This window comes from Enterococcus sp. 12C11_DIV0727 (genome assembly GCF_002148425.2).
Taxonomy (GTDB): Bacteria; Bacillota; Bacilli; order Lactobacillales; family Enterococcaceae; genus Enterococcus_L; species Enterococcus_L lemimoniae.
Window position 1 is genome coordinate 355,172 of sequence record NZ_CP147248.1, and the last position, 57,671, is coordinate 412,842.

General features: G+C 36.7%; 53 protein-coding genes, 1 other RNA gene and 1 pseudogene (2 of these 55 running past the window's edge). 42 read left to right on the forward strand and 13 right to left on the reverse strand.

Features of this window, described 5'->3' with window-relative positions:
* Positions 1-460: the 5' portion of a helix-turn-helix domain-containing protein gene (locus tag A5866_RS01785; protein WP_086444547.1), read on the reverse strand. It extends 107 nt beyond the left edge of the window; 460 of the gene's 567 nt are visible here — the first part of the coding sequence; the start codon lies at positions 458-460; the stop codon falls past the left edge of the window.
* Between the two features lie 304 nt (positions 461-764).
* Here A5866_RS01785 and A5866_RS01790 point away from each other — a divergent pair, with 304 nt between their 5' ends.
* From A5866_RS01790 to A5866_RS01805, 4 genes are all read left to right on the forward strand, one after another.
* Complete coding sequence (locus A5866_RS01790; RefSeq protein WP_086444546.1) at positions 765-1,829, forward strand: dipeptide epimerase; 1,065 nt, start codon at positions 765-767, stop codon at positions 1,827-1,829.
* Between the two features lie 16 nt (positions 1,830-1,845).
* Positions 1,846-3,216 (forward strand): transglutaminase domain-containing protein, encoded by a 1,371-nt coding sequence (locus A5866_RS01795; RefSeq protein WP_086444545.1) that lies wholly within the window; start codon positions 1,846-1,848, stop codon positions 3,214-3,216.
* Between the two features lie 32 nt (positions 3,217-3,248).
* Positions 3,249-4,919 (forward strand): peptide ABC transporter substrate-binding protein, encoded by a 1,671-nt coding sequence (locus A5866_RS01800; RefSeq protein ID WP_086445526.1) that lies wholly within the window; start codon positions 3,249-3,251, stop codon positions 4,917-4,919.
* Positions 4,920-5,163: 244 nt separating this feature from the next.
* Entirely contained in the window at positions 5,164-6,765 is a 1,602-nt protein-coding gene (locus A5866_RS01805; RefSeq protein WP_086445525.1) for a CTP synthase, read from the forward strand.
* Between the two features lie 61 nt (positions 6,766-6,826).
* On the opposite strand, the gene A5866_RS01810 is transcribed toward A5866_RS01805, so the two are convergent.
* Both A5866_RS01810 and recU read right to left on the reverse strand, forming a co-directional pair.
* Entirely contained in the window at positions 6,827-9,163 is a 2,337-nt protein-coding gene (locus tag A5866_RS01810; RefSeq protein WP_086444544.1) for a PBP1A family penicillin-binding protein, read from the reverse strand.
* Positions 9,153-9,794: a Holliday junction resolvase RecU gene (gene recU, locus A5866_RS01815; protein ID WP_086444543.1), complete on the reverse strand. Its 642-nt coding sequence runs from the start codon at positions 9,792-9,794 to the stop codon at positions 9,153-9,155. The genes A5866_RS01810 and recU overlap by 11 nt, the downstream gene beginning before the upstream one ends.
* Before the next feature lie 61 nt (positions 9,795-9,855).
* On the opposite strand from recU, the gene A5866_RS01820 reads away from it, so the two are divergent.
* From A5866_RS01820 to nth, 7 genes are all read left to right on the forward strand, one after another.
* The gene (locus A5866_RS01820; RefSeq protein ID WP_086444542.1) at positions 9,856-10,398 is read left to right on the forward strand and encodes a DUF1273 domain-containing protein; all 543 of its coding nucleotides are present in this window, start codon (positions 9,856-9,858) and stop codon (positions 10,396-10,398) included.
* A gap of 94 nt (positions 10,399-10,492) precedes the next feature.
* The gene (gene gpsB / locus A5866_RS01825) at positions 10,493-10,927 is read left to right on the forward strand and encodes a cell division regulator GpsB (RefSeq protein ID WP_086281882.1); all 435 of its coding nucleotides are present in this window, start codon (positions 10,493-10,495) and stop codon (positions 10,925-10,927) included.
* A 23-nt stretch (positions 10,928-10,950) separates the two neighbouring features.
* Positions 10,951-11,365, forward strand: an RNA gene (gene rnpB, locus A5866_RS01830) — RNase P RNA component class B.
* Between the two features lie 115 nt (positions 11,366-11,480).
* Positions 11,481-12,644, forward strand: coding sequence for a THUMP domain-containing class I SAM-dependent RNA methyltransferase (locus A5866_RS01835; protein ID WP_086281881.1), 1,164 nt, complete (start codon positions 11,481-11,483; stop codon positions 12,642-12,644).
* A gap of 10 nt (positions 12,645-12,654) precedes the next feature.
* Positions 12,655-14,154 carry a carboxypeptidase M32 gene (locus A5866_RS01840; protein ID WP_086444541.1) on the forward strand — a complete coding sequence of 500 codons (1,500 nt, stop codon included), beginning with the start codon at positions 12,655-12,657 and terminating at the stop codon, positions 14,152-14,154.
* A 29-nt stretch (positions 14,155-14,183) separates the two neighbouring features.
* Positions 14,184-14,900, forward strand: a complete 717-nt coding sequence (locus A5866_RS01845; protein WP_086444540.1) for a DnaD domain protein — start codon at positions 14,184-14,186, stop codon at positions 14,898-14,900.
* An 11-nt stretch (positions 14,901-14,911) separates the two neighbouring features.
* On the forward strand, positions 14,912-15,559 hold the full coding sequence (nth, locus tag A5866_RS01850; protein WP_086444539.1) for an endonuclease III: 648 nt from the start codon (positions 14,912-14,914) through the stop codon (positions 15,557-15,559).
* 52 nt (positions 15,560-15,611) lie between these two features.
* Here nth and A5866_RS01855 read toward each other — a convergent pair whose 3' ends face one another.
* Together A5866_RS01855 and A5866_RS01860 are read right to left on the reverse strand one after the other, a co-directional pair.
* Complete coding sequence (locus A5866_RS01855) at positions 15,612-17,414, reverse strand: glycerophosphoryl diester phosphodiesterase membrane domain-containing protein (protein WP_086444538.1); 1,803 nt, start codon at positions 17,412-17,414, stop codon at positions 15,612-15,614.
* An 83-nt stretch (positions 17,415-17,497) separates the two neighbouring features.
* A pseudogene (locus A5866_RS01860) lies at positions 17,498-17,887 on the reverse strand (TVP38/TMEM64 family protein); the annotation flags it as partial.
* A gap of 498 nt (positions 17,888-18,385) precedes the next feature.
* On the opposite strand from A5866_RS01860, the gene A5866_RS01865 reads away from it, so the two are divergent.
* The 5 genes from A5866_RS01865 to rplS all read left to right on the forward strand — a co-directional run bounded on the left by A5866_RS01865 (position 18,386) and on the right by rplS (position 22,312).
* Positions 18,386-19,753 (forward strand): Nramp family divalent metal transporter, encoded by a 1,368-nt coding sequence (locus A5866_RS01865; RefSeq protein WP_086281875.1) that lies wholly within the window; start codon positions 18,386-18,388, stop codon positions 19,751-19,753.
* Between the two features lie 130 nt (positions 19,754-19,883).
* Positions 19,884-20,408: a ribosome maturation factor RimM gene (gene rimM, locus A5866_RS01870; protein WP_086281874.1), complete on the forward strand. Its 525-nt coding sequence runs from the start codon at positions 19,884-19,886 to the stop codon at positions 20,406-20,408.
* Positions 20,398-21,144, forward strand: a complete 747-nt coding sequence (trmD, locus tag A5866_RS01875; protein ID WP_086444536.1) for a tRNA (guanosine(37)-N1)-methyltransferase TrmD — start codon at positions 20,398-20,400, stop codon at positions 21,142-21,144. Before rimM ends, trmD begins: the two co-directional genes overlap by 11 nt.
* 28 nt (positions 21,145-21,172) lie before the next feature.
* Positions 21,173-21,829 (forward strand): chloramphenicol acetyltransferase, encoded by a 657-nt coding sequence (locus A5866_RS01880; protein WP_086444535.1) that lies wholly within the window; start codon positions 21,173-21,175, stop codon positions 21,827-21,829.
* Positions 21,830-21,964: 135 nt separating this feature from the next.
* The gene (gene rplS, locus A5866_RS01885; protein WP_010772344.1) at positions 21,965-22,312 is read left to right on the forward strand and encodes a 50S ribosomal protein L19; all 348 of its coding nucleotides are present in this window, start codon (positions 21,965-21,967) and stop codon (positions 22,310-22,312) included.
* A gap of 344 nt (positions 22,313-22,656) precedes the next feature.
* On the opposite strand, the gene A5866_RS01890 is transcribed toward rplS, so the two are convergent.
* Positions 22,657-23,813 (reverse strand): IS3 family transposase gene (locus A5866_RS01890; protein ID WP_339099742.1). Its coding sequence is split into 2 segments (ribosomal slippage): positions 22,657-23,555 and positions 23,555-23,813, totalling 1,158 coding nucleotides; the frame shifts between segments, so codons are not numbered across the junction.
* 547 nt (positions 23,814-24,360) lie between these two features.
* On the opposite strand from A5866_RS01890, the gene A5866_RS01895 reads away from it, so the two are divergent.
* Positions 24,361-24,546: a YdeI/OmpD-associated family protein gene (locus A5866_RS01895; RefSeq protein ID WP_254907557.1), complete on the forward strand. Its 186-nt coding sequence runs from the start codon at positions 24,361-24,363 to the stop codon at positions 24,544-24,546.
* A gap of 555 nt (positions 24,547-25,101) precedes the next feature.
* Complete coding sequence (locus A5866_RS01900) at positions 25,102-25,401, forward strand: hypothetical protein (RefSeq protein ID WP_217871565.1); 300 nt, start codon at positions 25,102-25,104, stop codon at positions 25,399-25,401.
* A gap of 102 nt (positions 25,402-25,503) precedes the next feature.
* On the opposite strand, the gene A5866_RS01905 is transcribed toward A5866_RS01900, so the two are convergent.
* The 3 genes from A5866_RS01905 to A5866_RS01910 form a co-directional block, all read right to left on the reverse strand.
* Entirely contained in the window at positions 25,504-26,439 is a 936-nt protein-coding gene (locus A5866_RS01905; RefSeq protein WP_086444533.1) for an ROK family protein, read from the reverse strand.
* A 123-nt stretch (positions 26,440-26,562) separates the two neighbouring features.
* A complete protein-coding gene (locus A5866_RS17040; protein ID WP_422389668.1) occupies positions 26,563-26,676 on the reverse strand; it encodes a hypothetical protein in 114 nt (37 codons plus the stop codon).
* Positions 26,639-26,956, reverse strand: a complete 318-nt coding sequence (locus A5866_RS01910; RefSeq protein WP_217871563.1) for a RidA family protein — start codon at positions 26,954-26,956, stop codon at positions 26,639-26,641. The genes A5866_RS17040 and A5866_RS01910 overlap by 38 nt, the downstream gene beginning before the upstream one ends.
* 184 nt (positions 26,957-27,140) lie before the next feature.
* Here A5866_RS01910 and A5866_RS01915 point away from each other — a divergent pair, with 184 nt between their 5' ends.
* The 21 genes from A5866_RS01915 to A5866_RS02015 all read left to right on the forward strand — a co-directional run bounded on the left by A5866_RS01915 (position 27,141) and on the right by A5866_RS02015 (position 48,793).
* A complete protein-coding gene (locus A5866_RS01915; RefSeq protein ID WP_086444532.1) occupies positions 27,141-27,488 on the forward strand; it encodes a winged helix-turn-helix transcriptional regulator in 348 nt (115 codons plus the stop codon).
* Between the two features lie 62 nt (positions 27,489-27,550).
* Positions 27,551-27,943: a MerR family transcriptional regulator gene (locus A5866_RS01920; protein ID WP_086279594.1), complete on the forward strand. Its 393-nt coding sequence runs from the start codon at positions 27,551-27,553 to the stop codon at positions 27,941-27,943.
* Positions 27,944-28,112: 169 nt separating this feature from the next.
* Entirely contained in the window at positions 28,113-29,096 is a 984-nt protein-coding gene (locus A5866_RS01925; RefSeq protein ID WP_086444531.1) for an aldo/keto reductase, read from the forward strand.
* 33 nt (positions 29,097-29,129) lie between these two features.
* Positions 29,130-29,543 (forward strand): cupin domain-containing protein, encoded by a 414-nt coding sequence (locus A5866_RS01930; RefSeq protein WP_086444530.1) that lies wholly within the window; start codon positions 29,130-29,132, stop codon positions 29,541-29,543.
* Positions 29,544-29,566: 23 nt separating this feature from the next.
* Positions 29,567-29,881 (forward strand): carboxymuconolactone decarboxylase family protein, encoded by a 315-nt coding sequence (locus A5866_RS01935; protein ID WP_086279591.1) that lies wholly within the window; start codon positions 29,567-29,569, stop codon positions 29,879-29,881.
* 332 nt (positions 29,882-30,213) lie between these two features.
* Positions 30,214-30,900 carry an alpha/beta hydrolase gene (locus tag A5866_RS01940; RefSeq protein ID WP_086444529.1) on the forward strand — a complete coding sequence of 229 codons (687 nt, stop codon included), beginning with the start codon at positions 30,214-30,216 and terminating at the stop codon, positions 30,898-30,900.
* Between the two features lie 277 nt (positions 30,901-31,177).
* Complete coding sequence (locus A5866_RS01945; RefSeq protein WP_086444528.1) at positions 31,178-32,419, forward strand: sugar ABC transporter substrate-binding protein; 1,242 nt, start codon at positions 31,178-31,180, stop codon at positions 32,417-32,419.
* Positions 32,420-32,550: 131 nt separating this feature from the next.
* Positions 32,551-33,435: a carbohydrate ABC transporter permease gene (locus tag A5866_RS01950; protein ID WP_086279588.1), complete on the forward strand. Its 885-nt coding sequence runs from the start codon at positions 32,551-32,553 to the stop codon at positions 33,433-33,435.
* A 14-nt stretch (positions 33,436-33,449) separates the two neighbouring features.
* On the forward strand, positions 33,450-34,280 hold the full coding sequence (locus A5866_RS01955; protein WP_139843306.1) for a carbohydrate ABC transporter permease: 831 nt from the start codon (positions 33,450-33,452) through the stop codon (positions 34,278-34,280).
* A 47-nt stretch (positions 34,281-34,327) separates the two neighbouring features.
* Positions 34,328-36,475, forward strand: a complete 2,148-nt coding sequence (locus tag A5866_RS01960) for a glycoside hydrolase family 3 N-terminal domain-containing protein (protein ID WP_086444527.1) — start codon at positions 34,328-34,330, stop codon at positions 36,473-36,475.
* A 14-nt stretch (positions 36,476-36,489) separates the two neighbouring features.
* The gene (locus A5866_RS01965) at positions 36,490-39,795 is read left to right on the forward strand and encodes a GH36-type glycosyl hydrolase domain-containing protein (RefSeq protein WP_086444526.1); all 3,306 of its coding nucleotides are present in this window, start codon (positions 36,490-36,492) and stop codon (positions 39,793-39,795) included.
* A gap of 13 nt (positions 39,796-39,808) precedes the next feature.
* Complete coding sequence (locus A5866_RS01970) at positions 39,809-40,780, forward strand: LacI family DNA-binding transcriptional regulator (protein WP_086279585.1); 972 nt, start codon at positions 39,809-39,811, stop codon at positions 40,778-40,780.
* A gap of 174 nt (positions 40,781-40,954) precedes the next feature.
* Positions 40,955-41,377: a MarR family winged helix-turn-helix transcriptional regulator gene (locus A5866_RS01975; protein ID WP_086444525.1), complete on the forward strand. Its 423-nt coding sequence runs from the start codon at positions 40,955-40,957 to the stop codon at positions 41,375-41,377.
* Between the two features lie 131 nt (positions 41,378-41,508).
* Positions 41,509-42,414 carry a magnesium transporter CorA family protein gene (locus A5866_RS01980; protein ID WP_086444524.1) on the forward strand — a complete coding sequence of 302 codons (906 nt, stop codon included), beginning with the start codon at positions 41,509-41,511 and terminating at the stop codon, positions 42,412-42,414.
* Positions 42,415-42,621: 207 nt separating this feature from the next.
* Positions 42,622-44,595, forward strand: coding sequence for a BglG family transcription antiterminator (locus A5866_RS01985; protein WP_086444523.1), 1,974 nt, complete (start codon positions 42,622-42,624; stop codon positions 44,593-44,595).
* 2 nt (positions 44,596-44,597) lie between these two features.
* Positions 44,598-45,053, forward strand: coding sequence for a PTS sugar transporter subunit IIA (locus A5866_RS01990; protein WP_086444522.1), 456 nt, complete (start codon positions 44,598-44,600; stop codon positions 45,051-45,053).
* Between the two features lie 17 nt (positions 45,054-45,070).
* Complete coding sequence (locus A5866_RS01995; RefSeq protein ID WP_086444521.1) at positions 45,071-46,414, forward strand: PTS galactitol transporter subunit IIC; 1,344 nt, start codon at positions 45,071-45,073, stop codon at positions 46,412-46,414.
* 20 nt (positions 46,415-46,434) lie between these two features.
* A complete protein-coding gene (locus tag A5866_RS02000; RefSeq protein ID WP_086444520.1) occupies positions 46,435-46,719 on the forward strand; it encodes a PTS sugar transporter subunit IIB in 285 nt (94 codons plus the stop codon).
* A gap of 11 nt (positions 46,720-46,730) precedes the next feature.
* On the forward strand, positions 46,731-47,558 hold the full coding sequence (locus tag A5866_RS02005; RefSeq protein ID WP_086444519.1) for a class II fructose-bisphosphate aldolase: 828 nt from the start codon (positions 46,731-46,733) through the stop codon (positions 47,556-47,558).
* A 14-nt stretch (positions 47,559-47,572) separates the two neighbouring features.
* The gene (locus tag A5866_RS02010; RefSeq protein WP_086279577.1) at positions 47,573-48,274 is read left to right on the forward strand and encodes a triose-phosphate isomerase; all 702 of its coding nucleotides are present in this window, start codon (positions 47,573-47,575) and stop codon (positions 48,272-48,274) included.
* A gap of 3 nt (positions 48,275-48,277) precedes the next feature.
* Positions 48,278-48,793 carry a YjbQ family protein gene (locus A5866_RS02015; protein ID WP_086444518.1) on the forward strand — a complete coding sequence of 172 codons (516 nt, stop codon included), beginning with the start codon at positions 48,278-48,280 and terminating at the stop codon, positions 48,791-48,793.
* A 50-nt stretch (positions 48,794-48,843) separates the two neighbouring features.
* Here A5866_RS02015 and A5866_RS02020 read toward each other — a convergent pair whose 3' ends face one another.
* The gene (locus tag A5866_RS02020) at positions 48,844-49,491 is read right to left on the reverse strand and encodes a DUF998 domain-containing protein (protein ID WP_086444517.1); all 648 of its coding nucleotides are present in this window, start codon (positions 49,489-49,491) and stop codon (positions 48,844-48,846) included.
* Between the two features lie 250 nt (positions 49,492-49,741).
* On the opposite strand from A5866_RS02020, the gene A5866_RS02025 reads away from it, so the two are divergent.
* Positions 49,742-51,190 (forward strand): DEAD/DEAH box helicase, encoded by a 1,449-nt coding sequence (locus A5866_RS02025; RefSeq protein ID WP_086444515.1) that lies wholly within the window; start codon positions 49,742-49,744, stop codon positions 51,188-51,190.
* 232 nt (positions 51,191-51,422) lie between these two features.
* A complete protein-coding gene (locus tag A5866_RS02030; protein ID WP_086444514.1) occupies positions 51,423-53,237 on the forward strand; it encodes a penicillin-binding transpeptidase domain-containing protein in 1,815 nt (604 codons plus the stop codon).
* A 13-nt stretch (positions 53,238-53,250) separates the two neighbouring features.
* Here the strand turns inward: A5866_RS02030 and efbA are convergent, their stop codons facing one another.
* Positions 53,251-54,957 carry a fibronectin-binding protein EfbA gene (efbA, locus tag A5866_RS02035; protein ID WP_086444513.1) on the reverse strand — a complete coding sequence of 569 codons (1,707 nt, stop codon included), beginning with the start codon at positions 54,955-54,957 and terminating at the stop codon, positions 53,251-53,253.
* Between the two features lie 179 nt (positions 54,958-55,136).
* Here efbA and A5866_RS02040 point away from each other — a divergent pair, with 179 nt between their 5' ends.
* Positions 55,137-56,081, forward strand: a complete 945-nt coding sequence (locus A5866_RS02040) for a PEP phosphonomutase (RefSeq protein WP_086444512.1) — start codon at positions 55,137-55,139, stop codon at positions 56,079-56,081.
* 319 nt (positions 56,082-56,400) lie between these two features.
* Here A5866_RS02040 and A5866_RS02045 read toward each other — a convergent pair whose 3' ends face one another.
* Both A5866_RS02045 and A5866_RS02050 read right to left on the reverse strand, forming a co-directional pair.
* Positions 56,401-57,522, reverse strand: a complete 1,122-nt coding sequence (locus A5866_RS02045) for a 5-methyltetrahydropteroyltriglutamate--homocysteine S-methyltransferase (RefSeq protein WP_086444511.1) — start codon at positions 57,520-57,522, stop codon at positions 56,401-56,403.
* A gap of 19 nt (positions 57,523-57,541) precedes the next feature.
* Positions 57,542-57,671 carry the end of a 5-methyltetrahydropteroyltriglutamate--homocysteine S-methyltransferase gene (locus A5866_RS02050; RefSeq protein WP_086444510.1) on the reverse strand. It continues 989 nt past the right edge of the window, so the window shows 130 of its 1,119 coding nt (coding positions 990-1,119); the start codon falls outside the window, past its right edge; the stop codon is at positions 57,542-57,544.

Genomic DNA, 57,671 nt, shown 5'->3' on the forward strand with positions numbered 1-57,671 from the left:
CTTCATCTTGAAGTTCGATCGTTGCTTCGCCTTTGATCACGTAATTGATTTCACAAAGATTATGAGCAATTTTTCTTCCGCTAGAAGAGGACTGTGCATCAATATAAATTTTTGAAATCACCATGTTGTTCGTATGTACGGGTAAATTAAACAAGGTATCATAATATGTAGAATTTGTTTGCCAAGGGTTGTAAATCGTACCTGAAGAGTTGCGAATAACTTTATAGCCATGAGCTGATGTTTCTTCGTCTTGGATAACTTGAGGAGCTTCATTTGCTAAAAGAGAAGCTACCGTGACATCAAGTGCATCGGCAATTTTTCGTAAAGCTTCTAGAGAGGGGCGATTAGTGCCACGTTCGATTTGCGATAAGAAGCTTGCAGAATAACCTGTTTTCTCACCAAGTTCTGTTAAAGTAATCTTTTTTTCTTTTCTTAAACTCTTAATTTTTCTAAATTCCATCTACAGCCGTCCTTTGTCTAAATTCCTTTTTTCATTCATATTATCTCGAATTCGTTACAAAATTACAAGCACTTGAATTTTAATGAATAAAAACACATCATAATCTCATTATTATGTTGACATTTTCATATACTAAACTTAAAATTGTAACCAATAATTCAAATTTAACAATCAAATTTAATTCAAAATTAAAAAAAGAGAGGTTATTAGTTCTTGTAGCATGATTTAATTTCAAAATGAAAAGAGTAGAAGATGCACTGAAAATGAGTAAAAAATTAAAAGAAATACTATTGGGGGAAATAAATTGAAAATAACAAAAATTAATGTAGCACCCAAAGCTGTAAAACTAAAAGAGCCAATCACCATTTCATTGGGAACGATCGAACACTCGATGAGTGCAATTGTTGAAATTGAAACAGACGAAGGCACTATTGGTTACGGTGAAGGCTCTCCTGGGATTCTGATCACGGGTGAGACCTTGAAGGGGACAACTGAATGTATTCAATTATTTGAAAGACAATTGCTAGGTGTGGATCCATTAGATTTGGAGAAAGTTCACAGCATTATGAATTCTGTTGCGGCACAAGCTCCCTCAGCCAAAACAGCGATCGATATTGCATGTTATGATTTGTTTGGGAAAAAGGCTAACCTTCCAGTGTATAAACTTCTAGGCGGTTTTGCTTCTTCTGTTCAAACAGATATGACGATTGGGATCGATACACCTGAAATAATGGCTGAAAAAGCAAAATTAGCTATTTCACAGGGATTTGATACGTTAAAAATAAAAGTTGGGACAGGGTTTGTATCCGATATTGCCAGAATCAAAACTATCAGGGAAGTAGTTGGCAGTCAAATCAAACTACGATTAGATGCCAATCAAGGTTGGAACCCTAAAGAAGCTGTAAATACAATCAATCATTTAGCCCAATTTGATATTGAGTTAGTTGAACAACCGGTCGCTTATCATGATATCGAAGGGTTGACATTTGTTACAAATCACGTGATGACGCCGATCATGTCAGATGAAAGCTGTTTTAATTCTAAAGACGCCTTGCGTTTGATCAAAGCACGTGCAGTCGATTTTGTGAATATCAAGCTAATGAAATGCGGAGGAATCCATGAAGCATTGAAAATCAATAGCATTTGTGAAGCGGCAGGCATTGAGTGTATGATTGGATGTATGGTAGAAGAAACGAATATCGGAGTGACAGCGGCCGCTCATTTAGCTGCTGCAACTAAAAATATTACCAGAGCTGATTTAGATGCAACGTTCGGGTTGAATGAAGTGGCAATTCCCGGAGGCGTTGGTTTGGAAGCGACTAGTTTGATTTCATTATCAAACAAAGCTGGCTTAGGTTTGAGCAAATAAGAAAGGTGAGTGTCAAATGTATTATGATCTAAAATATATGAGTGTACCGTTACCAGAAGATGTCATTAAATTGAAAAATTATGGTGATTTTGATGGTGCAGGAAAGTTGATAGCCTATCTATTAACGAGTGAATTACCTGAGTCGCTTAGAAAACGCTTGGAGATTGAACAAGACATCATCCGTATTGTTGGCATTGATGAATATCCATTTGACTTTACAGAAGCAACCAACATGATGAAAGAAACGTTTCAGGCATACGACGAGCAAGAACTGACTCATTTAAAAGAAACTGGAAAAGTAGATTGGCTTTATATCAATGGAAAAGTCCATTTTCAGCGTCGCTTTTTAATGAATTTAATCAAGACACAGGCTGATTATGAAGCGAGATTGATTGTTAAAGAAGATAACGAAGTTGATCGTTTACGCAAGCAAGAGCTGACAGAAAATGTTCAGTGGATGAAAACAAAAGCCAGCAGAAAAGTCAAAATCCATTTAAAAACTAGCATTCAGGTAAAAAAAGAATACGAACGTCCAGGTGAAAAGGTGAAAGTTTATCTACCGTTACCAAAAGAATGTAAACAAACGTCAGACATTCAAATCTTGAAAACGACACCTGAAGCAACTTTTATTGCACCAGAACATGAAGTACAGCGAACAGTCTATTTTGAGACGATTCTTGAAGAAGGTCAAATTTTTTCAGTTGAATACAGTTATATCAGCCAAGTTGATTATGTCGAATTAGATCCAGAAAAAGCTACTGAGGTGCAGCCGGAATTTGAACTAAATGAACAATTGCCTCATATTCGATTTACACCCTATCTGGAGCAACTGTTAGCTGAAATTTTAGCAGGTGAAACAAACCCAATTAAAAAGGCTCGCAAAATCTATAATTTTATTACAACCAAAGTCAATTACTCTTTTATGCGAGAATATTTTACGATCGAGAATATCTCAGAGTATGCTGCAGTCAATTTAAAAGGGGATTGCGGCGTTCAAGCCATTTTGTTCATTACGTTATGTCGAATGGCTAAAATCCCGGCAAAATGGCAGTCAGGGCTATATGTGTCACAATACTATACAGGTTGTCACGATTGGACGCAATTTTATGTGGCACCATATGGTTGGGTTTTTGCTGATCTATCATTTGGTGGCGGCGCGCGTAGAAACGGCGATTTAGAGCGTTGGAATTATTACTTTGGTAATCTGGATATATTTAGAATGCCGGCCAATAGTGAGATTCAAATGGATTTTAATCCACCAAAACAGTTTTTACGAGCAGATCCAATTGATAATCAGCGGGGAGAATTTGAATATCAAAACCAAGGTCTTCCTTACGCCTACTTAGAGGTGAAACAAGAACTTGTTTCAATGGAAGAACTTGTGTAATAAATAAAAAAGAGAAGGAAATGGTGGAACGTATGAAAAAAGGGTTAAAACAAGGGGTCACGTTGTTGACAACACTATTACTGCTATCAGCTTGTGGGGGGAATTCAAGTAATAAATCAGCAGATAGTACAGATGATAAAGTTGCAACTGGGCAGAAATCAGCGAAAGTCCTAAATTTGATGGAAGCATCGGAAGTAGGATCAATGGATACGATTTTTACGCAAGATGAGCCAAGTGTCAATGCTCAGTCAAATGTTTTTGAAGGATTATATCAATTAGATGAAAAAGACAATGTGATTCCAGCTGTTGCCAAAGAAATGCCGGAAATTTCTGAGGATGGTAAAACCTATAAAATCAAGTTAAGAGAAGATGCAAAATGGTCAAATGGTGATAAAGTAACAGCGAACGATTTTGTGTTTGCATGGAAGAAGATGGCGGATCCTAAAAATCAAGCCAATTACTTCTTCTTGATGGATGGGACGATTCTAAACGGGACAGAGATCGTAAACGAAGAAAAATCAGCAGATGAACTAGGGGTAAAAGCAATAGATGACTATACACTAGAAATCAAAATGGCAAAACCTGTCACGTATTTCACCTCATTACTAGCATTTTCACCTTTCTTCCCACAAAATGAAAAATTTGTGACTGAAAAAGGCAAAGAATATGGGACTTCCAGCGAGAATATCGTCTCAAACGGGCCATTCTTAATGGAAAATTGGGACCAAGCGTCAATGTCATGGGATTTAGTTGCGAATCCAGAATATTATGATGCAGATAAAGTAAAATCAGAAAAAATTCATTTTGAGGTTTTAAAAGAAACAAACACAGTTTTCAACCTTTATGAATCTGGTGAATTGGATGTAGCGATTTTGACAGGAGACTTTGCCAAACAAAATAAAGACAATCCTGATTATGAAGCAATTCAACGTTCAAAAGTCTATTCATTAAGAATGAACCAAAAGAGAAATGATAAACCATCGATTTTCGCAAATGAAAATGTCCGAAAAGCAGTCGCCTATGCCCTTGACAAGAAAAGCTTAGTGGAAAATATCTTAGCAGATGGTTCAAAAGACATTTATGGATACATTCCTAAAGACTTTGTTGCTAATCCTGAAACAGGAGAAGATTTCCGAAAAGAAGCCGGCGATTTAGTAAAAACAGACGAAAAATTAGCCAATGAATACCTAGAAAAAGCGAAAAAAGAATTAAATGGTGATGTAACCATCGAATTACTTTCTAAAGATGGTGATGGTGATAAGAAAGTAGCAGAATTTATTCAAGGACAATTAGAAAAAACGTTACCTGGTCTAAAAATCAATGTTAAAACAGTTCCTCTTAACAATTCCATCGAACTTATGAAAAAAGGGGACTATGAGCTATCTGTCAGCATGTGGGGGCCAGATTATCAAGATCCAATGACCTTCTTAGAAAGCTCAGTCAGCACGAAAAATAAAACAAGCTATCGTAGTGAAAAATATGATCAATTGATTGATGACGCATCAAATAAATACGCTAATGAACCTGAAAAACGTTGGGAAGCGTTGATTGCCGCTGAAAAAGTGTTGATCGAAGAAGACGTTGCTTTGATTCCTTTATATCAACAAGCCAGAGGGCAGCTTGTTCGTCCAGGTGTTGAAGGAATTGAGTATCATAATTTTGGTGCAACGAGCACATACAAAAATGCTTACATCAAAGAATAAATGAGACGAGCTCTAAAACTTGACTAAAAAAATAGAAATCTTCCAATAGAAACACTTGACCTCAAACAAATTTGCTTGTATTATACTACTTGGGCACCTTTAAGAAGGTCAGAAGTTTACAACGAATTCCAGCTCCCTATTCATTTTGAATAGGGAGCTTTTGTTTTTTATGGCTAGTAAAAAACAAAGGGATATTGTTTACTCATCTCTACAAATCTATTTTGAGAAAGGGTTTTTTTATATTATGACAAAATATATCTTTGTTACAGGCGGCGTAGTTTCTTCGATTGGGAAGGGAATTGTTGCAGCATCTTTAGGACGTTTATTAAAAAATCGCGGCTTGAAAGTAACGATTCAAAAATTTGATCCGTATATCAATGTGGATCCAGGAACAATGAGTCCTTACCAACATGGAGAAGTTTTTGTCACAGATGATGGTGCCGAAACAGACTTGGATTTAGGTCACTATGAACGATTTATTGATATCAATCTAAATAAATATTCAAACGTGACAACAGGGAAAATTTATTCAGAAGTGCTGAGAAAAGAACGTAAAGGTGAATATTTGGGTGCTACTGTTCAAGTTATTCCACATATCACAAATGAAATCAAGGAAAAAATCATGAGAGCCGCAAGCATGACCGATGCAGATATCATTATTACTGAAGTGGGCGGAACAGTCGGTGACATTGAATCTTTACCATTCTTAGAAGCACTGCGCCAAATGAAGGCAGAAGTAGGCAGTGACAATGTCATGTATATCCATACAACATTGATTCCTTATCTAAAAGCTGCTGGTGAAATGAAAACTAAACCCACACAACACAGTGTAAAAGAACTACGTAGTTTAGGGATTCAACCAAATATTTTAGTCATTCGTACAGAATTACCAGTTTCACAAGGAACGAAAAATAAATTAGCGCAATTTTGTGATGTAGCACCAGAAGCTGTAATTGAGTCACGCGATGTAGAAACGCTTTATTCAATTCCTTTGGCCTTACAAGCTCAAAATATGGATCAGATTGTCTGTGATCACTTGAAACTAGATGTACCTGTTGCAGATATGACAGAGTGGCGTGCTTTAGAAGCAAAAGTATTAGGTTTGAAGAAAACAACTAGAATTGCCTTAGTTGGGAAATATGTAGAACTTCCAGATGCGTATCTTTCAGTCGTTGAAGCGTTGAAACATGCCGGTTTTGCATTTGATTCTGACATTGCGATCGACTGGATCGATTCACAAGAATTAACAGAAGCAAATGTTGCGGATGTTTTGAAAGAGGCTGATGGAATCTTAGTTCCAGGCGGATTTGGGGATCGCGGAGTAGAAGGGAAGATCGAAGCAATCCGTTTTGCTCGTGAAAACGATGTGCCGTTCTTAGGAATTTGTTTAGGGATGCAAATGGCTTGTGTCGAATTTGCCCGTAATGTTGTCAAACTAGAAGATGCTGGTTCAGCAGAAAACAATCCAGATGTTCTTAACAATATTATTGATTTGATGGCTGACCAAGAAAATGTTGAAAATCTAGGCGGAACGTTACGTTTAGGGTTATACCCATGTAAACTTAAAAAAGGAAGTGTAACAGCCGCTGCTTATGAAGGGCAAGAAGTGGTTCAAGAACGTCATCGTCATCGTTATGAGTTCAATAACAAATACCGTCAATTATTTGAAGAAAAAGGCTTAATTTTCTCAGGCGTTTCACCAGACAATCGTTTAGTTGAAATCGTCGAATTACCAGAGAAAAAATTCTTTGTAGCATGTCAATTCCATCCAGAATTGATTTCTAGACCGAATAGACCACAACATTTAATCAAAGGATTTGTTGAGGCTGCATTAAACAACCAATAAGCAAAAAGAGCTTGGGACATAACTTTTTAAGTTATGTCCCAAGCTCTTTTTCATTTAATTATCAACCAGGAGATGATCGTCGCCTGAATGAATTATTTTGTATAACGGGTGGTGCTGAGGATGATTGTGGTAGTTCACTGCTGGCCGGCTCTTCACTTGGCGTACTTGATGCTGGTGGTTCTGTTTGTGGTGTAGATGAAGCTGGCGGTTCACTAGATTGAGATGCTGGTGGTTCTGTTTGTGATGGAACAGTAGAACTGCTTGTAGTTGCAGGTTCAGAACTGATAGACGTTTTCCAAGAGGAAGACGTATCAGAACCTGTCGTACTTGAAGGCAATAGTTGCTCTTCATAAGCACCTTTAACATAGAGTTCACTACCAGAGCGAATCACGGTATCTGGCATAGTCCAATCATCATTAGCAACACCTTCTGATAGATAAGTCATCATTTCTCTGTAAACATCAGAAGCAGTGCCCCAGTATTCATAAGGAATAGGCGTTAAACGCTGTTTGTAGCCTGTCCAGACAGAAACTGCATAATGAGGCGTATAACCAACAAACGTGCTGTCAGGCGCAATGCTGGATGATTCAGAGGCACCAATGTTGGCAAGGTCTGCATCCGTATAATTAGCGGTTCCAGTTTTTCCGGCTTGGATCAATCCAGGTATGCCTGCATTGAAGGCTGTACCGCCAGAAATAACATCTTTCAGCATGTCTGTCATCATGTAAGCCGTGGAATCTTTCATCGCACGTTTGCTTTCTGTCTCAATGACATCTTCGGAGCCATCTTGATAGACGACTTTGTTGACGTAATGCGGTTTGTTGTAGACACCCATATTTGCAAAAGCAGCGTAGGCAGCGGCTAATTTTAAGGAAGAAACACCATATTTATTACCGCCTAAATCACTGGTATTACTAGAAATCGCATTAGCGGCAACTATCTCTTTAAACTCGATCCCTAAATCTTTTAAGAAGGCCGCTGATTTGTCACTACCAACAGCATCAAATGTTCGAATCGCTGTTGTATTACGAGAATACATAATTGCTTTACGCATTGTAAGAGCACCGTAATATTGCATATCAGCATTTGTAACAGGAATATTGGTTCCTTCATAGGTAGTCGGTTGATCCATCATGATTCGGCCAGTTGAATAGTTCAAGTTTTCAATAGCTGGCCCATAATCGGCGATCGGTTTCATTGTTGAACCGACATCACGGTCAGTTTCAATCGCTAGATTAGTCCCTAACTGAACATCATCTGGAATATTCCGACCTCCGATTTGAGCTTTGACTTGTCCGGTTTTTACATCAATCACGGTCGAAGCGACTTGGAAATCTTGATCAGGATACTCTACATATGTGTCACTGTTGATAATCTCATAAAGACGTTTTTGTGCATTCATGTCGAGATTCGTATGGATATCTAAACCATCTGTATAAACATTTTTGCCCATACTTTCAACTTCAGCAATGACTTCTCTAATATAGTTATCAACGATTTTTCGGTTTTCATTGGATTGTTTCAACGGTTGCAGACCATCGTCGATCGGTGTTGCTTTTGCATCATCGTATTCTTTTTGCGTGATTTTATCGTTTTCTTTCATAGTATATAAAACGACATCACGACGTTCTTTCGCAACGTCTGGTTTTACATATGGATCATAGTCATTTGGCGCTTGCGGCATACCGGCAAGCAAAGCAGTTTGTGGAAGATTAAGTTCAGCTAAAGGTTTTCCAAAATAGGATTGCGCAGCTGTCTCCATACCATATAAGCCGTTGGCCATGTAAACCTTGTTGATGTAATACGTTAAAATTTCTTCTTTTGATTTTTCTTTTTCTAATTCAATCGCAAGCCAAGCTTCTTGAGCTTTTCGTTTAAGGTTTTGATCCTTCTCTTTTGTAGAGAAGTAAGAAAGTTTGATCAATTGCTGTGTCAGCGTACTACCACCTTGTAAACCGCCTGTTTTAAAATTTGAAAAAGCAGAGCCAAGAATTCGAATCGGATCAACACCGCTATGCTTGTAAAAACGCTTATCTTCGACCGATACAACTGCGTCTTTCAACAATTGTGGAACATCAGTTGGTTTGATCATCTCACGTTTTTCCGCACCCAATTCTTCAAAAACTTCATTATTTGCATCATAGAGTTTTGAAGACACAGTGGCGCTTAGCTTATCATCCTCTAATTTAGGGGCGTCTTTTGCATATGACCAGAAAAGGCCTATCCCCGCTATCAGACCTAAGACACCAAGTAAAACCAATCCTAGAAATAGTTTTAAGAGAATTCGTTTCTTCTTAGGTTTTTTACCACCATTAGTAGGTGGTGTATTTTCAGTATTGTTCGTTCCAGAAGGATGTCCGTGCCTGGCTGCACGTGAGCCTATTTCATCAGTTGTCATTAATCGCAACTCCTTTGTTTGATTGAATATGTTGCCGGACTGCATCCAAGTATGGTACTTGAGGTGCAATGCCAATTTGGATTTCTATCCCATTTTTTTCAATAATAGATAAAGGCAACGATTTTTTTCCAGTACTTTCTTGTTCTGACCAATAGGTTACTAAATCTTCCCCGCTAAAAAAGAAACATCTATTCAATGAAGAAAACCACATTAGAACAAAGCAAATTCCTTTTTGCGCCAAACATTGCTGGATATGATCGATCTGGTGTTGGTGAAAGTTTTTTAAAGGGAAAGAAGTTTTATTCTTCGTTTCCTTCGCTTCAAAATCCAGATAATATCCATCATAGACACCATTATAATCGGTAGTGGAGGCTTGTCTAAAGTAAGCTTCCTTGATTACGGCAGCACTGCGGCTTGGATAATCAACTTTGACAATTTGAACGGGAGTAGGCTTTTTATGAATGACCGCAGTATTGCGCGATAAATAAAAAGCATTACTTTTATTGATTTTTTCTTCGAAATCCATCCCTCGTTTACCAAATTGAATTGATTTGCGTTTTTTTACTTGTTTTTTTGATTGTGGTGCTTCATGATTATTATAGGGAGTACCATTAGGATAATGAAAAGCCATTTCTATCACACTCCTAGCCAACATTATAACAAAAAATCTTTATGAAAGAAAAGGAATGTCTATGGAAAACGTAAAAACACTTTATGTGACTGGTTATAAAAGCTTTGAAATCGGGGCTTTTCAAGACAATGACCCTAAAATTATAGTTATTAAAAATCTATTAAAAAAAGAAATTATAGGCTATTTGGACACTGGATTAGAGTGGGTTTTGGTTTCTGGCAACCTTGGTACGGAGATTTGGGCAGCAGAAGTTGTGGCAGAATTGAAAAATGATTACCCAGAATTAAAATTAGGACTGATTTATCCATTTAAAGAATTTGGGAGTAACTGGAATGAAAAAAATCAGGCAAATTTAGTAAAAATTGAACTTTTAGCAGATTTTGTGGATTCTGTCAGTCATCAGCCTTATAAATCTCCAGCGCAATTAAAAATGCATACACGGTTTTTATTAGAACATTCCGGCGCTAGCTTGCTTGTTTATGATAAGGAATATCCTGGTAAGACAGAGTATTTTTTAAAGGATGCAGAACTTTTTTCTGAGAAATTTCCCTATGAAATCCGCCTAATAACAATGGATGATTTACAAAACTCGATGGAATCGTAAGAATCTGTTTGATTTTCTGACGATTTTCCGATACAATAATGCTGTTGAACTATGAACTTTTATCCTAATCAAAGAAAACTAATGAGGTGTAAGTATGGCAAATTTAGTATACAGTCCAAAAGATATTTTACAAAAAGAATTTAAAACAAAAATGCGCGGTTATGATCCAGTTGAAGTTGATGAATTTTTAGATAACGTGATCAAAGATTATGAAGCGTACAACAAAGAGCTTTTAACCTTGCAAGAAGAAAATAATCGCTTACTAGCTAAACTTGATCAAGCATCTAAAGTACAACAAGCGATGCCGACACGTAATGCACAAGAAATGCCGAAAAGTGCTGCTGTCACAAACTTTGATATTCTAAAACGTTTATCTAATTTAGAGCGTGAAGTATTTGGCAAAAAATTAGATGATACTCCTGCTTCAAATCCGATTTCAGGAATGAGCCATTCTAATCCATATGAAAGTAATTTGCATCATAACTCATATGAACGTGAAATTGATAACTCTGAAACACGTCAATTTTAATTTTTCTTAACAACTTTTTTGTAATTTTCGGGTGATCGCGGTTTGAATTTATTCAGGCTGAGGAAAGTCCATGCTCGCACAGACTGAGATGTCTGTAGTGTTCGTGCTTAGCGAAATCATAAGCTAAGGTACTTGATATAGTAAGATGGGTAAGTTTTCGAACAAGCTGATTGTACTATTTAGAGTAACGGCAGGAAAAATGACTAAGGTTTCGGCTATGTCAAAGTACCCTTGAAAGTGCCACAGTGACGAAGCAATTTTGGAAACGAAATTGGTGGAACGCGGTAAACCCCTCGAGCGAGCAACCCAAACAATGGTAGGGGCGCTCTTCTAAAGGAAATGAACGAGTAGAAGAGGCAGAATTATTTCTGCAGATAGATGATGACCGTCGTATGTCTTTCCCTGAGAGGCATTCGATACAGAACATGGCTTACAGAAAATTACAATTATTCAGGATGACCTTCCAACTCTGTTGTGAAGGCTTTTTTTAAAGTAAGAAATCATTTCAGATAGATAATCAAGTCGTTCTTAAATAAGAACAAGGGGAGATATGATGACAAAAGAAAAAACATTCAAGCTTGTTGCAACTGCAGCGAGTGGTTTAGAAGCATTAGTAGGAAAAGAACTTCGTGATTTAGGGATTCCTTGTGAAGTCGAAAATGGAAAAGCCCTATTTGAAGGGACAATGGAAACGATTGCTACAGCTAACTTATGGTTACGTACGGCGGATCGAATCAAGATTATTGTTGGTGAATTCGATGCGTTTAGTTTTGATGAGTTATTTGAAAAAGTCAAAGCTTTACCTTGGGAAGATTATTTGCCAATGGATGCTGAATTTCCTGTGGCTGGTAAATCAATCAAATCTAAATTATATAGTACACCTGACTGCCAATCGATTACTAAAAAAGCAATCGTAAATCGTTTAAGAGAAGTTTATCATCGTCCAGCAACTGTGCCTTTAGCAGAAACGGGCGCATTTTTCCAACTAGAGGTAGCTCTTTTGAAAGATCATGTGACAGTTACTATCGATACAACAGGTCCTAGTTTATTTAAACGAGGCTACCGAATTGAAAAGGGTGGAGCTCCTTTGAAAGAGAACATGGCTGCGGCTTTAGTGATGCTGACAAACTGGCGTAAAGACCGTCCATTCTTTGATCCAGTTTGTGGATCGGGCACGATTTGTATTGAAGCCGCTTTGATCGGTCATAACATTGCACCTGGGTTTAATCGTGAGTTTGTTTGCGAAACGTGGGATTGGTTTGATGCAGCAATTTTTGAAAAGGTTCGGAAAGAAGCAGATGAACAAGCTGATTATGACATCGAATTAGATATTATGGGGTCAGACATCAATGGAAAAATGATTGAAATTGCAAAAGCCAATGCTGAAGAAATTGGGTTAGGCGATTCCATTACCTTCAAGCAACTAGCCTTACATGATTTTACAACAGAAAAAGAGTACGGCGTAATGGTTGCCAATCCGCCTTATGGTGAACGTTTAGGGGAAGAAGAATCTGTTCGGAAACTATATAAAGAGATGGGAGAAGTTTTCCGTCCGCTTAAAACATGGAGTAAATATATTTTGACGAGTGATTTAACCTTTGAACAATATTACGGAGCAAGAGCGACCAAGAAGAGAAAACTGTATAACGGTGCTTTACGAACTGATTTATTCCAATATTGGGGTGAAAGACCTCCAAGAAAACCAAGAGAAGAGTAGGTGAACGGGTATGAAAGAACAAGAATTTTTAAATGAAATCAAAGAGATCCAATTATTAACTGAAGCGATCGGTTTATTAGAATGGGATAGCCAAACTGGAATGCCAGAAGCAAGTAGTGATTTCCGTGGAGAAACTGTTGGCTATATCTCCGGAATGGCCTTTGAGCGTAGTGTGGGACCAAAAGTCCAAGAAGCATTAGCTTATTTTGAGGACCATTCTGAAGAATTATCAGAAGTCGGCTTAGCTGTGTACAATAAAGTCAAAGAAGATTATGAACTGAATCATAGTATTCCCGCAGAACGGATGCAAGCGTATAACACCGCTTTGACTAATGCTCATGCCGCTTGGCTAAAAGCGCGGAAAGCAAAAGATTTTGCTGAAATGAAAAATGAAATTCAAACAATCGTTGATTTCCTAAAGGAATTTATCCCTTATTGGAAAAAAGATGAAGCCACAAACTATGATGTTTTACTAAATCAATATGAGCCAGGTTTGACTGTTGAAAAATTAGATCAAATTTTTGCTCAAGTAAAAGCTGGAATCATGGAAATTAGAACTACCGTTGCTGAAAAAGGAACTGTTCCACGTACTGATTTCTTATCTAGACAAGTAACGAAAGCGCAACAAAGAAGATTTGTATCAGGTGTTGCAGAGCAGTTGGGCTATGATTTTTCACGTGGACGCTTGGATGATACGGTACATCCGTTTATGTTGGCGTTAAATCGCAAAGATGCACGAATTACGACTCGTTGGGATGAAACTGACTTTACAATGGCAACTTTTGGTGTGATTCATGAAGCTGGTCATGGTATTTATGAGCAAAGCATTGACTCGAAGTATGATTACACACCGCTAGCTACAGGAGCTTCTATGGGAATCCATGAGTCTCAATCGTTATTTAATGAGATTATTATTGGGAGTAATAAGCAATTTTGGCAAAAACAATTTCCATTTTTCAAAGAGTGCACAGAAGGTACCTTTGATGATATTGATTTCGAGACTTTCTACGATTCGTTGAAAGAGACGAAAGCGAGTTTGGTTCGAATCGAGGCAGATAGTCTAACCTATCCTCTGCATATTATTATTCGTTATGAAATTGAAAAGATGATTTTTAATGAGGATGTTTCTGTGGCTGATTTACCACAAATTTGGAATGATAAGTATGAGGAATATCTTGGCATTCGCCCGGAAAATGATTTAGAAGGTATTGTCCAGGATGTTCATTGGTCTGGCGGTAGCTTTGGCTATTTCCCTTCGTATGCTTTAGGTTATATGTATGCAGCGCAACTTCGTCATGCTATGGGACAAGAGATCGATGTAGATACTATTTTAGCTAGTGATGATTATTCAGTGATCAAGAACTGGTTAACAGAGCATATCCATCAATATGGTGCATCAAGAAAACCTAATCAACTGATAATGGATGCAACAGGTGAAGCACTTAATCCGCAATATTTGATCGACTATATGAAATCAATTTATTACGACGTTTATAAAATTACAGAATGATTCAAAGGAACAGAAATGAGGGAGCAGTTATGTTATCAATCAATGAATATCTAAAAGCCGGCGAAACGACTGTCTCCAACTTAGTGATTGAGAATTACCAAAAGATTGGCTTGGCTGATGAAGAGTTTCTATTTTGGCTACAATTGTTTCATTCTCAAGCAAAAGGCGATTTATTTCCAGATCTAGCTGAGATCAGTCAAATCATGGGAAAGCCGATCGATGTTATTTATAAGCTATTAAATCAGCTCGTTTCACGTGGTTTTTTAATTATTCAAACAAAGCAAAATGAGCAAGGGCAAATGATGGATACGTATGATTTGCTGCCAATTTTTGAGAAAATTTCATTGTTAAAACAAAATCAAACGGTAAAACAGCAAGAACGTTCCTCAGAAGAAACCATCAAACAATTATATCAAGGGTTTGAAAAAGAATTTGGCCGCCAGTTATCGCCAATCGAACTTGAAATGATTGGTCAATGGCTAGAAACAGATCATTACCAACCTGAACTGATTCGATTAGCACTAAGAGAGGCTGTATTGAATCAAGCATACAGCTTAAAGTATATCGATCGTATTTTACTTGCTTGGGAACGTAAAAATATTACAACAAAAGAGCAAGTCGCTGAAGATCAAAAGCGTAGAAAACAGGCGCTGATTCAAAAAGAAATCGAGCAACAAGGCGCTGCAAATGAGCCAATTCCGAAAGTTACTCTCCACAATTGGCTTAATCCAGAAGATAGTGAGTAGGAGGTAGGTAAATGCTGTCCAAAGAAAAAACAATGGAAGCTATTGAAATTATGTATGACATGTTTCCGGACGCAGCCTGTGAACTAACACATAAAAGTCCATTTCAGCTATTGATTGCAGTTATTTTAAGTGCTCAAGCAACTGATGTATCTGTAAATAAGGCAACACCTGCGTTATTTGCAGCTTACCCAACACCTGTTGCGTTAGCACAAGCTCCAGTAGAGGACATTATTCAAAAAATCAAAACGATTGGGTTGTATCGTAATAAAGCAAAAAATATCAAGGCGTGTGCTACACAACTATTGGACCAATTTGACGGGAAAGTACCTGAAACTCGTGAAGAGCTTGTTACCTTGCCTGGTGTTGGGCGTAAGACGGCTAATGTGGTAATGGGGGATGCTTTTGGTGAACCTGCTATCGCAGTTGATACACATGTTGAGCGAGTATCAAAACGTTTACGTATCTGCAAATTAGACGCTAATGTCATGGAAGTTGAACAAACATTGATGCGAAAAATACCGAAGGAACTATGGGTCAAAACCCATCATACGATGATTTTTTTCGGTCGTTATCATTGTCTGGCACGAAATCCAAAATGTGATATTTGCCCACTTCTTTATATGTGCCAAGAAGGCAAGACGCGGATGAGCGCGAAATAAAAAATAAAAGAGTACCGTAAACATTGTTATGTTTTCACGGTACTCTTTTATTTTAGCCAATCCCAATTACAAAGTGGAAGAGTTTATCTGAGTAGGTAAGCTCATCTAAATCCGTTTTGATTGTTTCATTGAGTAGCTTTAATTCATCTGTGACAATACCATCTACACCATAAAACATCATCCGAGTCATCGTATCTTCGTCATTGACCGTCCAAGCATAAACGCTCTTTCCATCATTATGAGCTGCATTAATAAAATTGCGATTTAAAGTGGTATATTCCATCGTAAAGAAATCAACATTTGAGATTGGCGGGCCTACAATATTGAAGGGAAGAATATAGCCCACGTAGAAATCTGGTTCTTGTTCCTTCAGTTCTGTTGCAGTATTAAAGGTCAACGTATGCAGGATATGTTTTTCTGACAAAATAGTTTTGCGATATTTTTGCGTAAAGCGTTTGACTAGATCGGAACTATCTTGCGGTGTTGTTTTAATTTCAATCAACAGTTTTTGGTTTAATTCTTTTGCTTTTTCAAGATAATCATCAAAGGAGCAAACAGCTGCTTCCATCCCATTTTCTTTTGCCGTTAGTTTAGTCAATTCGGTCAAGGTTAATTGATTTGGTCTTTTGTCGACGCCTGTTAGTTTTTTTAAGTTGAAATCATGCATGACAACAAACTGTTTATCTTTGGTTTCTTGGATATCCATCTCAACATAAGTTGGTTTTTCTAAGCTCGTTTTTTCAAGGGCCGGCAAGGTATTTTGAACACCGTTGGCAGCATCTACACCTCGATGTGAGATTGTCAAAGGTTCAGTGACTGAAGGGTTGCTCAAGTAATTCGTATTGTATGTTCCAACACCAATTCCAAATAAAGCAGCGGTGAAAGCAAATAGGCCAATTTTAAAAAACGACCATTCTTTTCTTACTTGTTTTGGTTGATCGAAAAACCATTGTGGTAATTCTGGTAGAAACCCCTCGTCATCCATATAATCGATCGTGATATAAAATATTCCAACAGTTGTAAAGATAATATTAAGGAGTAAAAAAATTTGTAAAAGAGTCATCGCAACAACGGCGCTAACTAAAGCGTAACTTGGCAAAGCAGTTTCGATGATGGCTTGCACAGTTAGGATCAGTGTATAACTAAGTACAAATACAATAATAATACTGCCGCCAATCACAATAAACTGACCTAAAATTCTAAAGAAATGATGTTTCGTTGAGCGCCAACTTTCTCTGACCGCTTGTCGAAACGGAACATCACGTAAAATCATTTCTGGCAGTGCAAAAATCAAACGAATCGAAAGATAAAAGAAGATCAAGTAACCTAAAACGACTAAGGCAATAATCGTTACGCGGTTAGCAAAGATGAAGTCCATTATAAAGGCTGGAATTTTGATTTTTGCCAATAGATCTGAATTAAAGCCTAAACCGCTTAGTGGTAGAACTAAGAAAAAATAAAATAGGAAAAATAAAAGGGTGCTAAATCGAATCTTTTTAAGTTGAAGCAATGTTCCTTTAAGTAAATTTGTTAAAGAAATCGGTTCTTTTTTCTTGATAAAGAAAATACTTAAAAGTAAAAACGTAAATTCAAAAAAGACAGCTACTACGATCATCAATAAGACGATCAGCAATGCGACGAGAACCCCAGGATGTTTTGAAAAAATAATTGGAATCGTATCATAAGATAGATAGTCTATTTTTCCTTGCTTTAAAATAAATCGGGTCGAACTAGCCAAAAGAGGGAGCAGTATAAAGATCATAAAGCCATGCATCAACAAAACATCGCGGAAATATGCGGATGTACCAGCAAAAAAGTCTAGCATATTTTTAAAACTATTTTTTAAATATTTCATTATTTATCCACCCTTACAAAATAAAAGAGGATAGGATACAAATGCATCCGATCCTACTAGATTCTATTATATATTTTAATGCTCTAAAAGCCTAGTAAACCGTTTAAGAATGTACCACCATAAATCAATGCCAAGCTGTATAAGAAAATTGAAACAGGTTTTGCTAAAATAATGATCAAAGTGAATTTCTTCAATGACATTTTAGTTAAACCAGCCATTAAGCAAAGGGCATCATCTGGTGCGATAGGGAGGAAAATCGCCAGTGCGAAAAGTCTTTCAAAACGTTTTTCGTTATCCAGCCAACCGATATATTTATTATAGGTTTTATCACTGACTAAACTTAAAATAAAAGGTTTGCCGTATTGTCGTCCCAATAAGAAAATAATCACAGACCCAATTGCGATTCCTACGTAATTATAGATAAATCCAGCAAATGGACCAAAAATCAATACACCAGCGGCACAACTAATACCACCTGGTATAATTGGAATCACCACTTGAATGATCTGAATCAACATGAACAAGATCGGACCTAAGATCACCGAGTCACCAACTAATCCTCTCAATGCGTCGACGTCTTTAAACACACCTAATCGTATAAAGTAAATCGTCACAGCAATCGTTGCAATAATTCCTACGATTGAAATGCAATTAATAATTTTTCTTGAAAGCGCGATGCTCATGTCTATCATCTCCTTAAAGTAACTACATCTAGTATAAAAGTCTTCTTATTATTTTACCATTGTTATTTATTATTTTAGACGAACAAAGTTGTAAGAAACAACTTGATAGGAACATTATACAAAGAACAACAGCTAAAAACATCCTACTTTAGCCCTAAAAGAAAAAATAACTGAGCATTTTCTATTTACAAGCAAGAATGAGAGGTCTATAATTAATTTAAGAGTTATGGTACACCTAAAAATTAAATTATATAAACCTGATGTTTTATAGATGGAAGAAGGATAATTATGGTAGAAGAGAACAAAGAGAAAGAACATTTATTGGATTATGCAAATGGTCCAAGCTTGGAAGAAATCAATAATACTGTTGAGGTACCGAAAAATGCCAGCTTTTGGCGGACATTATTAGCTTATAGTGGACCAGGAGCCTTAGTTGCCGTTGGTTATATGGATCCCGGCAATTGGATCACATCGATTGCAGGTGGTGCGGAATATAAGTATGCACTATTAAGTGTCATTTTGTTATCAAGCTTGATTGCTATGCTACTTCAAGGGATGGCGGCTAAATTAGGAATCGTGACAGGTCGAGATTTAGCACAAGCAACAAGAGAACATACTAGTAAGAAAACAGGTTTTGTTTTGTGGATCATTACAGAACTTGCGATCATGGCAACAGATATTGCCGAAGTAATTGGTGGAGCAGTTGCCTTACAGTTACTGTTTGGGTTTCCATTATTGATCGGGGTTTTGATTACAACTTTTGATGTGTTATTATTACTCCTTTTAACAAAAATGGGCTTTAGAAAAATTGAAGCGATCGTTGCTTGTTTAATTGCTGTTATCTTTTTTGTTTTTGCTTATGAAGTAGCACTTGCTGATCCCAATATTGGTGAGGTAATGCGAGGATTTATTCCGGATATAAGAATTGCCACTGATAAATCAATGTTGTTTTTAGCGCTAGGGATTGTAGGGGCGACTGTAATGCCTCATAACTTATACTTACATTCATCTATTGCTCAAGCTAGAAAATTCGATCGCAATGATGATAAAGAAAAAGCAAAAGCCATTCGGTTTACGATTTGGGATTCAAATATTCAATTGACGATCGCATTTATTGTAAACTGTTTATTGCTGATTTTAGGTGGAGCATTATTTTATGGAACCAATAGTGATTTAGGAAAATTTGTCGATTTATTTGATGCATTGAAGAATCCAGATATCGTTGGAAACATCGCCAGTCCTGTATTAAGTATTTTATTTGCGATTGCGTTGCTTGCTTCTGGTCAAAATTCTACAATTACAGGAACACTTTCCGGACAAATCGTGATGGAAGGTTTTATCCATTTAAGAATGCCTCTATGGATGCGTCGCGTTGTGACTCGTTTGATTGCAATCGTGCCGGTTATCGTCTGTGTAATTATTTACGGTGGCAGCGAGTCAGCAGTTGAAGACTTATTGTTATATACACAAGTATTTTTAAGTATTGCCTTACCAGTATCGATCATTCCATTGACCTTGTACACTAGTGATAAAAAAATCATGGGCAGGTTTGCCAATCCAACCTGGGTCAAAGTGTTGGCCTGGATCATTGCAATCGTTTTGACCGCCTTGAATTTGTTTTTGATTTACGGAACATTAACTGGTGTGAATGCTTAAAAAAATGAAAAGAAAGTAATTCATCTGTGAATTGCTTTCTTTTTGCGTAAGATATAATAGAAGTTGATAGAATTCAAACTATAGAAATGGTAAAATGAAAAAGACTAAAATTTTGAAATGAGGGCTTTAAGTGACTGAATATTTAAATGTTGGGAAAATCGTCAATACCCAAGGCTTAAAAGGGGAAGTTCGTGTGATTTCTCAAACAGATTTTCCGGAGTTACGTTATAAAAAAGGAACAGTCTTGACGTTATTTCAAGAGAAAAAGGCGCCGATCGAATTAACGATCCAATCTCATCGGAAGCATAAAAATTTTGACATCGTGACGTTTGAAAATCATTCTTCTATTAACGATGTTGAAAAATATCGTGATGGTATTTTGAAAGTATCAAAAGAAAAATTAACTGACCTACCAGAAAATGAATTTTACTATCATCAAATCATTGGGTTGACTGTTGTTGATGAGCATGATAAAGAATTGGGCAAAATCAAAGAAATCCTTTCACCAGGAGCAAACGATGTTTGGGTCGTTCAGCGACCAAAGAAAAAAGATGCCTTAATTCCTTATATTGAATCAGTTGTTAAGTCAATCGATTTAGAGAATAATGTGGTTCATGTAGAAATTCCAGAAGGTTTGATTGACGATGAAGATTGATGTGTTAACGTTATTTCCTAGAATGTTCGAAGGACCACTAGGTGAATCGATCATCGGAAAAGCCGTAGAGAAAAATCTATTGGAAATCAATATCTCAAACTTTAGGGATCATGCAGACAATAAACACCAGTCCGTAGATGATTATCCTTATGGTGGCGGAGCAGGTATGTTGCTAAAGGTTCAGCCAATTTATGATAACTTGCGCAGAATTGAAGAAGCCGCACCAGAAACAAAAAAAAGAGTGATTTTGCTTGATCCAGCTGGTAAGCAGTTTGACCAAAAAATGGCGGAAGAGTTTTCGGAAGAAGAGCATTTGGTGTTTATCTGCGGTCATTATGAAGGATACGATGAACGGATTCGTTCGCTTGTGACAGATGAAGTTTCATTAGGGGATTATGTATTAACTGGTGGAGAATTGGGTGCAATGGTGATGATTGACGCGACGGTACGCTTACTGCCAGATGTTTTAGGCAATAAACTGTCTGCTCAAACGGATTCTCATTCAACAGGTTTACTAGAGCATCCACAGTATACCCGTCCTGCTGAATTTAATGGAATGAGTGTACCAGCAGTTTTAACGAATGGTAACCATAAATTAATCGATGAGTGGCAACAAAAAGAATCATTGAGAAGAACCTTAGAGCGTCGCTCAGACATGCTTGAAAAAGTAGTATTAACTGAGCAACAAGAAAAGTGGTTGGAAGAGCTACGTAACGAAAAAAAGGAAGGTAACTAAGTTTATCTTTTAAAAAGGAGGAACATTGATGGTGATATCTGCTAAAGTAATAGATCAAACAAATTGGGATCGAAAAGAACATTTTGATTTTTTCTCGAGGGATGAGGGTTCACCTCTATACGATATTACGACACAAATCGATGTGACTCATTTTTATCATTACGTAAAAGAGAACCAATTGTCCTTTTATTATGCCTTGATTTATGCTACAACTAAAGTGATGAATGGTATTGAAAATTTTCGTTACAAGATACGTGGAGCAGATGTAGTTCTAATCGAGCGTTTGATTCCCAGCTTTACTGATTTAAAAACAGATAGTGAGTTATTTCATATTGTGACGCTTGATTTTGAAGGTGATTTGAAACAATTTTCTGATGAGGCGAAGCGGGTAAGCCATACCCAAAAAGCTTATTTTCCAAATACAGATTACCAGTCAGATACAATGATTCAATTTTCCTGCTTGCCTTGGTTTTCTTTTACTAATTTAGGGAATGAGCTGAGCTTGGATCGAAACGATGGGATTCCCAAAGTAACATGGGGAAAATTTGTAAAGCAAGATGATCGGATTTTATTGCCTTATTCAGTTCAGGTAAATCATCGGCTTGTCGATGGCCTTCATTTAGGTAAGCTGATCAATCAGCTGCAAACCTATTTAGACAGTTTAGAAACCCACCCTACTATTTAATAGATGGCAAGAAAAATTCCTTTACAGCCTACAAGAGCTATGTTAAACTATTTTAGTGAGTGCAAAGCGCTCAACTATTACGATATTCCGCTGTGGCAGTAGCCATAAGAATGTTTGGAATGAGGAGAAAAAAGAATGAATCCATTAATTCAAGAATTAACACAAGAACAATTACGTACGGATATCCCTGCATTTCGTCCTGGAGACACTGTTCGCGTTCATGCGAAAGTAGTCGAAGGAACTCGCGAACGTATCCAATTATTTGAAGGAGTTGTTATCGGACGCCGCGGCACTGGTATCAGCGAAACTTATACAGTACGTAAAATTTCTAATGGTGTTGGTGTGGAACGTACATTCCCATTACACACACCACGTGTTGCTCAAATCGAAGTAGTTCGTTATGGTAAAGTTCGTCGTGCGAAACTTTATTACTTACGTGCATTACATGGTAAAGCAGCTCGTATTAAAGAAATTAGAAGATAAGTGTTTCTTAGATTGCCCGAGTAAGAAAAAAGTGCGAAAGTCCTTGATATCAAGGGCTTTTTCTTTTGGTTTTGTTTAAGAAAATCGTGCGTATTTTCTGTGATTGTCCTTGATTATCCCATCTTGACTACCTGTGTTGTCAGAAAACAGGTGGAAAGCATAGGGAAAGTTGACGACAAAAAGGATTCCAAAAATACCAAAACGATGGCTCTATTTAGTAGATTAGAGGATGAGTCTACTAAATACAGAGAAAAGCCTGTGCAGCTAGTACAGGTGTAAAGTGGACAAACCAAAGCACTTTTTTGGATAAATATCAATAAAGTAGACACAAAAAGAGCAAGTACTTAGTGAGAATCAAAGTATTTATCCTCCATTTCATTTGGTGTAAGCATATCTAAGGTTCCATGAGGGCGCTGCGAGTTGTAGAATCCCTCAATATATTCAAAGCAAGCAAGATGGACTTCTTGAAGAGAAGAAAAGGTTCTTCTGTTGAGTTCTTCTTTCTTCATGTATTTGAAGAAAGCTTCTGTTACAGCGTTGTCCCAAGGATAACCAGGTTTCGATAAGGATTGGACAATAGAATGATTTTCTAAAAACTTTCTGAATTCAAATGAAGTATATTGGGAACCTTGATCAGTGTGAAAAAGAACAGAAGCCGTAGGCTTTCTGACTTGAATTGCTTTTTCAATTGTTGTAATAGCTAAAGTAGTATCTATCTTTTTACTGACAGTCCAAGCAATGACTTTTCTAGAAAATAAATCTAAAATCACGCAAAGATAAACAAACGATTTTTTCCCAATAGGAATATAAGAAAAGTCGCTGGTCCACACTTGGTTTGGTGCAGGTGGGTTAAATGCTTGCTTCAAATGATTTGGGCGCTTCAAAGAAACCTGACCTGTAGTCGGTTTAAAGACAGGTTTTACTGTAGACATTTTAGGTAAGTTCATGGTGCTCATTAGTCGATAAACGCGACCAATACTAATAGAAATGCCATAGTCACGTATAAGCATACGTCTTACTTTTGCAGGGCCTATTCGTTTTTTAGAGAGTATATAGATTTCTAAGATCGTCTTTCTTAACTGTTGATTTTCTGCTGTTCTAGGGGCAATTTTTCCAGAAAAACGTTTGTAGTAAGTCGAACGATTAACCTTAAGAACCCTGCAAAGCGTAACAACAGAGTGTTCATGACGTAAAATACGAATCGCATTTAGTCGTTCGTTGAGTGTGGCGTGAATATGGCAATCGCTTTTTTTAAGATTAAATTTTCTTCTTCTAGCTGAAGGTTTCGTTTCTGTAATTGCTTGATCTGTCGAGCCGTGAGGATCGTATCATCATCAATTTGGACTTCAGAATATTGCTTCACCCAGCGAGCCACAGAGGAGAGGGCGATTCCATATTCACTAGCTAAAGCATTTTGTGATTTACCGCCTTGATAGAGTTTTACGATTGATTTTTTAAACTCTTCGTCAAATTTTCGTGGAGATTTACGTTTGTCTACCATAATCAAAATTCCTTTCTTAAAAGATGTCTAATTAATTAATAGTATAGCAAAAAAAATGTCTACTTTATTAGCATATATGCACCTAATATCGACGTTAAAAGTTTAGACACTGGACATTGGATTCAAGAAGAAAAATTTGAAGAGCTCAATCAAATGATTTTAGAATGGCTAGAAAAATGAGTGAAGACCTATTTTTTAGGAATCAAATAGAATTTATCGATTGGTTAACGATCCATCATCAAAGTGTTAGTGAAATTTAGGTAGTCTTTTTTAAGAAAAAAACGAATAAAGTAAGTCTTACTTGGCCCGAGTCAGTGGATTGTGCACTATCTTTTGGTTGGGTTGATGGCTGCGGAAAACAGTTGATGAAGATCGCTATAAAATTCGCTTTACCCCACGTAAGCCGAATAGTGTCAAGAGTAAGGTTAATGTGCAAAAGGTGTATAAACTGATAGCGCTCAATCAAATGAGGCCTGAGGGATTGGTTGTTTTCAATCAAATAAAGGACCAAACAGGTTATTCTCTAGTCCATAGGAATGTTCCTCTAATGAAAGAATATGAGGATGAAATCAGAAAAAATCCAACTTCTTGGGAATTTTTTAATCAGCTTTCACTTTCTTATAAAAGAGATTCTATTTGGTGGGTGATGGATGCTAAAAAAGAAGAAACTAGACGAAGAAGATTGAATCGATTAATTGTTTCATGGGAAGAAGGGAAAAGGTTAAGACCTTAGATTACGGCAGTGTAGCAGAGAGCGTTGCTAATGAATGAGAAAATGTTGGTTGGATGTACCTACAAATAGGTGATACTCTAAAAAATAGAAGACTGAAAATCCTTTTTGCGATTTTCGGTCTTCTATTTTATATACCCAAGCTCACTTAAAACTAACCTCAACAGTTGGTAGAAGTTGATTAACATCTGATACTTTTTAATTATATCTATGGTATAACATTGCTGAAACACTTTTAATAAAATATAAACATCAATCACTGTATCAGAGGAGTGACGCGGCAGTTGAGTAATAAACCGACTAAAAAGAGATTAAAATGAGAACGATCTACATTTTATTAACGCGCTCTAAAACCTATATCTCAAGATTAATTCAACTAGCAACATCAGATGACTATACTCATGTTTCGATTGCATTTGATGAATGTTATCACAATTCTATAGTTTTGAACGTAAGCAGCTGAATTTTCCATTACCTGCAGGACTTATTCAAGAAAGTTTGACCAACTGCTTTTTTGATTATCATAAAGACACACCATGCGCTCTCTATGAGCTAAAAGTGTCAAAAGTAGTCTATCAACAAGCTAAGCAAGAAGTGCAACGCATGGTAACTGAAAAGCAAAAGTATCGTTATAGCATTATTGGATTAATCTGTTGTAAGTTTGCAATTCCATATCAACGAGAAAAGTATTACTTTTATTCTCAATTTGTAGCTGAAATTTTAGAAAAAAGTCAGGCACTTGAGTTACCAAAGCCAGCAGAGTTGATCAGACCAGCAGATTATATGGAGTTAGTTACAGGAGATTGCTTGTTCACTGGGAAAGTGGGCGAGCTTGCTGCTAGTGTTAGTACCTTGTAGATTCATATTAACTATTGAAAAACTAATGGACAGAGTGAATCCGTACCTGTTCAAAGCAATGAATAAAATTACGTGTACCACTTTCAAAATTATTTGTGATTTTCAACTATGGCTTTCTTCAAAATGTAGAGCTGCCCCAACAAGATTTGCATCGTTTTTGAAACGGCAAATTTTTATATTAGGCAATGACAAGGGTTGATTGAAGGTTTTATAAAGACTTCTGTAAAGGTTGAGTTTACTCGTTTGATTTGTGGTTAATGCATCTATCTGTTTGTTCAACAGTGGTAAAAGATCGGGGTTATTACTGATTCCACCGCCAATACCGATAATGTCAGGTTTGAAAGCTTCGTTTAAAAATAACAAGATCTCAGCAAGAGCAGTATACATTCGCTCAATTTCTTGGATAGCAATGGCATTCCCTTGTTTAGCTAATTCAAAAACATCTTTTCCTTCAATAGTTTGAGGTAACTTAAAACTTTTTAGGGAAACTGTTCGTCCAATATGAACAGGCGAAACTTTTGCGTTATTGATAGTTTTAATTGTATCAGCGATGAATTTTTCAAAATTGTTAATTTTGTCAGTAGTATTTTTAATAATCTTACCGTCTTCAACAACAGAGAGCCCGATACCAGAGCCAATAATGGTAAATAATGCGTGTTGATGCTCTTTTCCAATTCCTAGTGTCATTTCAGCGAGGGCTGCACTGTTTGCATCATTTTGCAACGAGACTGGCAAGTGTAACGTTTGCGAAAATTCATTTTGAAATTCACACAGATGTAAAAAGGGAACATAACTTAAGCCACGTACAATCCCAGATAGTTCATCGGGCTCTCCAGGGCAGCTGACAGCGATTCCTTTAATTAAAAACTCTGGGTAGGCACTGTCACATAGTTCTTGTACAGAACTATAGAAATTTTTGCGAGTCAAAGGTGTTGGGAAGCTAGCTTGGTGATACAGTTTCTCGTTGTACCAAATCCCATGTTTGACAGCGGAGCCGCCTATATCTAGCGCTAAAATAGCCTGATTATGTTGAGTCATTGGCTGAAATCCTTTCTAATAGCTGTTTTTCAGTTTGTTTGTTATTAATTCAACTGTTTATCTGCCATTTTAGTGCTTTTCTTATAGAAATACAAGTTACGGGTAAAATGTTATCAACTGAGATCAATTCTTAATAGCGATCGCTTCAATTTCAATCAACGCTTTTGGATGAAATAGCCCGCTAACTTCTACTATTGTGTCAGCTGGAAATGGTGATGAAAAATATTTTTCCCGCAAGTCTACAATTGTTTGGAAGTTCGTCAGATCTGTTAAGAATATTGTCACTTTTCAAAACATGATCAAGAGAAGAGTTTCCAGCTTTTAAAACAGTTCTTAGATTAGTGAAAGCTTGCTCTGCTTGGGCTGTAAAATCACCAGAGTGGAGTAAATTACCAAATTTATTGATGCTTGTTTGTCCTGAAATGAATAGTAAATTATCTAGGGAAATTCCTTGAGAGAGATTAAAAGGTGCATAAGGATATGGGAAAATTTCAATGGATTTAAACTTTTTTTTCATGTTTAGTACCTGCTTTCTTCTATACATTTTTGCAAAGAAATGCTGAAATTTCCAAGTGTTTTAGCTAATTCTAATTGGTGACAGACTATTTCTTTGCTATAATTATCATATCGTCAGTCTAACAAAAAGAAAATATCGTACTTTTTTGTGCGTGACTTACTTTAAAGTAAGGGAGGATTTACCAATGTCAAAAATACCGCAAGAAGGTTTTTTTCTATTGCAAGATGTGATTAAAGGGAAATGGAAAAGCCCGATACTTCAATATCTAGATACAGGTAGTAAACGACCAAAAGAATTGCTAGATTTATGCGCTGGAATTTCTACAAAAGTAATGAATGAGCAACTTACGCAATTAAAGGAAGATGGTTTGATCGAACGAATTGTTTTTCCAGAAGAAGTTCCTGTAAAAGTCGAATATTCTTTAACAGTTTATGGAAAACAATTCATCCCATTATTACATCAACTGTGTGAACTTGGAGAAGCACATGCTAAAAAGCATGATTTAGCGATTAAAGAGACGAATTATTCTTAAGCTGTACTTAATTGCAAGCACAATAAACATGACTTACTAGGTAGCATGGAAGGAGTGTCAACATGAATATAAAAAAAGTTAGTGAATTAAGTGGTGTGTCCGCGGATACAATCAGGTATTATGAACGAATTGGTTTGATTCCACCAGTGAAACGGACTGTGAGTGGGATTCGGGATTTTGACGAAGAAGACCTACGCTGGATTGTTTTTAGTCGGCAGATGAGAAATGCTGGTTTGTCTATTGAATCTATGGTGAATTATATAAACCTATTCCAAGTAGGAGATGAAACAGTTCCAGTACGTAAAGAAATTATTGCAGCGCAAATTAAAATGTTAAAAGAAAAGGCTTCTGAATTAAATACAGCGATTGATAGATTGGAGTTTAAGTTAGCCAATTATGACGAGCACATGATTCCAGCAGAAAATTCTTTACGTGCCTTTAATCTAAATAAATGAACAAAATCAATAACTTCTGAATGTTGATGATATCTAAAAATAGCTTTTAGAGTCGATCGGCATTTGGAAGTTTTTTAGCTATTAAAGAAAATGCTTGACTTAGAGTGCACTTTAAGAGATAAACTGTGGTCAGATTAAAGAAAAACAATCATTTTAAGGAGGAAATAGAATGGATTATGTAAAATTTGGTAACACTGGAATGGACGTTTCAAGATTGTGTTTAGGTGCGATGGGTTTTGGAGATCCTAATAGTGGATTCCATGAATGGGTCTTAGAAGAGGCAGAGAGTATGAAAGTCATTAAAAAAGCGCTTGATTTGGGCATTAATTTTTTTGATACAGCGAATGTCTATTCTTACGGTGCAAGTGAGCGTATTCTTGGAAAAGCACTCAATCAATATGCAAATCGTGATGAAATCGTTGTTGCCACCAAATTGTTTACAACGATGAAAAAAAATGTGCCAAATAGCGGGGGACTTTCAAGGAAAGAGATTTTTCATCAAATCGATGTGAGCTTAGAACGATTAGGCATGGACTATGTTGATTTATACATCATTCATCGCTGGGATTACAAGACACCGATCGAAGAAACGATGGAAGCTTTGCATGACCTGGTGAGATCTGGAAAAGTTCGCTATATTGGTGCTTCAGCGATGTTTGCATGGCAATTTTCGAAAGCACAGGCCGTGGCTGATAAACATGGCTGGACCAAATTTGTTTCTATGCAAAATCATTTGAACCTGTTATACCGTGAAGAAGAAAGAGAAATGCTGCCGTTGTGTGAGGATCAAAAAATTGCTGTTACACCATACAGTCCATTAGCTTCTGGTCGCTTAACTCGAGATTGGAGTGCTCAGACAAAACGTTTTGAATTAGATAAAATGGCGATGTCAAAATATGACACAACAGCGGATCAAGATCACATTATTGTTGCAAGAGTTGCCGAAATTGCAGAGAGACGTGGTGTAGAACGCGTACAAGTAGCTCTAGCTTGGTTGCTCCAAAAAGAAGCGGTCGTTGCACCTATTATTGGCGCAACAAAAGAAAGTCATTTGACTAATGCAATTCCAGCCCTAGATTTAGTTTTAACAGAGGCAGAGGTGGAATTTTTAGAAGAGCCTTATGTTCCGCACAAGGTCGTTGGACACCAATAAGTGTTTAAAAAATAGCAGTCGGAGGGATAAGCAATGTCAAAGTTCGAAGAAGTTAAAGAGGGTGTGATTTTTCCGATAGGAGAAAAAAATGTAGCTTATGCTGATTATTTTAGAGGTCAAAGCTACTTGAAAAACTTAGTAGCAGATCCAAAAATAAATGTTGGAGTAGGCAATGTAACGTTTGAACCTGGTTGTCGCAACAATTGGCATATTCATCATGACGGCTTTCAATTGCTGTTAGTAACAGGTGGTGAAGGCTGGTACCAAGAAGAAGGGAAACCAGCCCAATTTTTGACAGCTGGTGATGTTATTATTATCCATGACGGTATTAAACACTGGCATGGCGCTGCAGTCGATAGTTGGTTTGAACATCTAGCAATCACAGCTGGGACACCAGAATGGTTAGAACCAGTTTCAGATGAAAGCTATCATCAGTTGAAAAAATGAATAAACGATGGGAGTCCTATTTCATGAAAAAACAAACAGCAGGCAGAGATCAACTTGGAGCGTTTGCACCAAAATTTGCTGAATTAAATGATGACCTACTATTTGGTGAAATCTGGTCTAGAGAAGAGCAACTTTCACCTCGTGACCGTAGTTTGATCACTTGTTCAAGTTTATTAACCCAAGGTATGCCGCAACTAGAAGCACACATGAAGATGGCGAAACAAAATGGTGTGACCAAAGATGAAATGGTCGAGTTGATCACTCATCTGGCTTTTTATACCGGGTGGCCCAAAGCATGGTCAGCATTTTCATTGGCCAAAGAAATTTTTGGAGAATAGCTAAACAGAGCGGAATGCTAGATTCTAAAAGCATTTCGTTTTTTTTGTTGAGTTAGAAGTCCTTATTTCTAAAGCCTATAAATTTTAGTGTTATAGCGCCTAGAAAATAGGAAGCCGGCTACTTTGTATCGTGATTCAAAGCAATTTATAGTAGCAGGAAACGTAATTTTTTTGAGTTATATCCTAGCATCATCTGCTAATTTTTTATTAAATTTATTAAAAAAGAACGGAATGAATAGATACAATCAAGTTAAAATAGTAAAGTAGAGAAAAGAGCAAACAACTGATAAGTGAAGAACTACTGTTATTTAGCTGAAAGAAAGTGAGATACCATGAAAAAAAGAGCAATATTGATTATCCATGGGTTTGGCGGTAATGAAAAAGAAATTCTCTATTTGCACGATTACTTAAAACAGAATAATCTTGATTCATTTTGGATCCAACTAACCGGACATGATGGAAATAAAGAAAATTTTTCAAAAGTAACTTCAGATCAATGGTTGGCAGATGTTGAGCAAAAACTAGATGAACTTGAGCAAATCTATACTCAGATTACTTGTGTTGGATTTTCAATGGGAGGGTTACTGACGATCCAGGCATCAGAACGAGCATCAATCGATCAATTGGTTTTGTGTAGCACACCGATTTATCTTTATAACGCTAACGTCATTAGCCAAGATCTCATAAAGGGATTAGTGTTTAAAAAACAGGAAAAATTAGATTATTATTTTGATTCTGCAAAATCGATTTCTATTCACTCATGTGTTCAATTCTTATCCTTACTTCAAAAAACAAAGAAAAAAATAAAGAAAGAACACCCATCTGAATTAAAGAAAAAAGTACTTATTCTGCAAAATAGACAAGATGAAACGACTCACTACAAGAGTGCTTATTATTTAGCCAAAAATATTAACGCACAGGTTGTTTTAAAAATATACGAGAACGGCAGACATCAGCTATTTTTAGGTGGAAATAAAAAACGTGCAGTAGAAGATATCAAGGAGTTTATCCTAAACTAAATAATCGAAACCACGACATCCTCATTGGCTAGGTATCAAATCTAGTATGAGGATATTTTTGTTTTTTTATGAATAAATAAGTATAAAAATACAGAATAAGAAGTGGCTATTCTAGCTATTCCGGTGAAACGTTTCTATTAAAAACGAATTATTTCTAGATACCTATTGACATTATTTAACGCTATACCAAGAAAGAAAACGCTTGCTTTTAATATAATTAAGGAATATAATCATTTTTGTAGAAACGTTTCACTAAATAATATTGAGGAGTGGAAGTATGAAATCATGGAAAAAGCTTTGCTTACTTGGAACAACTTTATTCGCAACTGTAGGTGTAATGGCAGCATGTTCTTCGGGAAATAAAGAAAGCGCTTCGGATGAATTGACATTTTGGTATATGGGTGATGGCGATCAAGGAATCAAGCCAATTGTTGACGAATTTACAAAAGAATCAGGAATCAAAGTTAAGATTCAAAGTATTCCATGGTCCACTTCAAGAGATAAATTACTCACAGCAGTGGCTTCTAAAGAAGGTCCTGATGTTGTTCAAATGGGTACGACATATATGAGTGAATTTGTTGATGCTGGAGCGTTAATGGATATTACAGAAGATGTTCAAAAAAGTGACGTCATGAAATCAGATAATTTCTTTGATGGTTCTGTGGCGACAACAACATTTAGAAAAAAAACTTATGCAGTGCCTTGGTATACAGAAACTCGTGGACTCTATTATAGAAAAGATTTATTGGGAAGTGTTGGCTATAAAGAAGCCCCTAAAACTTGGGATGAGTTAGCTGATGCAGCTAAAAAATTAGCTGCTCGCGGCGATAATAAATATGGTTTTGGTGTAGAACTGAAAGAGCCAACATTCGGTTTTATGTTTGCTCGTCAAAACGGTTCAGAATTATTTGACAAAGATGATAAGCCGTTATTTAATCAACCAGAAATGGTGGATGCTTTAAAATTTTTAGACAAGTTAGTACAAGACGGTTCGGCTCCTAAAACGGATTTAGGTTTAGAAATCGGCCAAAGCTTTGGTGGCGAAGGTGTTGTACCAATGTTTATCAGTGGTCCATGGATGATCAATAGCATCAAAGATTCAGCACCAGATATCGATGGCAAATGGGGGGTAGCTGAACTACCGAAGGGACCTATCAACAATATGTCCGTAACTGGGGGAGCCAATTTAGCGGTCTTTAATAGTTCTAAGAAAAAAGAAGATGCAATGAAATTGATCGAATATCTTTCAAAACCTGAAAATCAAACGAAGTTCTTTGAAAGCACAAATTCACTTCCAACCAATAAAGAATCGTGGAATTCTGATGTGTTCAAAAACGATCCACTGATTTCGGTATTTGGAAAACAATTAAATGAGTCACAACCTATGCCATTATTAAAACAATGGGATGAAATTTCGCAAAACTTTATGAAACAATGGGAGCAAGTCGTAGTAAGTGGCAAAAATCTTCAAGAGGCAATGGATGAACTAAACGAACAAACGGAAAGCTTGATTAAATAAGTGTGAGGAGCAAAAGGAGTAAAGGTATAGAATCAACTAAAGGTTGGGACAGAAGGAAGTGCTTCTGCTCCCAACGTTTAGGTGAATACTAAGAGCCTGGCCTTTTATTGAGTTATAAGGAGGAAAGAATTATGAAAAAATCGAAATCGCCTTATTTTTTTATCGCGCCAGCCGTTGCTTTATTACTTATTTTTTCGATCATACCGATTTTTATTGCGGTAACGATTAGTTTTACCGATATGAGTTTAGCTGGCTTAGCTGATTTTTCTCGAATCAATTTTGTTGGTTTGGAAAACTATTTAAACATATTTAATGATAAAGTCTTTGGTCAGGCAATGTTTAATACGGCTTACTACGTCATAATTGGCGTGCCGCTTGTTATTCTTTCTTCTTTAGCTTTAGCCATTATGATCAATTTCGGAGAAAATAAATTTTTCTCGTTTATGCGTCTAGTATTTTATAGCCCTTCGATCACAAATACAGTAGCTGTATCCGTTGTCTGGATGTATTTATATAATCCTACGATCGGGTTATTGAATCATTTATTATCATACTTAAATATTGGCCCAATTATGTGGCTGACGGATCCCAGTACATCGAAATTATCTTTGATTATCATTGCAGTTTGGAAGGCAATCGGATTGAACATGCTCATTTTCTTAGCGGCAATTCAAGGTATTCCAAAAGAATATTATGAAGCAGCTGAAATGGACGGAGCCAATAAGTGGCAACAAATCTTAAAAATCACGATTCCATTACTAAAGTTTTCAATTTTCTTTGTGACGGTCACAACATTGATCGGCTGGTTCCAATTCTTCGATGAACCGTTTGTTATGACGAAAGGTGGTCCGTTAGATAGCACATTATCTGTTGCGTTATTTATCTATCAAAGAGGCTTCCAATACAATAAATTTGGTTATGCAGCAGCAGGATCAGTCATCTTATTTATTGCAATCATTATTGTGACGAGTATTCAAATGAAAATTCAAACAAAACAAAAAGAAAATGAAGGGTAAAAGGAGAGAACGAGATGAATTCACATAAAAATGCGCAAATGAGTTTTAAGCTTTTTATCGGTATCCTCTTAGGTGTTCTAGGTATTATGACCTTTTTTCCTTTTCTGTGGATGATTTTTTCTTCTTTTAAGACAAACGCGGAAATCAATCAAATCGTTCCTAGTCTATTTCCAAAAGAGGCAACATTTGACAACTTCAAAGAGCTGTTTTTTAGATTGAATTTTGGGACCTACCTAAAAAACACCTTGATCATTACAGCCTGTTCGTTTGTCGGATTGTTACTGAATGCAATGGCTGGTTACGGTTTTGCTAAATTTGATTTTAAAGGGAAAAACGGATTATTTCTCATGGTTTTAGCCACGATGATGATTCCTGGACAAGTCACCATGATTCCTGTGTATTTATTATTAAATTCTGTCGGTTTGACGAATACCTTGATTGGGATCGTTTTGCCTGGTTTGGCAGGCGCCTTTGGGATCTTTTTATTCAGGCAATTTATGAATACTATCTCCAATGAAATGCTTGAAGCAGCTCGGTTAGATGGTGCTAGTGAATGGTATATCTTTTTTAAGATTATTTTACCAGTTAGTCGTCCAATCTTAGCCGTTCAAGGTATCTTGACTTTTATCGGCGGTTGGAATTCATTCTTATGGCCATTGATCATTGCTAACGATGAAAAATATTACACGTTATCTGTTGGATTGCAACTACTCCAAGGACAGCATGGTAATAATTATGCTTTACAAATGGCAGGAGCGACCTTTATGGTCATTCCGATTTTGATTGTTTTTTCAATTTTTCAAAAGTACATTTTACAAGGATTTAATGTTTCTGGAATTAAATAAGCGAACAGAATACTTGCCCAAAATAAAAAGAAAAAGGTGAATGGACAATGGAACAAAAACAACTGATTGAGTTGCTGAAGCAAATGACGGTAGATGAAAAAGTGGGTCAGTTATTACAATTGGCAGCTGAATTTTATTCTGAAAAAGCAGAAGAAAAAACGGGTCCGATGACAGATCTTGGTTTAACGCATGAAGATATCAATAATGCAGGAACAACTCTAGGTATTTCTGGAGCCAAAGAAGCGATCCGTGTACAAAAAGCCTATATGGAAAATAATCGTCTGGGCATTCCAACAATTTTAATGGCGGATATTATCCACGGGTTTCGGACAATTTTTCCAATACCGCTTGGATTAGGAAGCTCATGGGATCTTGAAGCGGCTAAAAAAGTTGCAGAGGTTTCAGCGAAAGAAGCTGCAGTCTCCGGTTTACATGTGACGTTTTCACCGATGGTTGATTTGGTTCGTGATCCTCGCTGGGGGCGTGTTATGGAGTCAACTGGGGAAGATTCTTTTTTGAATAGTCGCTTTGCTGAGGCATTTGTTAAAGGCTATCAAGGGGAGGATTTAAAAAATGACTTTTTCCGGGTAGCGGCTTGTGTTAAACATTTTGCAGCTTATGGTGCTGCAATCGGTGGTCGTGATTATAACACGGTCAATATGTCTGAAAGACAATTACGAGATAGCTATTTACCTGGGTATAAAGCCGCGCTTGATGCCGGGGCAAAATTAGTGATGACTTCATTTAATACAGTTGATGGTGTTCCAGCTACAGGGAATAAGTGGTTGTTTCGGGATGTCTTGAGAAAAGAATTTGGTTTTGATGGGGTAGTGATTTCCGATTGGGGAGCCGTAATTGAATTAATTCCTCATGGTGTTGCACAAGATAAAAAACAAGCAGCTGAATTAGCGATCAAAGCAGGTGTTGACATTGAAATGATGACAACATGTTATACAGAAAATTTAAAAGCCTTGATTGAAGAGAAACGTATTGATGAAGCAATTCTTGACGAAGCAGTTTTACGAATTTTAGCGTTGAAAAATGATTTAGGCTTATTTGAGAATCCGAATAGAGGGGCTGATATTGCATTAGAAAAAGAAGTTGTTTTATCAAAAGAACATCGGGAAATTGCCAGAGATGTTGCAAAAAAATCGATCGTATTATTAAAAAATGAAGCGATGTTACCATTATCAAAACAAGAAAAAGTTGCAATTGTAGGACCAGCCGCTGATTCTCATGACGTTATTGGTGTTTGGTCTTGGCAAGGAAAAAAAGAAGAAGCTGTTTCATTAGCGCAGGGTGTTAGTGAACTTGCGGCAGAATATATAATCGGAACGGAGGCTTTTGATTACTTTAAACCAACTCAAGCTGCAATTGATGAAGCAATTGCTTTAGCAAAAAAAGCAGATAAGGTAATCTTGGCTCTTGGAGAAGAAGAATGGATGAGTGGAGAGGCCTCAAGTCGTAGCGATATTCGATTACCGCAAGCTCAGCTCGATTTATTCAAAGCAATTCAAGCCGTGAACGATCAGATCATCGTAACCCTTTATAATGGCCGACCATTAGATCTACAAAGTATCGACTCAGCCAAAGCCATTGTTGAAGCTTGGTTTCCTGGAACAGAAGGTGGTGCAGCACTGGCAGATATTTTGTATGGCGAATACAATCCGAGTGCTCGTTTAAGTATGTCATTTCCAGAAACAGTGGGACAAGTCCCTGTTTATTATAATTATGATAATACAGGTAGACCATATAAACCTGGTGATGAAAAATATGTCTCAAAATATCTAGATGTATCAAATTTTGCTAAATATCCTTTTGGATTTGGATTGAGTTATAGTCAGTTTGTTTACATGGACCTCAAGCTAAGTAAGAATGAAATGAAACTAGATGAAACGATCACAGCTTCGGTTACGATAGAAAACCAATCCGAACGAACTGGGCAAGAAACCGTCCAATTATATATTCGTGATCAAGTCGGCGAAGTTGTTCGTCCGGTAAAAGAACTAAAAGGCTTTGAAAAAGTAACCATAAAAGCACATGAGAAAAAGACTGTCCAATTTACAATCAGTGAAGAATTATTACGCTATGTTCATAGTGACCAAGCATTCACTAGTGATGCTGGTACATTTGATGTCATGATTGGCGCAAATAGCAGAGATGTCCAAACAACCACATTCAAATTACTAAAATAGATAGGAAGAGTGAGATGACAGATCAAAAACGAACGATTGAAAATGGCGGGACAACCTTCTCGTTTTTAGAAACAGGGGATTTATACGAAATTTTAAATGGAACGATTATGATCAATCAGCTCCATGGTAATCGACTTGATGGTAGCTGTAACCAACTCTACTTAAGAGTGTATACTCAAAATGGTATTCAAACAGCACCAATGATCGGTTCAAACGCAAAAAGTACCTTTTATATCGACGAAAAACAAGCTACTTGGCAAGGAGAGTTTTTAGGGATAGCGTATCAAGTAGAGTTTCAAATTGCAAAATCTGGTAATTGGTTTTGGCAGGTGAGCTTAACTGGTTCTAGTCAAAAAGCAGATGTTATTTACGGACAAGATATTGGGAACGCCACAAAAGGGGCTGTTCGATCGAATGAAGCGTATATGTCACAATACGTGGATCATCATGTTTCAAAAGAAGCAGGTACGATTACGATCTCTTCTCGCCAAAATCAACCGCAAGACGGTAATTTTCCAGTGATTGAACAAGGAAGTCTTAATTCGTTAGTAGCATTTTCAACAGATGGGTATCAATTTTTTGATCGTGACTATAAAGATACGAATCAAGCAAAAGCCTTAAAACAAGATTTTTTGGCAAATGAAGTGTATCAATACGAGTTTGCTTATGTTGCTTTACAGACAGAAATTTATGATATAAAACGTGAGGCAACGACAATCGTTTTTTATGGCGCTCCAATTAAGAATCAACGGACAGTAATTGAACAACCGCTTGTTTCGAAAGCTGCTATAAAAAAAGAGTATGGTTCCTTGAATAGTCAAAACAATGCAGGACAAGGGAAAAATAGTGTAAAAACATTAGGGAAACCAATCATCGGAGCAACAATAACGGAACAAGAACTGCATGAGTTATTTCCTAAACAAGAGCAAATTGAAATGATCGATGGAAAAATTGCCTCTTTCTTTACGAAAGATTATCATCACGTTGTGTTAAAAGAAAAAGAAGTCGCAATGGAACGAGCACATGGTCATATTTTATTAAGCGGCACAGAATTAGATGTGGAGCATCCCGAATTAAGCACAACGGTTTACATGTATGGTTTATTCAATTCACAAATTGTTTTAGGGAATACATCAATGAATAAATTGATGAGCAATAGTCGCAACTCATTAAATATTATGAAGCAATCAGGGCAAAGAATCTACCTCAAATCAGGGAAACAGTGGCGTATATTAACGATGCCATCCGCTTTTGAGATGGGATTAAATTCTGCTACGTGGTATTATAAATTAGAGAATGATATACTTATTGTGAGAACGTTCACGCTATGTGGTACAAAAGAAATCCGTACGGAAGTAACCAGCCAAAATGGGTTACAGTACACCTTTGCGGTAACGAATCAATTGGTGATGAATGCAGATGAAGAGGAACCGACAGTCAACATAACAAAAGTGGATGAACGGCTCAAAGTGACTGCAACAACAGATTCAGTCATCCACGAAGAATACCCAGATCTAACCTATTATTTTTCACTGGATAAACCTTTTGAGTTGACTGATGAGCGTCTTTTTCTATCAGGTGATTCTGAAAAAGTTTTGACCATCTTTGTCATAGAAGCGCAAGCAGCGTTTTCGATGCAGATCCAAGCGAATCTGACAGCAGCGCCATTTCAAGTTATAAAGACTACTTATGCTAAGGAAAATGAGCAATTCTTAGGGTTTATAAATGGCTTGTTGAATCATTTTAAACTAACGCATGCCACTGAAGCGGTCGAATCAATGAATATTTTAGCTCGTTGGTATACACATAATATGTTAGTGCATTATCTTTCTCCTCATGGCTTAGAGCAATACGGAGGGGCGGCTTGGGGAACCAGAGATGTCTCTCAAGGACCAACAGAATTTTTCTTAGCTGTCAATAAACCAGAGATTGTGGGTTCAATCATAAAAAATGTCTATGCCAATCAATTTAATGATGACGGAAATTGGCCTCAGTGGTTTATGTTTGATCGTTATGAAAAACAAAAAGCCGATGAAAGCCATGGTGATGTAATTGTTTGGCCGATGAAAATCGTAGCGGATTATTTAGCTAAAACCAAAAATTTTGACATTCTAGAAGAAAAAATACCATACACTGATCGAAAAACATTCCTAAAGACGGATGAGACAGTTTCCTTGTTTGATCATGTGAAAAGGGAAATTAACTATATTGAAGCCAACTTTTTAGAAGGAACCTATCTTTCTTGTTATAGCGATGGGGATTGGGATGACACCTTACAACCATACAATAATAAATTAAAAAAATATATGGCAAGTAGTTGGACCGTGGCTTTAACGTATCAGGTAATTAAAAAATTAGGCCATTTGTTGATAGAAGTCGATAGTGCCTATGGAAAACATTTAGAAGAACTGGCTGTAAACATAAAAAAAGATTTTGAAAAGTATCTTTTATCGACTGAAACTATTCCAGGTTTTGTTTATATGGAAGATCCAGATCATGTAGAATTGATGATTCATCCAACGGATAAAAAAACAGGGATCCAATATCGTTTACTGCCAATGACCCGTAGTATGATCGCAGAAATAGTAACTGCAGAACAAGCCGAAAAGCATGTTGCAATCATTAAAGAACATTTACAGTTTCCCGACGGTGTTCGTCTAATGAACCGACCAGCTACTTACCAAGGTGGGGTGAGCACTAACTTCAAACGGGCTGAACAATCAGCGAATTTTGGGCGGGAAATCGGGTTACAATATGTTCACGCTCATATTCGCTTTACCGAAGCCATGGCAAAACTTGGAAAAGGGGATGAAACATGGCAAGCATTGACAATTATTAACCCTATTCAGCTAAAAGATCATGTGAAAAATGCGGAAATTCGCCAAGCAAATGTCTACTTTAGTAGCTCCGATGGTGATTTTAAAACGAGATACGATGCTCAAGCCCATTTTGATCAACTAAAAACGGGGCGTGTAGGTGTCAAAGGTGGTTGGCGTATTTACTCTAGTGGTCCGGGAATCTATATAAATCAATTGTTGAGTAATGTATTAGGCATTCGAGAAGAGCCGCAACAGGTGATTTTTGATCCGATTTTGCCAAAAGTATTAGATGGACTAGAAATGATTTATCGATTGGCTGATAAAGATGTACGGATTATTTTTCATTTGGCTAGTCAAAAATCAGCGGTAGTAGCAAATGGTCAAGAGCTCACTATAGAACGAGAACAAAATCCTTACCGTCAAGGCGGTTATGTTGTGTCCCTTGCAGAGCTTGCGGCTCGTTTAGATGAGAAAGAAAATCAAATAGATATTTTTTGTTAGGAGATGAGCATTCATGGTAGGAATTAAAGAAATTGCAAAAAAAGCAGGGGTGTCGATTTCAACTGTTTCTTATGCATTAAATGGCAGTCCAAAAGTTACTGAAGCAACTCGAGCAAGAATCCAAGCGATTGCAGATGAATTGGACTATGTTCCTAACATGGCTGCACGAACGTTAAAAAGACAACAAACGAATATAATTGGTGTGTATCTTGCTGATTATGGCGGTAGTTTTTATGGTGAACTGTTAGATGGTATCAAAAAAGGCTTAGAAGCTCAAAATTTTGAAATGATCGTTTGTAGCGGAAATAAATCACATTTATTTATTCCTGAACGAATGATTGATGGCGCGATTGTTTTAGATTGGACTTTTAAGAATAAGGAAATTGAGCAATATGCGGATCGAGGTCATTTTTTAGTGATTTTAGATCGGTTGATTACGCATGAAAATGTGCGTAAGGTGCTACTTGACAACCGAGGCGGTGCGACTTTAGCGATTGAAAAAGCAGTTGCTTGTCAAACAGAAAAATTATACTTGATCTCTGGTCCAGAAAAGAGCTATGATGGTCAAGAACGTTTGAGTGCTAGTATCAAAGAACTAGAACGGTTTACTATTGATCATGAGATCATTAAAGGTGATTTTACCGAACCTTCAGGCTACCAAGCAGCGAAAGAAATCATGGCGAAAGAACCAACTTTTCCACTTGATATTTTCGCATTGAATGATGAAATGGCGATTGGTGTTTATAAATATTTTAAAGAAACCCCATATGAAATTGGTAAGGATATCCGCTTGATTGGGTTTGATAATATTGATATCAGCGCTTTTATCCAACCGAGATTAGCGACCATATCGTATTCTAAACACCGTTGGGGCATGTTAGCAGCAGAAAAAATCATTCAGTTGATTACAGGAGAAGCAACAGAGGATGACCATATCTATACTAGTTTTATCGATGGTTCTTCATTTCCTAAAAGAGGTCAATAAAAAACGATATTTTTATAGAGAGAGAACGAATCTAGGAAAACTATTGATTCGTATTTAGGGTGTGAAACAAAAGTGATGTTTACTTTTGTCTCACACCTTTTTTTTATTCATTATTTTTAAACAGTTGTGAAATTAAGTGTTTTAGTTTAAACTATTATGGTAGAGGTGATAAGGATGATTTCAAACCGAGATGGCTTAGCAGAAAAAGTTTATATGCTAGGGATTTTACAACAAAAATACGTTGTCGCAAGATTAAAAGTACTTCAGTTAAATAGTTTACAAGCCCGTAGCCTTAGCTATATATCCATTCATCCTGGGACGATTCAACGGGAACTAGCAGATTATCTTGGTAAAAAACAAGCAACGGTTACTAATATTTTAAAAGGGTTGGAAGAGCGAAAACTAGTTTATCGTGAAATCCCAAGAAGTAATGAGCGACAGAAAAATCTCTTTCTTACAGCGGAAGGTGAGCAGTTAGTGAGGCAAGTAAATATTATTTTTGAACAGTTGGATCAGAAAGTTCGTAATGGGTTAACTGAACTAGAACAAGAGCAACTAGAGGTCAACCTAGCTAAGGCTAAACAGAATTTTGACTAGTATTAGTAACTATTTTTTTTAAATTACATTAAAGGGGCTTGTTCAAAGATTCCCTTGAGATTCAGGGTGAAAAAGGGCAAAGTACATTGGGTACGTATCGTATCTAGTCTTTAAAAGATGGAGGTTTTTTTATGATAACAGAGAAGAAATTCGCTGACGGTGAAAATATTTGGATCAATATTAATTCAGATCAGGTAGCAACAGATTCTGATTTATATAAACAATATGAGATTGACACTGAAATTATTTCGTATGCCCTAGATAAAAATGAACGGGCTCGTATTGAATATGATAGCGAATTAGAAACCTTTATTTTAATTTATAATGTTCCCAGGAAAGGGAAGAGTAACAATCATTACGAAGCGATCCCAATGACCTTTTTGATCAAAGATAAACGGATGTTGACCATAACCAACAGTGAAAATATGTATATTATTCAGTATATGGAGAAGTATCTAGAAAAAAATACAGACGTATCGATTTTTAATTTCCTTTTTTCTAGCTTATTTATTATTACAGATAAATTTTTCCCTGTAATCGAAGCAATGGATCGAGAGCGAAATCATATCAATACTATGCTGAAAGAGAAAACGACTAAAACAAATTTACTGGCTTTATCAGATGTTGAAACAGGAGTTGCGTACTTTATGTCCGCGACAAAGCAAAATGCCGTTTTATTGGATCAAATAAAAACGAATGTGATTTTTCAAAACCTAAATGATATTGAAAAGGAACAATTGGAAGATACACAGATTGAAGCGAGACAGTTAGTTGAAATGGCTCAGTTAACTTCCCAAGTTCTGCAGCAATTATCAGGTACTTATAATAATATTTTGAATAACAATCTAAATGATACGATGAAAATTTTGACGATTCTCTCTATTTTATTAACGATACCAACAATCGTCACTGGTTTTTTCGGGATGAATATGCCATTGCCTTTAGAACATAATATTTTAGGCTGGGTAATTGCGATTGGGATTAGTTTGATTGGTTGGTTTGGCTTGTCCTTTATTTTACGACTTATTTTAAAATAACATGACATAACTGTATATTCCTACTTAGGAGCTGAAATAAAAGTGATTTTTACTTTTGTTTCAGCTCCTTTAACATATAGTTCTAAATAAAAAAATAACCTTCTGAATACTCACTTCCACATTAATGTGGAAGCAGAAGATAATTTACTATCGGACAAATTATTCGTATACTTCAATCATGGAAAGCGCTTTCTGGAGGTGTGGCAAATGAACAAACTGACAAAAAGAGAAAATGAGTTGATTCGCTTACTCTTGTTTCAACAGGAGTATCAAGCAACAAGTTTTTTCAGTAAGGAATTATCAGTATCGAATAAGACGATTTATAATGACTTACAAAATATTGAAGAGTATCTTGCAGAAAATGACTTGACGGTCAATCGAGTTCCAAGAAAAGGGCTATATTTATTAGGGTCTAGAGCGGCAAAAGAACGGCTCAAAGGATATCTGTTACAAGAAAGTATCATTATTTTGGAAGATGAAGTATTTTCACCAGCGTATCGACAATTGATTATGCTATCTGAGATCCTACTTTTTGATGAAAGAATAACCTATGATGTGTATGCAAAACGATTTTTAGTTAGTAAACAATCAATCAAAAAAGACATGGACGAAGTTTTAGACTATTTAAATAAAAGTGGACTAAATAAATTAGAAAATCGTAGCGTACCTAGGTTTGAAGAGGAAACGCGCATTCAAAAAGTCTATAAAAAGTATTTGGTTCGTTATAGCAAGAAATACCACCCGCAAGCAGAGAGAAGGCAAAATGATCGTTTTCCATTTTTCTCAGAAATTTTTGAGCCAACAATTATTCAAAATGTATTCGGTTTCATTGAAAAAATAATGCTGCATACGGGGAAAACTCTGAATGATTACTTTGTTTATTCGTTAAAGTTATCCTTAGTGATCTTTTTGACTCGACTTAAAGCGGGACATCATGTAGAAGAGCAGAATGAATTTGTTTTTAAAGACTTGCAGAAAATGCAGCTTTATATGGTTGCGCTAAATTTTTCTGAAGAAATGAATCAAGAAATGAACTGCATTTTTTATAAACCAGATATTCAATATTTATGTTCATTATTATTAGCACACGGTGTTGTTCCTGGGATGATCGACCTGCCTGTCGATGAAAAGATTCACCAAATGACCAGTGCACTGATCAAAGAGATGGCCCATTTACTTGATGTAAAAGTGGATAAAGATGAACAGTTATTTCATTCGTTGCTTGCTCACATTATGCCAATGATTCATAGATTGAAAAATGATATCTATGTGCGAAACCCACTTAAAGAAAATATCAAAAAGCAGTATACAACGATGTTTACACTCACACAATACGCATCGGCTGTCTTTGAAAAATATGACAATTTATTTTTAAACGAAGATGAAGTTTCTTTTTTAACGATTCATTTTCAAATTGCCTTTGAGAAAATTCAGTTAACTAAACATGTATTGATTGTTTGTGGTAATGGTTTAGCGACATCAGAATTGATTTTTAATCGAATCAAACAGAACTTACCTGCAAGCGTTATTGTAGAAATTGCTTCAGAAAAGCAATTAATGGGTAATCCGATCGATGATGTTGATTTGATCATAGCAGCGGTTCCACTCGAGTTGTCAGGAATCCCGATTCTTCATGTTTCAGCTTTACCTACAGCTGAAGAGGTTTCAATGATCGCAAGCTATTTATCCACAATTAGCGAGAATGAAAAAAAATTTACGTATTCAAAAGAAATAAAAACGGTTTCTTTAGGGCGATTTATTGACCGGAATTTAATCTTCTTACATCAGGAGTTTGAGAAAAAAGATGAAATTTTAACCTTTTTAATTGAGCAATACCAAGATTTAGGATTAGTGAATGATGGGTTTGAAGAAGCTATTTTACAAAGAGAAGCGCTTGGTAATACTAGTATTGTCAGTGGTGTAGCAATTCCTCATGGAGCACCAGAGACGGTTAAAGAAACACGACTAGCTTTTATGACGACTAAAAAAGCTGTTGATTGGGGCGTAAATCAGGTTTGGTTGATTGTCATGATTGCTATTGCTGAAAAAGATATGACGATCGCTAAAGACTTAGTTTCTGTTTTATATGGCATGATAGATTCTAAAGAGAGAGTTGAAAAAATTATCGACAGTAAAGAGATCGAAGAATTAATGAGTTGTTTGAGCAGGAGGGAATGTTGAAGATGTATTTTGATAGTGAAATTGCTGAATTTCAGGTGGAAGTAAAAGATAGAAATGACGCTCTGCGACGTTTGACAGAGCAATTAGGAGCTAAACAGTTTATTACAAATGATTTTCTTGAACATATTATTGAAAGAGAAGAAAAATTTCCGACGGGTCTGCCTGTTCACACAATCGGTGTTGCCATACCCCACACAGATAGTGAGTATGTAAAAAAATCTCAAATTGCCTTTATGTCTTTAAATGAACCAGTTACTTTTTTTGAAATGGGCACCAATGACAAGCCAGTCAACGTTCATATGATTTTTATGTTGGCTTTAAAAGAACCTCATGAACAATTAGAAATGCTGCAAAAGTTAATTAGTATGATTCAAGAACAAGCAATCATGGAGCGCTTATATCAGTGTCAAACGAAAGCAGAATTTATTCAAATAATTCATCATGTTGGCTTAGCCTAAGAAATGGGGGAAATGATATGTTAGATGCATTACAGTGGTTTGTTGATTTAGGAGCAATTGTTGTTTTACCGATTTTGATTTTTGTTTTTGGAATGATTCTTGGTACAAAACCGAGTAAAGCATTCACGTCTGCTTTAACGGTTGGGGTTGGATTTGTTGGATTGAATCTGGTGATTGATTTATTGAGTACAAGCTTAGGTCCGGCAGCTCAAGCCATGGTGGAACGTTTTGGCTTAAATTTAACTACGATCGATGTTGGTTGGCCAGCCGCTGCCGCAATTTCATACGGAACAGTTTTAGGAAGTTTAGTGATTCCGATTGGGGTTTTATTAAACGTAGTACTGATTATTTTAGGGTTGACGAAAACATTGAATGTGGATATATGGAATTTTTGGCATGGGGCATTTATTGCTTCGTTAATTTACGCATTAACAGGAAATTTTGCAATGGGCATTGCCGCAACGGTTGTTTATATGATGATGATTTTGTTATTTGGGGATATTTTAGGACCAATCGTTAAGAAGTTCTATGGTTTTCCTAACATAACGTTTCCTCATGGTACGGCCGCTCCTGGTTTTATCTTCGCAATACCGATGAATTGGTTATTTGATCGTATTCCTGGGATTAAAAATTGGAAAGCTGATCCTGAAACAATTCAAAAGCGTTTTGGTATTTTTGGAGACTCAACTGTAATGGGCTTTTTGATTGGTTTGGTGATTGGGCTTTTTGCAGGATATGATGTTGCTGGAGTAGGACAACTAGCTGTAAAAACAGGTGCAGTAATGGTCTTGATGCCGAAAATGGTCGCATTGTTGATGGAAGGCTTAACGCCAATTTCAGAAGCCGCCAATGAGTTTGTAAAGAAACGCTTTCCAGGAAGAGAATTGTACATTGGGATGGATGCGGCTTTATCAGTAGGACATCCAGCTGTTTTATCTTCTTCTTTGCTATTAGTTCCAATTACGATTTTACTTGCAGTAATTTTACCAGGAAACACAACCTTGCCATTTGGTGATTTAGCAACGATCCCATTCTTAGTTTGTTTGATGGCAGCTGTTTTCGCCGGAAATATTGTCCGGACGGTTATTGCAGGTTCAATTTATATGGTCAGCATTTTGTATATCACTTCGTGGGTCGCACCACTGGTAACGATGTCTGCTAAAGCCGCTAACTTTGATTTACAGGGGAATTCTAGTATTACAGCACTTGCTGAAGGCGGCTTATGGACGACCTGGCTGTACATTGGCTTAACAAAAATATTAAGTTGGGGTGGTTTAGCTATCATTGGCGGAATCGTTTTAGTAGGAATGATCTATGTCAATAAAATTTTACCAAAAAGACAAGCAGCACAAAATAAATAAACTGAAAGGAAGTAATTAGAATGAAAAAAATGTTGATCATGTGTGGCACAGGAGTTGCAACATCGACAATCGTAACCAATAAAGTCAAAGAATGGTTAAAAACCAAAGGATATGAAAACGAGGTTAAACTCTATCAGTCAAAAGTAGCGGATGAAATGAACCGTATCGATGATTATGACATTATCGTCAGTACAACAGTAGTACCAGATAAAATCAAAGACAAAATCATCATGGGGTTACCCTTGCTGACTGGAATGGGCGCAGAAGAAATGTATCAAGAAATCGAAGCTAAAATCAAGGAATAGGAGGAATTGCTTTGTTAGTTACATCAAAAGAACTATTTACTAAAGCGCAACAAGAGGGATTTGCTATCCCAGCGGCAAATTTTTTCGACTTAGATTCTGCTCGATCTTATGTATCAGTGGCTGAGCGGATGAATAAGCCGTTGATCTTAGCGTTTGCACAAGCGCACATGGAGATGATGTCACTTGAAGAAGCAGTGTTGATTGGTCATTATTTAGCTGAAAAAGCAACAGTGCCAGTAGTATTGCATTTGGATCATGGGCAAGATGAAAAAGTAATCAAACAAGCAATCGATCTAGGATTCACCTCTGTCATGATTGATGCGTCTCTTGATCCTTTTGCTGAAAACGTCCGACGCTCTAAAGCAATTGCAGAGTATGCTCATGCAAGAGGCGTAGTGGTTGAAGCTGAAATTGGTTTTGTAGGTTCTGGTGTCAATTATGAGAACCATGATCATAGCGATTCAATTTATACAGAAGTTGCTGATGCTGTAAGCTTTGTTGGACAGACGCAAGTTGATTCTTTAGCCGTTTCGATCGGTACCGCACATGGTTTTTATAAAGGGGTACCGAAAATCAGTTTTGAACGATTAGCAGAACTTCAAAAAGCAGTGGCAACGCCACTTGTTTTACACGGCGGTTCTTCTTCAGGAGACGATAATTTACATCGATGTGCTACTGAGGGAATCAGTAAAATCAATATATTTACTGATTTTATCACTGCTGCAATAAAGGCAATCGAACAAGAAAAGCCGGAAGACTATTTTCAATTGAAAATCATGGCAAATCGAGCTGTAGAAGAAACATTAGCGCATTACTATACCATTTTTGCGACTAAATAAAAGAGGTGATTATTTTGATTAAAAGAGCTATACGCGCACCATTTTTCTGTGTAAATCCTAAAGCTTATTTATATGGAGATGCCGCCTTAAAATTAGCAGAAAAAGCGGATGAACTTGCTGAGAAGTATGATCTAGATATTTTTTTCACTGTTCAGCATGTTGATGCTTATCGGATCGCTAAAGCAACAAAACACTTGATTATCACTGTTCAACACATGGACGGATTAACAGTAGGGCCGGGTATGGGCTATATTTTACCAGAAGGTCTCGTTGCGGCGGGCGTTCAGGCAACGTTTTTAAATCATGCAGAACATCCAGTTGGTGTCAATCAATTAGTAGCGATCATGAAACGTGCTGAGGAACAAGGGATACTCGTCATTGCTTGTGCAGATTCAATTGCAGAAGCACAAGCAATCGCCATGCTCAAACCAGATGTGATGGTCTGTGAACCAACAGAATTGATCGGTACAGGTACAGTCAGTGACCTTTCTTACATGAAACAAACCAATCAAGCAGTGAAATCTGTCTCTCCAAGTACCTTTGTTCTTCAAGCTGCTGGAATCAGTACTGTTTCTGATGTACGGCAAGCGATTGAATCCGGAGCAGATGGAACAGGTGGGACTAGCGGTATTGTTTGTGCGGCAGAGCCACTAGAAACACTACAAAAGATGATTGAAGAAGTTGTCGCTGTCAGAGCAGAGTCAAAGGAGTTATAATTGATGAAAACATATAAGAAGGATCTTGTTTTAACATCTAACGGACAACGTGTAAGCTATCACAATATCACCGAATCCGTAAGACAAGCAGTGAAAGAAAGTGATATTAGGAATGGTTTATGCGTTGTTCAGTCACCACATACGACTTGTTCTGTGATTTTTGAAGAATTTGTCCATGATTTAGATTTTAATGGAGATGAATTTTTACAAGTTGATCTGAATCGAATTTTGGATCACATCGTTCCTAGAGAATTATCTGAAGAAACGAATTATCGCTATCCTGGACCTAAGCATCTTGAATTTTTGATGGGATTGGATGATCCAAATTATCCCTGTGATCCAGGGACTATACTAAATGGCGATGCTCATATTCGTGCTTCACTATTTGGAGCGAGTGAAACATTTATCATTAGTGAAACAACACTTCAAATAGGATCAGTTGGCTATATCTATTTTATTGATTTTGATCAGAATCGTAAGCGTAATAGGAAGTGTCAGTTGATGATTATCGGGGAATAAAATATAAAAGAAAAAAGGCTCACTAACGATTTTAGTCAAATACTAAATCATTAGTGCCTTTTTTTTGTCAAATGGACATTCTTTAAGGCAACGAGAAAGAAAGGTAAATAGAGAAAAAATAAATTGGCTCGCTGCCAAAGTCCGCGATAAGGAATATGAAACTGATTTATAATAGGGATTTTAGGTGCAGCATATAAAAGCATAAAACAAACTGAGAGTATCAAAATAAAAATGAGTTTCCGAACGAATAACTGGCTGCTTTCTAAAGCATAAAGTCTAATTAAACAAAATGTAGCCATCAAGAGTGCAATAAATCCAGCACCAGATAAATAATCATGAATTAACGCTTCAATGTCTATTTGAGCGGCGTTTGTTGTGCGATCAAATAGCACAGTTACAAGGCAATCTCCGATGGAAAAGATAGCAAGGCTAATACTCAACCATATTGTTAGTGTTTGGGAAGTACTTTTGAACCGTTCATAGAAGCTTGGAATTACTAAGAGAAATAGACAACCATCAATTAGCTGCCAAACTTTAAAAGCTAATTTTACTGGGCTACCATCTTCTCCAAAATCACTGATTAATAGGGTAACTTGGTTATAGTTAGGATAGAAATGGGCAAAAATAAATGGAAAAGTAACTTCACTGATGATTACTAAAATCATAAGACTAAAACCATATCTTTTTAAAAATTGCATGAGTAAACCTTCTTTATATATAATCGTCTTTGTTCTATTAATTGTACTACAGATTGATCTTTTTAAGAAAAAAAAGGAATTAGTGTCAATTAAAGAACCTGACTTCATACTTGGAGAAATAAGTATCATTCAATCTCTTGCAGTTCAGCAACTTTTCGTGGATAATAAGGAATTGAGTTTACAAGTAAAAAACGGAAGTTTAGTTAAAATTATTTTGGGTAATAATCTAAACTAGAAGAATGGGGAAACAATGACTAAAATAAATTTCAAAAACTATCCATTAAGTGAAGTAATCTTAAACGCACTCTTAGATCTAGGCTATGAACGACCTACGCTTGTTCAGCAATCTGTAATTCCAGCTGTTCTCGATGGTAAAGATGTCTTAGTTCAATCTCAAACTGGTAGTGGGAAAACAGCTAGTTTTGGCATTCCGCTTTGTGAAAAAGTCGATTGGGCAGAAAATAAGCCTCAAGTCTTGGTCTTAGAACCAACTAGAGAGTTAGCTCAGCAAGTACAAGAAGACTTGATCAATATTGGGCGTTACAAGCGTATCAAAGCAACAGCAGTATATGGAAAAGCTTCTTACGTGAAGCAAAAATCAGAATTAAAACAGAAAAGTCATATTGTTGTAGGGACACCTGGACGAGTGCTTGATCACATCTTAAAGGGAAGTCTTCCCCTTGAGAAAATCAATTGTTTAGTGATCGATGAAGCAGATGAGATGCTGAATATGGGGTTTATCGACCAAGTAAAAGAAATCATCAGTGCACTACCAGCTGCTAAAAATACCTTATTATTTTCTGCAACGATGCCGAAAACAATTGAACGAATGAGCAGCTCCTACTTACAGGAACCTGTTGTAGTAAAAATTGCTGCTACAGAGAAAACAACCCCTAAAATTCAGCATGCTTTTTTAGATGTAACGGAAGACCAAAAATTAGCAGCTCTAGAAGCTGTCACCATAGTTGAAAATCCAGATACCTGTATCATCTTTGCTAACACGCAAGAAAAAGTTAACGATACCTATGACTTTTTAGTTAGAGCAGGCTATCCAGTCGGAAAATTACATGGCGGGATGATGCAAGAAGACCGTTTTGACGTGATGGATGCTTTTAGAAAAGCTAAATTTCGTTACCTTGTAGCAACAGACGTGGCAGCCCGTGGGATCGACATTGAAAATATTACGCACGTCATTAATCTAGATATCCCATTTGAAAAAGAAAGTTATGTCCACCGTGTCGGACGCACAGGTCGTGCAGGAAAAGAAGGTTTTGCGTTGACATTTGTAACACCAAAGGAAGAACCGTTAAAAAGAGAGATTGAATCGTTTGGGGAATTAGCTATGACTCGAATCACCTTACCAAATGCCAAGCAAGTTGCAAGAAGTAAGACAGCCTTCGATACGAAAATAACGACAAAACAAAAACCAAAACACCAAAAAGCCAAACGAGTGAATGAAGAAATCACAAAAGTCTATTTCAATGGTGGCAAGAAAAAGAAACTAAGAGCGCTTGATTTTGTAGGGACTATTTCAAAAATTGAAGGAATTACATCAGAAGATATTGGCATCATTACAATCCAAGAAAATGTGACCTATGTGGATATTTTGAATGGGAAAGGTCAACTTGTGATCCAAGCGATGAAAGAACGAACAATTAAAGGAAAACAATTAAAAGTACACGTGGCAAGAAAAAAATAAACTATTTTTGTACTGTCATTTTAAAGAAAAAATATGGACCCAGAGAATATCTTGGGAGCCATATTTTTTTGTTAGAATAAGACTCTAATTTTTGATTAAGAAATACATTGAAAGTAAAAAAATGATATACAAAAGAGGTAGAATGAAAGGACATGACTATTAGAATTTCAATCTATAAATGTTCCTTTTTATGGAGAAAATAATATAAAAAATTCATTGGAGATAAGTTGGAATGAAAAAATTTAAAGATATGATTAAACACTACAATCTAACAACAACTAAAAACCGAAAACGAGTGGGAATCATCGTTTTATTTTTGACGATTCTGCTTTTCTTACTATTTACGATCCGATTTTCGTATATCTTGATTACAGGGAAAGTCGCTGGAACCGATCTTTCTGAAAAAACGAAGGATTTATATGAAGTTCATGAAACCCTTGAAGCAAAACGGGGATCTATTTTTGATAAAGATGGCAATGTGTTGGTTGAGGATTCAAGCGCGTTTTCACTTTATGCTATTTTGGATAAAAATTACACCGATTTAGAAGGAAAAAAATTATATGTTCAAGAAAAAGATTGGACAGCGATTGCGGACATTTTTGAAAAATATGTGAAAATAGATAAAAATATGACGTTAAAGCAATTAAAACCCAGCGTAAATGATGAGGGAGAACCTGTAACGACAGTTGAATTTGGAACAAACGGGAAAAATTTAGATTTTGAAACTAAAAGAACGATCCAAGAAGCATTAGACAAACAAAAAATATCAGGTATCTATTTTAGAGAAGAAAAAAAACGAGCGTACCAAGTAGGGAATTTTGCTTCTTATTTTATTGGTTATGCACAAGAAGATGACAAAGGCAACGAACAAGGTGTAATGGGGATTGAAGAGGCCTACAATGATCAGTTATCAGGTAAGAATGGTTCTAGAAGTTATGAGAAAAATTCAGCTTTAGGAGATGTAAAACCTGGTAGTGTTAAGGAGAAAAAACGAGTTAACGGAAGTGATGTCTATACTACGCTAGATAGTAATTTACAATTTTATCTGGAAGAGTTGCTAGATGATGCTGCACAAAAATATCGACCAGAACATATTACGGCCACCTTGATGGAGGCTAAAACCGGAAACATCTTGGCAACCTCTCAACGGCCAACTTTTGCCTTAGACACCAAAAAAGGCTTAGATGATCCTAACACAGCTCGATGGAGCAATATTTTAGTTGAAGATATCTATGAACCAGGGTCAACCATGAAAAGTATGATGGTCGCCAGTGCTATTGAAGAAAATAAATTCAATGAAACCGAGCAGTTTACTTCAGGCAGTATCAAAGTGGATGATACTACGATCAACGATTGGAATAATGGCGTTGGTGAAGGGAATATGACCTTTAGACAAGGTTTGGCTTGGTCGAGTAACGTCGGGATGGTGACGCTTCAAGAACGAATGCCTGACTTATGGCAAGAGTACCTTAAGAAGTTTGGGTTTGGTAAAAGCACGAATTTTGGTTTAGCTGGTGAAGCGGCTGGTGAGATCCAAAATAAGACAACAGTGGATCGTGCTATGACATCCTATGGGCAAGGAATCTCTGTTACTCATTTACAAATGCTACAAGCCTATACTGCGATTGCTAATGGTGGAAAAATGCTGAAACCGAACATTATCAGTAAAGTTGTTTCAGAAAATGGTGAAGAGACAGCTGTTGAGCCAGAAGTGGTAGGAACACCGATTTCTAGTGAAACAGCTGGCAAGGTATTGGACTATATGAAAGATGTCACAGTAGATCCTAAATATGGCATGGGAAAAGAATATGCCATTGAAGGATTAAATGTCTCAGCCAAAACAGGGACGGCAGAATTCTTTGAAAATGGCACGTATCAAACGCAAGAATACTTACACTCTGTTGTGACGATCACACCAACTGAGAATCCTAAATATATTTTTTATATGACACTTAAACGACCTGTTTTAGACGGTGTTTCAGCAAATACGATTATTTCTGATGTATCCAATAAATTAGTAGAGCGGGCAATGGTTGCTCGTGATTAAAAAGAACAGGCCTCTAATGAGGTCTGTTCTTTTTTAATGTTTCCACTAATTCTTCATTAGGCGTAACATAAATCGTTTTTTGATTTTCGTAAATTACGTAACCAGGCTTTGCACCATTGGGTTTATGAACGTGTTTGACTTGGACATAATCTACAGGTACTTGGGCTGATAAACGGTATTTTGAAAAATAAGCGGCGAGATTCGCAGCTTCCATCAAGGTTTCTTCTGACGGGTTGGTCTCTTTAATGATTACATGAGAGCCTGGGATGTCTTTTGCATGTAGCCAGATATCTGTTTTTTTAGCTGTTCTTAGTGTAAGCTGGTCATTTTGCAGATTATTACGACCGACAAGAATCAGGTTGCCAGCACTTGAATAAAATTCTTCTGGTTTACTTTTCTTTGGTTGTTTTTGTTTTTTTGACCCGCGTTTTTTTACATAACCTTGTTCAAGCAGTTCTTCTCGAATCATCTCGATATCCATTGGACCTGCAATCTCAAGTTGTGACAAGACTGATTCTAAGTAGCTGATTTCTTGTGTCGCTTGCTCGATTTGTCCATGAACGACTTTCACCGCATTTTTTAGCTTTTGATACTTTTGAAAATATTTTTGGGCATTTTGATTGGGTGTAAGTGCTGGATTTAACTTGATTTTTAATAAATGATCTTCTTCATAATAATTTGGTAATTCAACGAATTCAGCCCCTTTTGGCACTTGAGCCATAAAGGTGGTCAATAGTTCTCCATCTCGACGGTAATTTTCAGCATGTTCTGTATCAGCTAATGTTTGTTGAAGTTTTACTACTTTGCTTTGATTCCGCTTTAGTTCATTTTCGATTTTATGGATCAATTCGCCACCTTGTTGTTTAACACGATCTTTTTCAGCTTTGCCGCCATAAAAGGCATCTAATAATTTGCTTAGTGTTTCAAATGTTTCTTGATTTCCATTTAATGATAAGTAAGGTAATGGTGTAAAGTACTCTTTTTTATCTGTTACGGTTAATGTTGGCGCAAGTTCTGATTTTAGTGAAGACCAAAAGGATTGCCAGACCAGCATTTTTTCATTTGAGCGTTCATTTAGAAGGAAAGCTAACTCATCAGCTGTATCTTTTCCTAAACCTTGAAATTTATTTTGTAAGTATTTTCCGTTCAGTTCGCTTGTTGTTGACAGAAGCTCAAAGACTTTTTCTTTAGACGCTGAGAATGGATTTTGCTGATTTTGCTTGGGTGGATCGATGTATTCAACACCAGGAAGCAAAGAGCGATAACTATTTTGAGAGCTCCCTATATGTTTGATCGCATCTAAAATCTTACCATTCTCTTTATTGATTAAAACAATCGTACTATGCCGACCCATCAATTCAACGATTAAAACGATATTCTGTAAATCACCTAATTCATCTCTTTTAGTAAAAGTAAAATGGATCACCCGATCGTTATCGATTTGATGAATCTCTTCTAATATTGCGCCTTCTAAAAACTTACGGAGCATCATGACAAAGTTCGGTGGTGTCTCAGGATTGGCATAAGCGATTTCGGTCAACTGCACTCGTGCATAGCTTGGGTGCGCTGATAAAAGTAATTTATGATTTTTCCCCTTTGTGCGGATAACGAGAACAATTTCATTTTCATAAGGCTGGTGAATTTTTGAAATTCGACCTGTAACTAATGCCTCAGATAATTCCGAGACGATTCCATGAGTAAATACGCCATCAAATGACATAAACATCCCTCAATTCTATATACATAATAGTACTATTATAACGGAGTTCTTTTTAATTATAAAGGAAGTGGAAAATAAAAGTTCGAGAATGAGAGATTGTTTTATCTGATTTGTAAATGACTGCGCTTTCTTGTTTTTTCTAGTATAATAAAAGAGGGAAACATTATAGGGGGGATATTATGGTAAAAAGATTGATCAGTGCAAGTTACAGTGAAGTCTCAAAAATGACTGCAGAGGAATTGAAACAGTCAATCAAAGCGAGTGAAGGGCGTACAATTCTTTCTGAAAACGTCGTCGTTGCATCACCACAAGCAGGGGATATTAGTAATGCAGAGGTTGCAGCGGCATTTGGAGCGGATTTGATTTTATTGAATGCCTTTGATTGCTTTAATCCAATCGTGCAAGGAATTCCAGGTATGTCCTTAGAAGAAGTTATGGGGTACTGGCAAAATCCAGAAACCAACAAAATCAATCCAATTCCGATTTTAAAAGAATTAGTCGGACGACCGATTGGAGTAAATTTAGAACCTGTTGATGAAACATCTACTATGTTTAGTGAAAAACTAACGATCAGTAGTGGTCGCACAAGTTCAAAGGAAACGATTCAAAAAGCTGAAAAAATTGGTATCGATTTTATTTGTTTAACTGGTAACCCGGGAACTGGTGTAACGAATGCTGAGATTGCTAAAGCAGTTAAGGTGGCAAAAGAGAATTTTTCAGGTCTGGTGATCGCAGGCAAAATGCATAGTGCCGGATCGGATGAACCTGTTGTTTCGACAGAAGCAGTTGAAGCTTATGCAAAAGCGGGAGCAGATATTCTATTATTACCAGCGGTTGGAACGATTCAAGGATTTGCAGAAGAAGATATGAAAGCAGCGGTTGCGATTGCTAAAAAATATGATTTACTAACAATGTCAGCAATTGGAACGAGTCAAGAGAGTGCTGATAAAAAGACGATTCGCCAAATTGCCTTAACCAACAAAATCTGTGGAGTAGATATACAACATATTGGAGATGCAGGCTATGGTGGTCTTGCACCAGTAGAAAATATTTATGAAATGTCCGTAACAATTCGTGGTATGCGTCATACGATCAACCGGATGGCTCGCTCAGTCAATAGATAACACGAAAAGAGGGTGTGAAACAAAAGCAAACAAACTTTTGTTTCACACCCTAAATACAAATAAACGGTGGGAGCAAACGGTCCTCCATGCTTCGAGGATCGGAGTGAAACGAGAACCATAGACGCAGAAGCAGCCACTACGCTTCGATCACATTGTTGTAAATTGCTGTGAATCACGAAGAACAATAGAATTCGATGATAAACAGTACCTACTTGGCACGAAGAACGAAGTGATTCGATGATGCACAATACAAGGTGTCTGAAAGACACCTTGCTCGCTTTATTTCTCGAGGCTGAATTCTTCTGTCCTAGCCTTTTTATTATGCATCTTGCCAAACTTGTTTTGCGGTCTCAACGACTAATCTTACTTTCGCCCATTGTTCATCTTCTGTTAGATGATTGCCTTCTTCTGTAGAAGCAAAACCACATTGAGGTGAAAGACAGAGATTTTCTAATGGGATATAAGCTGACGCTTCATTGATTCGTTTACTTAAACTTTCTTTTGATTCTAGTTCAGGAAATTTAGAAGTAACGAGTCCTAACACTACTTTTTTTGCGGGATCATTTTTATAGATTTGTGACAAAGGCTCAAATCCGCCTGAACGATTATCGTCATATTCTAAGAAATAACCATCAATCGTTAACTGCGCTAAATACGGCGCAACATGATCATAGGGACCAGCAATTGCCCAGTCTGATTTATAATTACCGCGACAAACATGCATCGTAATTGTGAGATCTTTTGGTAAGTCTTGGAGTAACTGATTGACGACTGCAACACCTGCAACACATTGTTGCTGCCAGTGCTTGATTTCATCGTCAGTCTTAGCATTTTCAATGAAGCCGGTATACATACCCCAAGAAGTATCATCTAACTGTAGGTAACGACAGCCTAAATCATAGAACTTTAAAATCGTTTGGTGATAGGCTTTGGCTAAATCATCAATAAAGATATTTTCATCTGTATAACTTGCATAGGTGAATGTATCACTTTTACGATTAAAAAGTAATGTCGGTGAAGGAATTGTAGCTTTAGCAAGAATTCCTTCCGGTGTATGTTCATTTAGAAAGGTAAAAGCTTCAAAAAAAGGATGTTCTGGGTTAAATGTTACTTTATCTGTAATTTGGTAAGAGGCAGCTCTTGTTTCAACTTGGTTAAATTGATAACCATGTTCAGGTGTTGTTTGTTCAACACCATTTAACCCCCATAGAAAATCTAAATGCCACCAACTGCGACGGAATTCTCCATCTGTAACAGCTTTTAAACCATTTTCAACTTGTTGATCGATCAACTCAATAATGGCTTGATCTTCGATAGCTTTTAATTCTTGTGCAGAAATTGTCTGATTTGAAAAATTTTGTCGGGCTTTTTTTAAGGTATCAGGGCGCAAAAAACTGCCAACCTGATCGAAACGAAATGGAATTTCCTTAATAGTTGTCATTGTGTTGCCTCCTTTTATTTTATGCATCTTTCCAAATGGTTTCAGCAATGCTTTTTACAAGTTCGATTTTTTTCCATTGATCTTCTTCAGTTAAATGGTTTCCTTCGTGCGTAGAAGCAAAGCCGCATTGTGGCGATAGGCAAATTTGA

Bases quoted from the DNA above. Each gene is read 5' to 3' on its own strand.
- A5866_RS01795 (WP_086444545.1), top strand. From the start codon at position 1,846: ATGTATTATGATCTAAAATATATGAGTGTACCGTTACCAGAAGATGTC.
- A5866_RS01800 (WP_086445526.1), top strand. From the start codon at position 3,249: ATGAAAAAAGGGTTAAAACAAGGGGTCACGTTGTTGACAACACTATTA.
- A5866_RS01805 (WP_086445525.1), top strand. From the start codon at position 5,164: ATGACAAAATATATCTTTGTTACAGGCGGCGTAGTTTCTTCGATTGGG.
- A5866_RS01810 (WP_086444544.1), bottom strand. From the start codon at position 9,163: ATGACAACTGATGAAATAGGCTCACGTGCAGCCAGGCACGGACATCCT.
- recU (WP_086444543.1), bottom strand. From the start codon at position 9,794: ATGGCTTTTCATTATCCTAATGGTACTCCCTATAATAATCATGAAGCA.
- A5866_RS01820 (WP_086444542.1), top strand. From the start codon at position 9,856: ATGGAAAACGTAAAAACACTTTATGTGACTGGTTATAAAAGCTTTGAA.
- gpsB (WP_086281882.1), top strand. From the start codon at position 10,493: ATGGCAAATTTAGTATACAGTCCAAAAGATATTTTACAAAAAGAATTT.
- A5866_RS01835 (WP_086281881.1), top strand. From the start codon at position 11,481: ATGACAAAAGAAAAAACATTCAAGCTTGTTGCAACTGCAGCGAGTGGT.
- A5866_RS01840 (WP_086444541.1), top strand. From the start codon at position 12,655: ATGAAAGAACAAGAATTTTTAAATGAAATCAAAGAGATCCAATTATTA.
- A5866_RS01845 (WP_086444540.1), top strand. From the start codon at position 14,184: ATGTTATCAATCAATGAATATCTAAAAGCCGGCGAAACGACTGTCTCC.
- nth (WP_086444539.1), top strand. From the start codon at position 14,912: ATGCTGTCCAAAGAAAAAACAATGGAAGCTATTGAAATTATGTATGAC.
- A5866_RS01855 (WP_086444538.1), bottom strand. From the start codon at position 17,414: ATGAAATATTTAAAAAATAGTTTTAAAAATATGCTAGACTTTTTTGCT.
- A5866_RS01865 (WP_086281875.1), top strand. From the start codon at position 18,386: ATGGTAGAAGAGAACAAAGAGAAAGAACATTTATTGGATTATGCAAAT.
- trmD (WP_086444536.1), top strand. From the start codon at position 20,398: ATGAAGATTGATGTGTTAACGTTATTTCCTAGAATGTTCGAAGGACCA.
- A5866_RS01880 (WP_086444535.1), top strand. From the start codon at position 21,173: ATGGTGATATCTGCTAAAGTAATAGATCAAACAAATTGGGATCGAAAA.
- rplS (WP_010772344.1), top strand. From the start codon at position 21,965: ATGAATCCATTAATTCAAGAATTAACACAAGAACAATTACGTACGGAT.
- A5866_RS01895 (WP_254907557.1), top strand. From the start codon at position 24,361: ATGAAAGAATATGAGGATGAAATCAGAAAAAATCCAACTTCTTGGGAA.
- A5866_RS01905 (WP_086444533.1), bottom strand. From the start codon at position 26,439: ATGACTCAACATAATCAGGCTATTTTAGCGCTAGATATAGGCGGCTCC.
- A5866_RS01910 (WP_217871563.1), bottom strand. From the start codon at position 26,956: ATGAAAAAAAAGTTTAAATCCATTGAAATTTTCCCATATCCTTATGCA.
- A5866_RS01915 (WP_086444532.1), top strand. From the start codon at position 27,141: ATGTCAAAAATACCGCAAGAAGGTTTTTTTCTATTGCAAGATGTGATT.
- A5866_RS01920 (WP_086279594.1), top strand. From the start codon at position 27,551: ATGAATATAAAAAAAGTTAGTGAATTAAGTGGTGTGTCCGCGGATACA.
- A5866_RS01925 (WP_086444531.1), top strand. From the start codon at position 28,113: ATGGATTATGTAAAATTTGGTAACACTGGAATGGACGTTTCAAGATTG.
- A5866_RS01930 (WP_086444530.1), top strand. From the start codon at position 29,130: ATGTCAAAGTTCGAAGAAGTTAAAGAGGGTGTGATTTTTCCGATAGGA.
- A5866_RS01935 (WP_086279591.1), top strand. From the start codon at position 29,567: ATGAAAAAACAAACAGCAGGCAGAGATCAACTTGGAGCGTTTGCACCA.
- A5866_RS01940 (WP_086444529.1), top strand. From the start codon at position 30,214: ATGAAAAAAAGAGCAATATTGATTATCCATGGGTTTGGCGGTAATGAA.
- A5866_RS01945 (WP_086444528.1), top strand. From the start codon at position 31,178: ATGAAATCATGGAAAAAGCTTTGCTTACTTGGAACAACTTTATTCGCA.
- A5866_RS01950 (WP_086279588.1), top strand. From the start codon at position 32,551: ATGAAAAAATCGAAATCGCCTTATTTTTTTATCGCGCCAGCCGTTGCT.
- A5866_RS01955 (WP_139843306.1), top strand. From the start codon at position 33,450: ATGAATTCACATAAAAATGCGCAAATGAGTTTTAAGCTTTTTATCGGT.
- A5866_RS01960 (WP_086444527.1), top strand. From the start codon at position 34,328: ATGGAACAAAAACAACTGATTGAGTTGCTGAAGCAAATGACGGTAGAT.
- A5866_RS01965 (WP_086444526.1), top strand. From the start codon at position 36,490: ATGACAGATCAAAAACGAACGATTGAAAATGGCGGGACAACCTTCTCG.
- A5866_RS01970 (WP_086279585.1), top strand. From the start codon at position 39,809: ATGGTAGGAATTAAAGAAATTGCAAAAAAAGCAGGGGTGTCGATTTCA.
- A5866_RS01975 (WP_086444525.1), top strand. From the start codon at position 40,955: ATGATTTCAAACCGAGATGGCTTAGCAGAAAAAGTTTATATGCTAGGG.
- A5866_RS01980 (WP_086444524.1), top strand. From the start codon at position 41,509: ATGATAACAGAGAAGAAATTCGCTGACGGTGAAAATATTTGGATCAAT.
- A5866_RS01985 (WP_086444523.1), top strand. From the start codon at position 42,622: ATGAACAAACTGACAAAAAGAGAAAATGAGTTGATTCGCTTACTCTTG.
- A5866_RS01990 (WP_086444522.1), top strand. From the start codon at position 44,598: ATGTATTTTGATAGTGAAATTGCTGAATTTCAGGTGGAAGTAAAAGAT.
- A5866_RS01995 (WP_086444521.1), top strand. From the start codon at position 45,071: ATGTTAGATGCATTACAGTGGTTTGTTGATTTAGGAGCAATTGTTGTT.
- A5866_RS02000 (WP_086444520.1), top strand. From the start codon at position 46,435: ATGAAAAAAATGTTGATCATGTGTGGCACAGGAGTTGCAACATCGACA.
- A5866_RS02015 (WP_086444518.1), top strand. From the start codon at position 48,278: ATGAAAACATATAAGAAGGATCTTGTTTTAACATCTAACGGACAACGT.
- A5866_RS02020 (WP_086444517.1), bottom strand. From the start codon at position 49,491: ATGCAATTTTTAAAAAGATATGGTTTTAGTCTTATGATTTTAGTAATC.
- A5866_RS02025 (WP_086444515.1), top strand. From the start codon at position 49,742: ATGACTAAAATAAATTTCAAAAACTATCCATTAAGTGAAGTAATCTTA.
- A5866_RS02030 (WP_086444514.1), top strand. From the start codon at position 51,423: ATGAAAAAATTTAAAGATATGATTAAACACTACAATCTAACAACAACT.
- efbA (WP_086444513.1), bottom strand. From the start codon at position 54,957: ATGTCATTTGATGGCGTATTTACTCATGGAATCGTCTCGGAATTATCT.
- A5866_RS02040 (WP_086444512.1), top strand. From the start codon at position 55,137: ATGGTAAAAAGATTGATCAGTGCAAGTTACAGTGAAGTCTCAAAAATG.
- A5866_RS02045 (WP_086444511.1), bottom strand. From the start codon at position 57,522: ATGACAACTATTAAGGAAATTCCATTTCGTTTCGATCAGGTTGGCAGT.